We start from the raw sequence: 55,550 nt of genomic DNA, 5'->3' as shown, positions 1-55,550 counted from the left end.
GTCCCGCCCCGTCGTTCTGTGCCGCGCCGCCGCCGCCGCTGCCGCTGCCGCTGCCGCTGCCGCCGCCGTCCCGTGCCGCCGCGCCGCCGTCCCGCGTCGCCCCGCCGTCGCCCCGTCCTGCCCCGAAGCCTCCGTTCACGGCACGTCTCCCGCCCGTTCAGGCGAGAAAAGCGGCGCGAGGAGCTCCCCGTACCGCTCGAGACGTGGCGCGATGTCGTCCATGAGGAGGACGAGCCGGGCGGGGCCCGGGGCGGCGTCGGCGCACTGCTCGACCTCGTCCCAGGTGACGGGAGCCGAGGCGGCGGGAAGGGTCCTGGCCCGCAGGGTGTAGGGGGTGGCGGTGGTCTTGGCGGCGGCGTTCTGGCTGTGGTCGACGAAGACCTTGCCGGGCCGCAGCGCCCGGGCCATCCGGTGCACGACCAGCTCCGGCAGCGCGGCCTCGGCTTCGACGGCGAGCCGTCGCGCGTACGCGGAGACGTGCGCGGACGGGGCGGGTGCCACCGGCACGAGCAGGTGCAGCCCCTTGGAGCCGGAGGTCTTGGCGAAGGCCTCCAGACCGTCCGCCGCGAGCCGCTCGCGCAGGTGGAGCGCGACCCGGCAGCACTCCGTGACGGTCGCGGGCGCCCCGGGGTCGAGGTCGAACACGAGCCGGTCGGCGACGGCGGGGGAGGAGGCCCGCCACTGCGGCGTGTGGAACTCGACGACCAGGTTCGCCGCCCACATCAGCGACGCCAGGTCGTCGACCACCACCTGTCGGGCCCGGGGGTCCTCGGAGCGGGGCACGGGGGCGGTCGTCACCCAGGAGGGTGTGCCGGGCGGCGGATTCTTGGTGAAGAAGAGCTGCCCCTCCGGGCCGTCCGGATAGCGCAGGAAGGACACCGGCCGGTCGCGCAGATGCGGCAGGATCGCGGCCCCGACGGTCGCGTAGTAGTGGAGGACCTCGCCCTTGGTGGTGCCGGTGGCCGGGTGGAGCACCTTGTCGAGGTTGCTGAGCGCGAGCCGGCGCCCCTCCACCTCCGTGATGGGCGTCATACGATGAGAATCCCACGTTTCCGGACTCTTCGGCACGAAAGGTAAGAACCGTGCGATCCATCTGGAACGGTGCCATCTCCTTCGGGCTCGTCAGCATCCCGATCAAGCTGGTGAACGCCACCGAGAGCCGGTCCGTCTCCTTCCGGCAGATCCACACCGAGGACGGCGGCCGCGTCCGCTACAAGAAGGTGTGCGAGCTGGACGGCGAGGAGGTCGCCCAGGCCGAGATCGGCAAGGCGTACGAGGACGCCGACGGGACCATGATCCCGATCACCGACGAGGACCTGGCCGCGCTGCCGCTGCCCACGGCCAAGACGATCGAGATCGTCGCGTTCGTCCCGGCCGGGGAGATCGACCCGCTCCAGATGGACGCCGCCTACTACCTCTCGGCGAACGGCGTGCCCGCCGCGAAGCCGTACACCCTGCTCCGCGAGGCGCTCAAGCGCAGCGACAAGGTGGCGCTCGCGAAGTACGCCCTGCGGGGGCGGGAGCGGCTCGGCATGCTCCGGGTCGTCGACGACGTGATCGCCATGCACGGACTGCTCTGGCCGGACGAGATCCGCGCCCCGGAGGGCGTGGCCCCCGAGTCGCCGGTCACCGTGCGCGATGCCGAACTCGACCTGGCGGACGCGCTGATGGCCACCCTCGGCGAGGTCGACATCAGCACCCTCCACGACGACTACCGGACCGCGGTCGAGGAGATGATCGCGGCGAAGGCGGAGGGCGGCGAGGGCGTCGCGCCCCCGGCACCGGGGGAGGAGGGCGGCGGCGGTCAGGTCATCGACCTCATGGCGGCCCTGGAGAGCAGCGTCCGGGCGGCGCGGGAGGCGCGCGGCGAGGCGGCGGGCGAGGCCGGGGCGGAAGAGGTCGCCGAGGTCACCCCGCTCACGCCGCGCACGACCCGGGCCGGCGGCGCCACCCGGGCCGGCGGCACGAGTCGTACGCCCAAGGCCACGGACGCCAAGAAGTCCACCTCCCGGACGGCCGCCAAGAAGACGGCGGCTCCCGCCCGCAAGTCGACGTCGACGGCCGGGGCGACGGCGAAGGAGACGGCGTCGGCGAAGAAGAGCACGGCGAAGTCGACGACGGCGAAGTCGACGACGACGGCGAAGTCGACGACGGCCAAGAAGGCGACGGCCAAGAAGACGACGGCCAAGAAGGCCCCGGCGAAGACGACGGCCAAGAAGGCGACGCCCCGCAAGCGCTCGGCCTGACGGGCGGGCCCCCGGCCCGCCCGCCCCATCGAAGCCCCCCGGAACGCATCACTCCTCCGGGGGGCTTCGTGCTGCCCGAAGACGGGCACGAGGGCGGCTAACTCGCCGCATACCGAACAGAGTTATCTGTCCTTCGGACAACAGCTGGTCAAATCCTTGTTGCAGACCTGTCAAACGTGGAACTTCGCTGGCACGCTCTCACCCGCATCACCCTCCCCCACAACCCCCACGCTTTTCAGCGAAGGAGCCCGCGTGACCCGCCAGCAGTCCTCGCACCGCCGCACCACCGCCCGCGCCGCCGCCCTGATCGCCTCGGCCGCCATGGTCGTGGTCGGTGTCCAGACCGGATCCGCCAACGCCGACGCCCAGCTCGAGGCCGGCGCCACCTCCGTCGCGCTCTCCGGCAACCAGCGCGCCGCGGCCGTCCAGGAGGCCCAGGCCGGTGCCGCCGCCACCGGCAAGGCCATCGGCCTGTCCGGCAAGGAGGCGCTCGTCGTCCGCGACGTCGTCAAGGACGCGGACGGAACGGTCCACACGCGCTACGAGCGCACCTACGAGGGCCTGCCGGTCCTCGGCGGCGACCTGGTCGTCCACCAGAAGAAGTCGGGCGCCCGCTCCACCACCAAGGCGACCGAGGCCCGCATATCCGTGGCGAGCACGGCCGCCGCGGTCCCCGTCGCGGCCGCCAAGCAGGCCGCCCTCGCCTCCGGCGCCAACGCCTCGGAGGCCGCCTCCACCGCCCGCAAGGTGATCTGGGCCGCGAGCGGCAAGCCCGTCCTCGCCTGGGAGACGATCGTCACCGGCGTCCAGCCGGACGGCACCCCGAGCCGCCGCCAGGTCGTCACCGACGCCACCACGGGCAAGGAGCTCCACGCCTACGAGATGATCGAGACCGGCACCGGCAACACCATGTACGCCGGCCAGGTCAGCCTCGGCACCTCGGGCTCGTTCACCCTCACCGACGCCACGCGCGGCGGCCACAAGACGTACGACCTCAACGGCGGCACGTCCGGCACCGGCAGCCTCTTCACCAACTCCACCGACACCTGGGGCAACGGCCTCGCGTCCAGCCGCGAGACCGCCGCCGCCGACGCCCACTACGGCGCGGCCGTCACGTGGGACTTCTACAAGAACGAGCTCGGCCGCAGCGGCATCCGCGGCGACGGCGTCGCCGCCTACTCCCGCGTCCACTACGGCAGCGCCTACGTGAACGCCTTCTGGGACGACTCCTGCTTCTGCATGACCTACGGCGACGGCATCAACAACACCCACCCGCTCACGTCCCTCGACGTGGCCGGCCACGAGATGTCCCACGGTCTGACCTCCTCCACCGCCAACCTCCGCTACAGCGGCGAGTCCGGCGGCCTGAACGAGGCCACCTCCGACATCTTCGGCACCTCGGTCGAGTGGTACGCGGGCAACGCCACCGACGCCGGCGACTACCTCATCGGCGAGAAGATCGACATCAACGGCAACGGCACGCCGCTCCGTTACATGGACAAGCCCAGCAAGGACGGCAAGTCCGCCGACTACTGGTCGAAGTCGGTCGGCCGCCTCAACGTCCACTACTCCTCGGGCCCGGCCAACCACTTCTTCTACCTGCTCTCCGAGGGCAGCGGCGCCAAGACCATCAACGGCGTCGCCTACAACTCGCCGACCTACGACGGCTCCACCGTCACGGGCATCGGCCGCACCGCCGCGTACAAGATCTGGTATAAGGCGCTGTCCACCTACATGACCTCCACCACCGGCTACTCGGGCGCCCGCACGGCCACCCTGAACGCCGCGACGGACCTGTACGGCGCCGGCAGCACCCAGTACAACGCGGTCGCCGCGGCCTGGACCGCGATCAACGTCAAGTAACACCGCGTGAACACCAGGGGCGCCCGGCGGTTCCGACCGCCGGGCGCCCCCCGTTCCTCCGCCCCCGTTCCTCCGCCCCCGTTCCTCCGCCCCGTTCCTCCGACCGCGGGCCGAGGCCGGGGTCAGACGGTGTCGGTGACGACCGCCGTCCGGTCGAACCAGGCGTGCACCTCGGCGAGGACGTCCTCGACCTCCTTGCGCGACTCGCCGGTCACCAGGGCCGAGGCGATCTTGTCCGTGCTGAACTGCGCGCCCGCCATGACCGTTCCGGGCTTGGCGTAGCGCTGGTAGACCGCGACGTCCGGGACCGGGCAGTGCTCCGGGATCTCGACGAGCGTGCCGGGGCGCGGGGGGAAGAGCGTCACGCCGGCGATGCGCAGCGGGCGCGCCGGGATCTCGGGCGGGTTGTTGCCGCCGAGGGACCGGAAGTACACCTCGTGCGGCTTGACGCCGAAACCGAGTTCGAGCATGTCCTCGATCATGCCGCCGCCCATCCGGACCGCGATCTCGTTGAAGACGAGACCCGCGTCGCCCTGGCGGTCGCGGAAGATCTCCGCGTGGAAGACGCAGCTCCCCGGCGTGGGAAGGGCCTCCAGCGACGCGAGCGTCATCGCGCGCAGCTGCTCGGTGAGCGGGTCGTCGGGGTCCATCAGGGAGCTGCGCAGCGAGAGGCCGTTGACGATGTCCAGGCAGGTGGTGTCGCCCTGGCTGGACGGCCAGACCATCCGCACCTCGCCGTCGACGAGGACGCCGTCGATGTGGAAGAGCTCGTGGTCGAGGAAGGTCTCGGCGAGCAGGTGGGCGCCGTCGTCGGTGCCCAGTTCCGGATTGCGCTCGAACAGGCCGGTCAGGTCGTCCGGGCCGCGCAGCACCTCCACGTCCATCGAGCCGCCGCCGCGGCGGGGCTTGACCACGATCGGGTAGCCGTGTTCCGCGACGAAGTCGAGGACGTCCGTCGCGTAGGTGACGGCGGCGAAGGGAAGCAGCGGCACGCCGGCCTCCCGCAGCTTCACCTTCATGGCGAACTTGTCCCGGAACGCCATGACGTCCTCCGGCGCGTGGCCGGGTATGCCCAGGGAGGCGCGGATCCGCGCGGCGCGCATCAGGTCGAACTCCGCGAAGGCCAGCACGTCGTCGAAGTCCCACTTCTCGTGGAGTTCGAGGGCGAGCCGGTCGACGGCCGGGTCGAAGTGGAAGCTGTCGACGCACTCGACGTGGGCGTATCCGGCCAGCACGGCGGCGCGTTCTTCGGGGTCCTTGGGCACCGCGGATGCGGCGGTGACGAGGACGACTTCATGCTCCGGTCCCAGCCAGACGTCGTAGCGGCGCATGAGGAGGGAGGTTCGATTGAGAATGAGGTATCGCATCTTCGCTCCGTGAAGTGGTGGTGCGGCGACGCCGAGAGGCGTGATGCGACTTCCACGTGAAGAGGATCGGCGAGCGGCCGGCCGCTCCGGTGCAGCGCAGGACGTCGCCATCCGCGTCTTCGAGGACAGCGTCCGGGTGAGGTGCCCCTGGAACGTGGTCATGGCGCTGCCCTGTGCGTCACGCATCAAAGCACGGGCCCGAAGAGGCGGTCAAAGAACTTCGGGGCGCGTTCGGCGAGATACGAATCCATGGCCAGGGGCCGACGCAGCGTGCTCCAATCCAGGCACCGAACGGCCCGCCCACACGGCGGCGGGCGGTGAGCGCACAGCCGGGTCGAGGGGGAAGTGCGCTCACACCACGACTCGAGAAGGTCTCCCGTGACACACCGGAACTTGTGGCGGACGTTCGTCGAGGTCGCCGGAACCCACCCTGACCAGGAGGCGTTCGCCGGCCCCGACGGAGCGGTCGACTACCGGCGGCTGGCCGCCGCGGCCGCCGCGCTCGCGGACCGCCTGTCCGCGCGGGACGTCGGCACGGGCGACCTCGTCGCCGTCGAGATGCCGGTGGGGCCGCTCTTCGTCGTCGGCGTCCTCGCGGCGACCGCCGTCGGCGCCGCGTACGTCCCGCTCGACGTGACCGGCCCCGCCAAGCGGCGCGAGCAGATCCTCGCCGACGCCCGGCCCTCGGTCGTCCTCCGCGCCGGCGACGACGACGTACGCGCCGTCGCGCCCCTCCTCGAAGCACGGCCCGCCCCCGGCACGCCCGGCCCGGAGCGGCACGACCCCGCCACGGACGGCGACGACCCCGCCTACGTCATCTACACCTCCGGGTCGACCGGCACGCCCAAGGGCGTCGTCGTCCCGGCCCGCGGCGTCCACAACCTCCTCGCCGCGTTCCAGCGCCGGGCCCCGCTCGGCCCCGGCGCACGGCACAGCTGGTGGACGTCGCCCGGCTTCGACGTGTCCGTGTACGAGATGTGGAGCGCGCTCACCAGCGGCGGGACCGTGGTCCCGGTGCCCGACGCCTACCGCCGCGACATCGACGCCACCCTCGACCACCTGGCGGAGCAGCGCGTCGACTCCGCCTACCTGCCGCCCCAGTTCCTCACGGCGCTCCGCGACCGGACGGCCGGCGACCGGCCCGCCCCGCGGCTCCGGCGCCTGCTCACCGGCGTCGAGCCCATCCCCCTGGGACTCCTCGTCGACCTGCGGGAGAGCACCCCGGGCCTGGTCGTCGTGAACGGCTACGGGCCGACCGAGACCACGGTCTGCGCCACCCTCTACACGGTGCCCGGCCACTGCGCGGATCCGCAGCGGCGGACCCCCATCGGCGAACTCGTCGAGGGCAACCGCGGCTTCGTGCTCGACGACCGGCTCGCGCCGGTGGAGCAGGGGCAGCCCGGCGAGCTGTGCGTCGCCGGCGAGGGCGTCGCCCTCGGCTACCTCCACGACCCCGGCCGCACCGCGGAACGCTTCGTGCCCGCAGCCGACGGCGACGGACTCATGTACCGGACCGGCGACGTCGTCGTCGCCGACGCCACCGGCGAACTGACCTTCCTCGGCCGGCTCGACGACCAGCTCAAGATCGACGGCGTCCGCGTCGAACCCGCGGAGACGGAGGCCGCCCTCCGCCGGTGCGACGGGATCGCGGACGTCGCCGTGCTCGCCCGGCCGGCGAGCCCCGGCGGTCCGTCCGTCCTGACCGCCTTCGTGGTGCTCTCGGACGCCGCCGCCCCCGCCGGCGTCGAGCTGTGGACCGCGCTCAGGGAACGGCTCGCCGGGGAACTCCCCTCGCAGGCCGTGCCCCGGCGGTTCTTCGCGCTGGACCGCGTACCGATGACCAGCGACGGCAAGCTCGACCGCGCCGCCCTCCCGCGGACGGACGAGGCGCCGGCGCGGCAGGCCCTGAACCGGTACGAGCGGGCCGTCGAGGACGCCTGCCGCACGGTCCTCGCCCACGCCCCGGCGTCGGTCCTCGACCTCGGGTTCGCCGAGTCCGGCGGCGACTCCCTGCAGGCGACCCGCCTCGCGGCCGTCCTGCGGGCCGCCACCGGCCGGGCCGTCACCGCCGGCGACGTCCTCGCGGCACCCACCCTGGCCGCACTGGCGGCACGCGTACCCGCCCTGCCGGCCGTGGACGGCCCCGGCACCGGGGGAACCGGCGCGGAGTCGTCACCGCTGACCCCGGGCCAGGCGGGCATCTGGGCGGCGGAGCTCACCGGCGCCGCGCCCCACGGGACCTTCCACGAGTCCGTGGCCGTGGAGTTCACCGGCACGCTCTGCCCCGAGCGCACGGCCAAGGAACTGGCCGGAGTCCTCGACCGCCACGCCGTCTTCCGGGGCCGGGTCGACGAGGACGACGCCCGGTTCGTGACCGACGGCGGGCCGGTGTCCGTCCCGGTCAGGACCGTCGAGGCCGGGCAGAGCGTGGACGACGCCTGGGAGCGGCTGCTCGCCGAGTTCCAGCACCCGGCGTTCGACCTCGGCCGCGGCCCCCTCGTCCGGGCCGTGGTCCTGTCCGCCGCGGACACCGTCCGCGTCCTCGTCGTCTGGCACCACCTCGTCGTCGACGCGTGGAGCGCCCGGGTCGTCCTGGAGGAACTCGCCGCCGCGCTCAGCGGTGACGCGCCCGACCTCCCCGAGGACCACGCCCACGCCGACTACGCGCGCCGGCAGCGGCGCCACCTCGACTCCCCGGAGGGCAGGGCCGCCGTCCGCGCGGCGGCGGACCGGGCACGCGGCTGGCTGCCCGACCGCGCGGCGGCGGGCCCGGCACAGGACTCCTGCGCGGTCGAGGGCTTCACGGTCGGGGCGCGGGTCTGGTCCCGCGTACGCGACCGGGCGCGCCGCGACGGTACGACGGCGTTCGCCGTCGTGCTGGCCGCCCTCCTCGACCCGCTGTGCGAACTGGCGGACACGGACGGCAGGTTCGCGCTCGCCGTCGCCGACCGGGACGACGTGGACGCGGTCGACGCCGCCGGCTACTTCCTCACGACCGTGCCGTTCGGCCCGCACCCCGGCACGCCCGGCGACGACGGTCCGGCGCGGGCCCTGCGCCGGGCGCGGGAGGCCGTCGACGAGGCCCGCACCTGGTCGCGCGTGCCCTTCCCGCTGCTCATGGGCGAACTCGGCCTGCGCGACGCCGGATTCCTCGCGCCGCTCGTCATCGCCTGGGACCGCGATCCGGCCCCCGCGCTGTCCGTCCCCGGATGCGCGGCACGGTCGCTGCCCGTCACCCCGCTGGGCGTGCGCTGGCCCTGGACCGTCCTGTTCACCGACCACGACGCGTCCGGACTGTCCGGACGCGTCGAGTACCCGCCCCGGGTGCCCCGGGAGCGGATCGCCGCACTCTGCGCGCGGCTTGAGCCACTCCTCGACGCGTTCACCGAGAACGCCTGACACCCGCCCGGAGCGCGCCCCTCGGCGGCGCGCGCTCCGACCGACACCGAGACCTGTTCGTTCCCTGGGGGAAGAGTTGCCCGAAGTTCTCAGCGACGCCGGCACACCGACCGAGCGCGCGGAAGTCGCCTCCACGCTGCCCGCCTGGTTCGCCCACCAGGCGGCCCTGAGCGACCAGGCCATCGCGCTGACCGCCGGCGGCACGTCTCTCTCGTACGCGGAACTCCACCAGGTCGCCGGCGGCATCGCGGCCCGCCTGGCCGCCGCCGGCGTGCGCCGCGGCGACCTCGTGCCCGTGCTCGTGCCGCGCCGCCACATCGTGCCGGCGATCCTCGGCGTCCTCATGGCCGGCGCGGCCTACGTGCCGCTCGACCCGCGCCACCCCGACACGCGCGTCGCCGGCCTGATCGGACGCGTCGCCGCCCCCGTGCTCCTGACCACCGGCGCACTCGCCGACCGTGCGCGGCAGTGGCACGACGGCCCGGTCGTCCTCGCCGAGACCGCGCCCGACGCCACCTGCCCCCCGGTGGACGTCACGGTCGGCCCGGACGACCTCGCCTACGTGATGTTCACGTCGGGATCCACCGGAACCCCCAAGGGCGTCGAGATCACCCACCGCAACGTCACCCGGCTCATGGCCGTGACGGCGGGCCTCTACGAACTCGGCCCCGACGACGTGTGGACCATGCTGCACTCCTTCGCCTTCGACTTCTCGGTGTGGGAGATGTGGGGCGCGCTGCTGTTCGGCGGCCGCCTCGTCGTCGTCGACGACGACAAGGCCCGGGCCCCCGACGAGCTGCTCCGGCTCATCGACGACGAAGGCGTCACGGTCCTGAGCCAGACCCCCTCGGCACTGGCCGCCCTGATCAGCGCCGACGAGCAGCGGGAGGCCCGGCTCGACCGGCTGCGGCTCGTCGTCCTCGGCGGCGAGCGGCTCGACCCGGCCTCGCTCGGCGCCTGGTTCGCCCGCCGCGGCGACGAGCAGCCCCTCGTGGTGAACATGTACGGGATCACCGAGACCACCGTCCACGTCACCTACCGCCGCATCACCGCCGCGGACGCCGCCGCCGACGCCGGCAGCCCCATCGGCGTACCGCTGCCCGACCTGGACATCTCCCTGCGCGACGCCGACGGCGCGCCGACCCCGGCCGGCGAGGTCGGCGAGATCACGATCTCGGGACCGGGACTCGCCCGCGGCTACTTCCGCGACGCCGACACCACCGCACGCGCCTTCCGCACCGTCTCCTGGGGCCCCGGCGACGACCGCCCCACCTACTTCAGCGGCGACCTGGCACGGCAGGACGCCGACGGCGAACTCCGTTACGTGGGACGCCGGGACGAGCAGGTGAAGGTACGCGGCTACCGCATCGAACTCGGCGAGATCGGCGCGGCCGTCAAGGCGCACCCGGCCGTCGTCGACGCCTGTGTCCTGACCGACACCGGCGAATCGGTCGGCTCGACGCTCCTCGCGTGGGCGACCGTCAGGCCCGGCGGCCCCGACGCGGCGGAGCTGCGGACCTTCCTCGCCGGCCGGCTGCCCGCCCACATGGTCCCCGGTGAACTCCGCGTCCTGGACGCCCTGCCGCTCACCGCGAACGGCAAGGTCGACCGCCGGGCCCTGCTCGCCGGGGCCCGTACCGCGCCGGCGAGCGCGGACCCGGCCGCCCGGCAGCCGCGCGGCGACTCCCTCGAAGAAGCCGTGGCCGGCATCTGGGCCGAGGAGCTCGGAGTCGCCGACGTCGGCCCCGCGGACGACTTCTTCTCCCTCGGCGGGCACTCGCTGATGGTGATCAAGGTCGTCAACCGGACCCGCAGGGAACTCGGGGCGGACGTCCCCATGCGCGCCCTGTTCGAGGCACCCGTCCTGGCCGACTTCGTCGGACGGGTCCGCGCCGGAAGCACGACCCCGCCGGTGCCCACCGCGTCGTGAGAGCCGCCGCCGCAACGCCACACCGATCCACCTGGAGTCCTCACATGGAACGAACACCCCTGCACGCACGGCCCATCGCCGTCATCGGCATGGCGGCGCGCTTCGCGGGCGCCGACGACGTCGAGAGCTACTGGACCAACCTCGTCGGCGGCGTCGAGTCGGTCGCCCGCGTCGACGCGGCCGGCCCGGCCGACGGTGCGGAGCGGGACGGCGGGGCCCGGCGCGTGCACGCGGCGGCGAAGGTCGCCGACGTCGAGTGGTTCGACGCGGACTTCTTCCGTACGCCCCCGACCGAGGCCGTCGTCATGGACCCGCAGCAGCGGGTGCTCCTCGAAGTCGCGGCCGAGGCGCTGGAGGACGCCGGCTACGCCGGGCAGCGCGACGCGGTCGTCGGCGTGTTCGTCGGCTCGGGCGAGAACCACTACTTCCGCGAGTACGTCGCCCCGGCCGAGGAGCGCGCGGGCCGCGGCGGCGACGTGCGCATCACCCTGGCCAACGAGAAGGACTTCCTCGCCCCCCGGCTGGCCTTCAAACTCGGCCTGACCGGACCGTCGATCACCGTGCAGACCGGCTGCGCCACCGCGCTCAGCGCCGTCGCCCAGGCCTGCTCGGCGCTCGCGGCCGGCGACTGCGACATCGCGCTGGCCGGCGGCGTCAGCCTGCTCATGCCCGACGTCGACGGCTACGACCACACCGAGGGCGGCATCCTGTCCGCCGACGGCCGCTGCCGCGCCTTCGACGCCGACGCCTCGGGCACCGTCCCCGGCGCGGGCGCCGGCATCGTCGTGCTCCGGCGCGACGCCGACGCCCAGGACGCCCACGACCGGCGCAGGGCCGTGATCCGCGGCTGGGCCGTCAACAACGACGGCGGCTCGCGCGCCAGCTTCACCGTGCCGAACATCGCCGGCCAGGAGGCCGTCATCCGCGGCGCGCTCGCCCGCGCGGGCGTCACACCCGACGAGGTCGGCTACGTCGAGGCCCACGGCACCGGCACCGCCATCGGCGACCCCGTCGAGTTCGAGGCGCTCCGCCGCGTCTTCGCCACCCCCGGCAGGGCGGCCGAGAGCCTCACGCTGAGCTCGGTCAAGCCCAACATCGGGCACACCGACGCGGCGGCCGGCATCGCCGGCCTCATCAAGGCGACCCTCGCCGTCGAGCGGGCCACCGTGCCCGGAACACTGCACTTCAGCCGCCCGAACCCCGAGATCCCGCTCGCCTCCTCGCCCTTCGTCATCACCGCCGAGACGCGGTCGTGGGACGCCGAAGGACCGCGCATCGCGGGCGTCAGCTCGTTCGGCCTCGGCGGATCGAACGCACACGTCGTCGTGGAGGCCGCGCCCACCGCGCCCGCCGCGCCGGCCGCGCGCCCGCGCCAGGTCATCGCCCTGTCGGCCCGTACCGACGACGAGTTGACGCGCATGCGGGAGCGGCTCGCCGAGCGGCTCGCGGCGACGGCCCCGGGCGAGCGGCCCGAACTGGCCGACATCGCCTACACGCTGGGCGTGGGCCGGGCCCGCTTCACGCGCCGCTGGGCCGCCGTCGCCGCCGACGCGGACGAGGCCCTCGCGCAGCTGAAGGCGGCCGCCGAGACCGGCCGCCCCACCACCCGCTGGTCGCTGGCGGTCCACGGCACCCCCGCCGAACTGGCCGCGCTCGGCGAGCGACTGCTCGCCACCGAGCCGCTGTTCGGCGCCGAGGTCGGCGCGCTCACCGAGGGCCTCGCCGACGCGACCCCGCTCGCGGACCTCGCCCCGCATCGGGCCGGCGCGCTCACCGCGCTGGGCATCGCCCGGATCCTGCGCCGGCTCGGTCTGACGTTCTCCCGCGTGGACGCCCCGGACTGGGCGCGCCCGGCCGCCGACTGGCTGGCCGGGGGCGCCGACCCCGCCGCGCTGGAGACGGCGCTCGCCGCCTGCACCGGCGACGGCGCCGACGCCGGGTCGGTGCGCGAGCGGGTGGGCCAGGTTCTGGTCGGCCCGTCGTTCGACCTGGTCGAGGCGGTGGCCGCCGCGTGGCGGGCCGGAGTGGCGGTCGACTGGGCCGCCTACTACGGCGACGAGCCGCGCGGCCGGGTGCCGCTGCCGACCTACCCCTTCACCCGCAGCCGGTTCTGGCTCGACCGGCCGGAGCCCCGGCCCGAGCCCGAACTCGTCCGGCCGGAGACGCCGGACGACGCCGCGGTGAACGTCGCCGAGTTCGTCGAGCAGGTCTGGCGCGAGGTCCTCGGCATCCAGCACATCGCGCCCGACGCGCATTTCGTGAACGACCTCGGGGGCGACTCGCTGTACGCGGTGGAGATCGGCGCTCGCCTGAACGCCGGATTCGGCATCGACCTCCCGGTCGACCTGCCGTTCATCGCCCCCACGATCGCCGCCACCACGACCTCTGTCGAGGAGGCCCTGGCCATGGAGAAGAACGCATGAGCACTGTCAACGACACCACCGTCCTCGTCCGCCGCATGGACGTCACCGCCCGCCGGACGGACCAGGTCATGGAGCTGAGCGACCGCGCCGAGGGCGGGGTCCTGCTGGAGACCGTCATCGGCCGGTACGTGCTCGACCGCGACGCGCGCGTGGTCTGGCTGCTCGTCGACGGACGCCGCACCCTCGCCGAGATCGCCGACGGCGTCGCCGGACAGCTCGACCTGCCGGTCGGGGAGATCCGCCAGGCCGTCCACGAGGTGAGCGAGCGCCTGCTCGACCTCGGCCTCGTCGAGCTCGTGTCCGACGCCGACGCCGAGGCCTTCGCCCAGCTGACGGTCTCCGGATGAGCCGCGCCCCCCTCACCCGGGTCGGCCTCCAGTACGCCGGGTACTCCTTCCCGGGAGTCATGGACAACAAGATCTTCCAGAAGGTCGTCGACATCGCGCACGCCGCCGAGGCGTCCGGGTTCGACAGCCTCTGGACGATGGACCACGTCCACCAGATCGCGTCCGTCGGCGAGGCCGACGAACCGATCCTGGAGGCGTACACGACGCTCGCCGCGCTGGCCGCCGTGACCACGTCCGCCCGTCTCGGCGTGCTCGTGTCGTGCAACAGCTTCCGCAACCCGGCGCTGCTGGCGAAGATGGTCACCACCATCGACATCATCAGCTCGGGGCGCGCGGTCCTCGGCATCGGTGCCGGCTGGCACCAGGACGAGACCCACGCGTACGGCATGGAGTTCCGGACGCCCCGGGAGCGCCTCGCGGCGCTCGACGAGGCGGTGCAGATCTGCCGCGCGATGTTCACCGAGCACGCGCCGCGGTTCTCCGGGCAGCACCACAGCGTGGACGAGCCCCTCAACGTGCCGGCGCCGGTCAGCCCCGGCGGCCCGCCGATCCTCATCGGCGGCGGTGGCGAGAAGGTGCTCATCCCGCTGGTGGCGCGGCACGGGGACGCCTGCAACTTCTTCGGCGGACCCGCCACCGTGCGCCACAAGATCGAGGTGCTGGAGCGGGCCTGCGAGGCCGTCGGCCGCGACAGCGCCGAGATCAGCCGGACGTGGCTGGGCACGGCGATCGTCACCGACTCCGAGTCCGAGCTCCAGGAGTCGCTGGAACGGATGGGCACGCTCCTGGGCGTGGCGCCGAGCGCGGCCCGCGGCCTCGCGCTGTGCGGCACCCGGGCCCAGGTGCAGGAGCGGATCGAGGAGTACCGCGCGGCCGGCGTCGAGGGGATGATCGTCACGGTCCTCGACCCGAGCGACCTCGACCACCTGCACCGGGTCGGCACGACGCTGCGCGAGGTGCTCGATGACTGAGCCCTCCGCGGAATCCGGGGCCGTCCTGGACCTGGACGGCCCCGCGGGCGAGGTCATCGCGGCGGTCTGGGCCGACGCCCTCGGCCTGGACGAGGTCGACCCCGACACGGGCTTCTTCGACCTGGGTGCCTCGTCGGGCACGGTGGTGCAGGTCGTCCACGTCCTGCGCGGCCGCTGGCCGGACCTCAAGCTCGTCCAGGTCTTCTCCCACCCGACCGTCGCGCAGCTCACGGAGCTCCTCGACGATGCGTGAGCGGACCCGGGCCGCCGGGGCCTCAGCCGAGGGCGTCCCGGACGCAACCGGCGAGGGCCGGCCACGCGGCGCCGCCGAAGAGGTGGTCGGCTCCGGCCACCTCGCGCAGCTCGGCCGCGCCGGTGGTCTCGGCACGCCAGCCGTCGACCGCGGCCCGGTCGAGGTGCTCGTCGGCCGCGCCGTACACGACGGTCAGCCTGGCGGCGAGCGGCGCGGTCGCCGCGTGGCCGTAGTCCGACACCAGCCGCATGTCCGCGGAGAGGATCGGCAGCAGCAGCTCCAGGAGTTCGGGTTCGCTCCGCAGGTCCTCGGGCACGAAGCGCGCCAGGTCGTCGTCCGACGTGACGGCGGCCGCCTCCGCGAAGGCGCGCGGCGGCAGCTGCGAGGCGACGAGCAGGTGCGCCACCTCGGGGGCGCCGTCGGCGCGGCCCAGCGCGTGGGCGAGTTCGAACGCGAGCAGGGCTCCCGAGCAGTGGCCGAAGAGGGCCACGCGCGGGACGCCCAGCGCGGTCACCTCGCGGACGAGCTCGGCGACCGTGTCCGCGAGGACGGTGCCCGGCGGTTCGGTCTGGCGGCTCTCACGGCCGGCGAGCCGGACGCCGTACACGTCGGCCGCGTCACCGACGACCGGGCCCCACGCACGGAACGGAGTCGCCCCGGCGCCGGCCCACGGAATGCAGACGAGGGCGGTTTCATTCCGTATTTCCGAACTCCACGGAACCAGCGTCCGAGAATGGTGCGAAGTATTCATGGAAATGGATCATAGCCCATGCCCGGATTCAGTCGTACAGCATTCAGTCGTATTGCGGAGAAGTAATCGGGGATTTTTGCGGAATTTCCCCGGTCGGTCCCTGTGAAACGCACCAGTAGTCTCTGCTATTCGGAAGGTATCCTCATGTTCAACCCCACAGTCCAGGTCATCGCCGCACAGCCGAAGGTCCTCACGCCCCCGGACATTTCCTTCGAGGCCATCCTCAAGCACTTTCCCGGACTGGCCGAGGCCGAGGCCGTCTGCATGACGGGCTCCATCGCGGCCGGGTGGGGCAATGCCTTCAGCGACATCGACCTCTACGCCTTCTCCGACAAGGAACTCGATCTCCCGATCGACGAGACCATGGAGACCTGGCCCGGCGCCGATTCGAGCGGCGTGCGCTGGCACAACTGGATGGGCGTCTACGACAACGCCCGCGTCGACCTGAAGGTGTGGCCGACCTCCACCCTCACCACCGCCCTCGAGCCCTACCTCGCCACCGAGGTCGAGTTCTGCAGCATGGGCGATTTCCTCCAGGACTTCGTCTACCGGCTCGACGTCGCCATGCCCCTGAAGAACGAGGAGTTCTTCGGGCGCATGAAGGAGCTCATCGCCGGCTCCTCCTACCCGCGCGCCCGGGCCCGCCGCCTCAAGGCCGACGTGGAGAACCGCCTCACGGACGTCGCGGGCCAGCTCGACGCCGGCGACGACAGGACGGCCCGTGTGTCCGCCGCCCTGGCCGCCGCCACCATCGCGGACGCCGCGCTGGTGCTCTCCGGCGAGCTCTGCCGGCGCGAGAAGTGGCTGGTGCGCCGCCTGGAGAAGACCCCGCAGTGCGGGATCACGGTCGAGGACTACGTCACGACGATCCTGGACGGCGCCCGCCCCGGGGAGTCCGACGCGGCGACCGCCCGCCGCATGGCCCGCTGGACCCAGGCCCACCTCGTCCGCCTCGAGGACGCCTTCCTGTCGGCCTCCTGAACGGACCCGACCCGCGGTGCCGTGCCCGTCGCGGCGGCCGTCCGGCACGGCCCCGCGACGGGCACGGCACCCACCGCGAACTTCCTTGCGCACCCCCCCGTACCCGAAGCCAGGAGAGACACAGTGAACGCTCCGCACGCCCTGCGGCAGGTCAGCGAGGGCACCACGCCATGAGCCGGATGACCAAGCTCCGCACCACGCTGCGCGGTCCCGAGGAACCGCGTCAGCGGCTGCTGGCCGTGGCGACCGTCGTCAACACGATCGGCATGGGCATCTTCCTGTCCGCAGGAACGATCTTCCTCATCCGGTCCGCCGGGTTCACCCCCACCGAGGCGGGCATCGGCCTGACCGTCGGTTCGCTGTGCGGCTTCGGCGCCGGCGTCGTCATCGGCGACTGGGCCGACCGGCGGGGCTCGCGCGAGGTCGTCATCGGCTCCATGCTCCTCGAGGCCGCCGCGAGCATCTCCCTCCTGTTCGTGAACAGCCTGTGGTCCCTCATCGTCGTGGCCGCCGCGGCGGCCGTCGGCCGGGCCGGCACCGTCAGCGCACGCGGCGCCATGATCGGCGTACTGGCCGGGGACAAGGGCGCGCAGTACCGCACCTACCTGCGCGCGGTGACCAACGTCGGCCTGGCCATCGGCACCATCGGGGCGGCGGTCGTCCTGGCCTTCGACACCCGGCCGGCCTACGTGTCCGTCATCGTCACCGACACGGTCACCTTCCTGCTCGCCGCGGCGATCCTCACGCGCCTCCCGCACATCCCCCCGACCCGCGCCGAGAAGAAGGAGGAGGGGGACGGGGCCGAGCCGGCCGCGAAGGAGCGCCGCTGGGTGGCCCTGCGCGACCTCCCCTACCTCGCGCTGACCGCCACCTCGTCGATCACGAGCCTGCAGTACTTCGTGCTCGTCCCCGCGCTGCCCGTGTGGATCGTCATGCACACCGAGGCGCCGCGCTGGATGGCGGCCATCGTCCTCTTCTTCGAGTCGATCCTGGTCGCAGCCACCCAGGTGCCCGCGACCCGCTCCATCACCGGACCGCGGTCCGCGGCCCGGCTGCTCGCGCTGTCCGGCCCCGTGTTCCTGGTCTCCTGGGTCCTGATCGCCCTGGCGTCGGGCCCGTCCGCGGGGGTCGCGCTCACCCTGCTCATCGTCGGCGTCGTCCTGCACGCCCTGGCCGAGGTCTGGCAGGCGGCCGGGACCTTCGAGCTCTCCTTCGCCCTGGCCAAGCCCGAGGCCCAGGGCCAGTACCAGGGAGTGATGGGCCTCGGCCACGGCCTGGCCGAGGCCGTGGCGCCGATCGTCGTCATCTCGATGTGCATCAACTGGGGCAAGCCCGGCTGGATCGTCCTCGCGCTGGTCGTGATGGCGGGCGGCTTCGTCTGCGCCTTCATCGAGCGGGTCTGGTCGCGCTCGCAGCCGGTCGCCGAGGCGGCGCCCAGCGCCGCGTGAACCCGGCACGGGCCGGGGGCGGCGCCCGCGAACGCCGCCCCCGGCCCGCCACCGCGCCGCATCCCACCCGAACATGCTGAAAGTTGTACGTATGGAGAGGCTGCACTACCTCCGCCGCGGGACGGGCGCGCCCCTGCTGCTCATCCAGGGCACCGCCGCGCACTCCCTGCACTGGGGCGAGCGACTGCTCTCGCTCCTCGCGGAGTCGTTCGACGTGGTGGCGTACGACCACCGCGGCACCGGCCGTTCGGCACCCGTCGACCGGGCCTTCGGGGTGGCGGACCTCGCCGACGACGCGGCCGCCCTGCTCGACGAGCTGGGCTGGTCGCGCGCGTACGTCCTGGGGGTCTCGATGGGCGGTCTCGTCGCCCAGGAGCTGGCGCTGCGCCACCCGGACCGGGTCGCCGGCCTGCTGCTCGGCTGCACCCACACCGGGGGCACCGGCGCGCCGCCCGAGGTCCTGGACGTCCTCGCCGCGGCCGTCGTCCGCGGCGACCCGCTCGCGACGGTGCGCAACGTGTTCCGCGTCGGGGTGAAGGACCCGGACGGGGTACGGGCCGGGGCCTGGGACGAGTACCGCGAGGCCGTCCTGACGCTGCCGGTGCCGCCCCAGGTGACGGCCGGCCAGATCGCCGCGGTGACCCGGCACAGCACGGCGGACCGGCTGCACGCCATCGGCGTGCCGACGCACGTCGTCCACGGCGACGCCGACCGGCTCGTCCCGGCGGACGCGGGCGAGCGGATCGCCGCGGCGATCCCGGGCGCCCGGTTCACCCTGGTTCCGGCCGGTCACTTCTTCTGGCTGGAGCAGCCGGAGACCACGGCGGCGTGGATCGCCGGCGCCTGTGCGCCGCGGAGCGGCACGGACCTTTCAGCGGCGGAGTCGTAGAGGAGAGTGGGATCGGACATGACGAACTTCGAGATCGAGCGCAAATTCATGGTCGCCGAAGACTGGCGCGTCCCGGACGGCGCCTCGGCGGGCGACCTCCGGCAGGCGTACCTCAGTGCGCCGGGCGCCGGCAGCGAGATCCGGGTCCGGGCCAAGGGCGCGGCCCGGGTGATGACCGTGAAGGCCGCTGACCAGGGCGGGGACCCGATGGTGCGCCGGGAGGTAGAGTTCCCGATCGCCGAGGAGGTCTTCGAGCAGCTCTGGGCGCTCGCGGGGGAGGACCGGCTGAGCAAGTGCCGCTGGACGGTCCCGATCGACGGCGCGACCGCGGTGGTCGACGTGTACGAAGGGGAGTTGGCGGGTCTGCGGGTCGTGGAGGTCGAGTTCGACAGCGTCGAGGCCGCCCGCGCGTTCCGCCCGCCGGAGTGGTTCGGCGAGGAACTGACCGGTGACCCGGCGTGGAGTAATCGCGAACTGGCCGCCCGGGCCTTTCCCGGGGGGCGAATGCCCCGCCCCTGACCCATATGTGACGCATTGCCGACGCGTCAACCCCGGATAGGCGCTCGGCGTCCTCTTGACCGTGCACTCCTTGCCTTCGATTATCACTCGCGCCTGGTGGTAATCGAAGGCATTGTGCTCGTTGAGGCCATTTGCGCAGGGGGTGGGGTGCTTGGGAGTTCACCGGTTCGGTCGGGGGCGTGCACAGGGTTATGTGCGATCATGGTGCCCGCCAAGCGACCGCTTACTTCCTGTGACCAAGCGATCAATGCAACTTTAGGGGAATTTTGCACTGCCATGGGATTTGCCACACTCGCGGACGTAATACCCGGACTTCCTGGCGCCCGCGTGACGCCATTTCATTTGCTTGAGGTGGCGCATGCCTACCGGTAAGCCCGATCGGCCGGACCAGTCACCGCTTCCGGAAGAGGAGTTCAGACGGCTGCTGTCCGCGTCGCGCACCTCACTGAGCCGGATCGCCCGTGAGGCGGAGGAGGTCTCGGCCGCCATCGAAGCGGCCACGGCCGGGCTCGTACGGCTCCGCCCGGCGGAGCGGAGCGCGGTCGACGCGGAGCTGATCGTCGGTCAGGACCGGATCGCCGAACTGCTCGACCGGGTACCGTCCCTGGCGCAGGAGGAGATCATCTCCATGCACCCGGGGATCGTGCTCCCGTCGACGGAACTCGCCGACGGGATGCAGCGCAATCACAACCTGCCCGAGGGCGTCGCCATGCGCACCATCCACCTCACGCCGATGAGCCGCGTGCCGCGGGGTGCGATGCACCTCCAGTCGCTGGTCGACCACGGCGTCTCGGTGCGCCTCGCCAACGCCCTCCCGTTCCGGCTCATCATCGTCGACCGGCACTGGGCGATGGCGCCGGCCTCGGCCGCCGAGGGCGAGATGGCGCTGATGCTCTTCCGGGGCGGCAGCATGGTCCAGCTGCTGACCAAGGTCTTCGAGCTCTGCTGGCTCATGGCGTCGCCGCTGGCCGACGCCACGGAGACCGTCGTCGACGAGCCGACGCCCCAGCAGCGGATCATGCTCAGAGCCATGGTGTCGGGCATGAAGGACGAGGCCGTGGCACGCGAACTGGGCGTGTCCATCCGCACCTACCGTCGGCTGCTCGCCGGCCTCATGGACCTCATGGGCGTCGAGTCCAGGTTCCAGGCCGGGGCCAAGGCGATGAGCATGGGCTGGCTCCAGTGATCCGCCGACCCGTCGCCGCCACGGGCTCGTCCCGGAGCGGCGGCGGGCCGGTGTCGGGTCAGGCGTCGACCGGGGCCGCGATCTGGACGCGCTTGAGGTGCCGCGAGGGGTCCTCGAACGCGTTCCGGGAGTGCAGCATCCGCCAGTTGTCCCAGACGATCAGGTCGCGGTGCTCGTAGCTGACCGCGATGTGGTTCTCGTCGTAGATCTCCTTGCCGCGCTCGCAGAGGCGGGCGGCGAGCTCGTCACCCTCGGGCACGATCATGTTGTTGTAGGAGAAGCGGAACACCCGGCCGCCGTTGCGGTTCTCCAGGACGGGGTGCGCGACCCGGACGTCGACGCCGCGCCGCGAGAGGCCGTCGGTCGACTTCCACTCGTACGTCGTGTCGAACAGGCGCTGCCGCTCGTCCTCGGTGAACTCGTCCAGGATCTGGTTGCCGTCGAGCATGGTGGTCTCGCCACCCTCGCCGGAGGCCGGCGTGACGCACCACAGGCCCAGGTAGCGCGGCGGGACGCCGCGGAACTCGTAGCCCTCGCTGTGCGGCAGCAGCGACTTGCGATTCTGCGCGTGATAGGTGTCGTCCATGTCGGGTTCGGGCTTCAGATCGCCGACCACGGTCCCCGTGGGCGTCGGCTGGAAGTCGCCGAGCTCCTTCAGGAACGCGACGTGGTCGAAGGACTTCGGCACGTTGACCACGTGCACGTACCCGTTGTTACCAAGCAGCTGGTGGAACGCGTAGCGGAGGACGCCGTCGGACAGGAGATCCCCGTTGACGTCGGTGCAGGACAGAACGCTATCCGGCAACTTGCTCACGATTCTTAACTTTCCGTTCTTTTGATGGATCGGTCGGCTTCGAGTGCGGTTGCCGGAAGGTGAGACCCGGAGCTGCTTCGGACGTCGCCCCCCCGACGTACGCGCGCTAGCCCCAGATCAGGTCCTCGAGTATCAGGGCCCCGTCCGTCGTGGCGCTCGCCACGTGACGGCCGTTCTCGGCGGCCGGAGCGGCCTGAGCCGCCAGGACCAGCGCCAGGATCGCCGTCGCCGCCAGGTTCGCGGCCACCAGGAAGGATCGCTTCCGGGCAAGCTCGTAGTGGGTGTTGCGGGGGTGCGAATTGCGTGCCATGTTTGTGCTTCCGCTTCTCATGTTCGGGAAACGGCAGCGCCTTTGGTGAGGCGCTGCGAATTACGTAGGTGCTCAAGATTCTTGTGGAGCACCCGAACCGAGGCAAGGCTTCGAGCCTGGCGCGGAGAGGCCGTGGCAGCAATGGGCCGAGGTACCCCCGGCCCCGCTCCCGACGCGCTCAGCCCAGCGGCTCCGGCAGCACGCCGTCGACACCGAGGCCCGGAGCCTCCGGCAGTTCCAGGACCGGACCGCGGTAGGAGACTCCGCCCCGGACGGGAGACGCACCCAGCCACAGCGGGGCGTCCAGGTCGACATGCGTCACCGCGGTGCGGGCGGCGACCACGCTCGCGGCGGCCGTGATGGAGATCTCCGTCTCCAGGGAGCAGCCGATCATGCAGGTCAGCCCGGCCGCCTCGGCGATCGAGATGATACGCAGCACGCCCCGCACGCCCCCGCTCTTCTGCACCTTGATGCTCAGGATGTCCGCCGCCTCCTGGCGCACGACCTCCAGGGCGTCCTGCGGGGTGAGCACGCTCTCGTCCGCCACCACGGGGGTGGCGACCCGCTCCCGCACGAAGCGCAGACCGCGCAGGTCCCGCGCCGCGACCGGCTGCTCGATGAGTTCGATGTCCGCCCCGCGGTCCTCCAGGAGCTGCACCGCCCGCACGGACTCCTTGGCGCTCCAGCCCTGGTTGGCGTCGAGGCGGAGCCGGATGTCGGGACCGACCGCCTCGCGCACCGCCTCCACGCGCCGGACGTCGTGCGCGATGGCGTGACCGACCTTCAGCTTGAGCGCCGTGAAGCCGTCCTTGACCAGCTCGGTCGCCCGCAGCGCCATCTCGTCCGGGGTGCCGAGGCCCACCGTGATGCTGGTCTCCATGGTCCCGTGGCCGCCGCCGAGCGCGCGGTAGAGCGGGGTCCCGAGGCCGCGGGCGAAGGCGTCGTGGAGGGCGATCTCGACGCCGGCCTTGGCGCCGCCGTTCCCGAGGATGCTCCGCTCGACGCGGTCGCAGGTCTCCTCGAGGTTCTCGGTGCGCCGGCCGACGACGGCCGCGCGCAGCGGGCCGTTCAGCGCGGCCACCACGCTCCCCGGGGTCTCACCGGTCACGGCGGGCATGGACACGGCCTCGCCCCACGCCGAGCTGCCGTCCTCCAGGACCAGTTCGACCAGGGTGACGTGGGCCTCGTCGACGGTTCCCCGGATGACCGAGGAGTACGGCATCCGGAGGGGGACCTGACGGTGGTGGACGACAAGGTCGGTGATGCGCATGAACTGCCTTTCCTGTTCTGGTTGAACGTGACGCGTCGGGGCGCGCGACCGGGCACGCGGTCGTACGGCCCCGCCGTCGGATGCGGGAACGTCCCGCCCACGCCGTCCCGCGGCGCTACCGCTCCACGGGGCGGGACAACTGGTGGTAGCCGAAGTCCTGACGGGCGGCGGCCAGCGACCGCCCGGCCAGCACCGCCGCCACGATCCGTTCCTCGCGGTCCCTGATGTCGGCCACCAGACGGGCCACCTCCGCGGCACGGTCCCGGGGCACCACGACCACCCCGGACTCGTCGGCGCAGACGAGATCGCCGGGAGCCACGCGGACGCCGCCCACCTCCACGACGCCGCCCACCTCCCGCATGCGCACCCGGTTCTTCCCCGAGCGCATGAACACGCCGCGGGCCCACATCGGATGGCCCACCGCGCGGCTGCCGCCGACGTCCCGGCACACGCCGTCGATCACGGTGCCGGCCACCCCCCGGTGCCGGGCGACCCGGCTGAGCACGTCGCCCCACACGGTGGCCTCCGTCCGGCCGGCGTTGGCGATCACGACGACGGCCCCGGCGGGCACGTCGTCGAGGAAGTCGCCGGCGGGCCCGGCCTCGCCCTCGCGCACCGGCTCGAAGCGGACCGTGAAGGCGGGCCCGGCGACGAAGCCCCGGCCGGAGAGGTGGCGCAGCCCCGGCACGCAGCCGTCGATCCGCAGCATGTCCAGCGCGTCGCTGACCGCCGCCGTGTCGGCGGCGACGAGCTCCGCCGGTACCGTCGCCGACTCGTTCACGGCGTGCTCCCCGAGACACGGACGGACAGTTTGCGCCCGCCCTGGAAGACGTTCACGCGGTCACCGGTCGAGGCCTTCGCCCCGAATCCGACGAACCGCCCGCCCCAGACGAACGAGTCGAGGCTCACGGCCATCGGCACCGTCCTGCCGTCCTCGCACAGCACCGGGCAGGTCAGCGGCGGCACGTACTCCTGGAGCAGGCGGTCCTGCGCGGCCCCGGCGGCGACGGCGTCGCCCCAGACGTCGCCGCGCGTCGCCCGGCCCACGAGGACCCCGTCACCGCGGATGTCGTACGGCTCCTTGAGGACGAAGTCCGACGCCCGGGCCCGGATCTCCGCCTCGGGCGGCAGGCCGCTGCCCCCGCGCAGGGCGCGGGACCAGGGGAGGACCTCCGCCACGAGCGAGCGCTCGGCCGCGTCGAAGCGGTCGGCGAACCGCGGGTCCTGCACCAGGGCGAGCGCCAGCTTGCTCTCCGCCACGTAGCGGGCACCCATCGGGTTCAGGTGCAGGAACCCCTCGTGGGCGAGGGCCAGGCACCACCGGTCGACCAGGTCCGCGGAGTCCTCCACGAGCCCGCGCCACAGCACGGTGTTCACCTTGTTCCAGCACAGGTCGGCCGGCCGGCCGGCGAACCGCACGGAGCCGTCGACGAGCTCGATCTCGCGGGGGTCCGCCAGGAACGCCGTGGCGCCGAGCGCGTTCAACTGCGCCACCAGCTCGACGGGTTCGACGCCGGCGGCGCCCCGGGGCTGGAGCACGGCCACCCGGACGCCGGCGGAGGGCGCGCCGTGCCGCCCGGCCTGCGCCAGGAGATGGGCGGCGAAGGAGCGGTCGTCCCGGAAGGCGAAGTCGCCGGGGTCGCCGCCGTCGAGACCCAGCTGCCGATGGACGTCCGCCACGACGGCGTTGATCCGCGGGGTGAAGACGGCGCCCGCCGGGGCGTCCGCGTTGTTCTCCAGGAACCGCGGCCGACCGGTCCTGGCGTCCACGTAGCCGTCGATCCGCGCGACGGAGACCCGGTCGAGGGCGGCGTCACACGCGAGGATCAGCCGCTCCGCGGCGGGGGAGAGGCCGAAGAACGCCCGCACCTCCGGGTCCGCGCGGTACAGCGCGAGCACCTTGTCGAGGAGCGCGACATAGGCCTCGACTCGGGACACGTGGTCCGCGACGCGCGACGCCTCGACGAACAGCGCGCTCGGCGAGAGGGGGAAGGGGCGGTTGCGCAGCGGCGGGCCGGCCTCGACGAGCTCGGAGGTCAGGCGCAGCGCCCGGTCGGGGTACCGCGCGAGTTCGGCGGTGGTCACCCCGGTCCTGATCCAGTCAATCAACGGGGCTCCACGACACGTCGGTGGCCGGGACCTCGCCCCGTACCTCGGCGAAGTACCGGTCCACGAGGCGGCCCGTGACCGGGGACGCCGGCCACTCCCGTACCCCGGCGGCGTCGATCGCCCGCACGGTCGCGAACTCCAGGCCCGTGCCGCACAGGAACACCTCGTCGGCACCGCGCAGCCGGTCCGCGTCGATCGCCGCCGGCGCGGCCGGGATGCCGAGGGTCCGGCACGCGGCAAGCACCCAGGCGCGGGTGACGCCCGGCAGGACGCCGTCGCTGAGCGGCGGCGTGCCGAGCACGCCGTCGTGGACGGTGCACAGGGTCGCGGTCGGGGCCTCGGCCACATGGCCCTCGGGCGTCGTCAGGAGGCAGCCGTCGTATCCGGCGGCCTTCGCCTCCATCAGGGCGACGCGTGAACCGGCGTACTGGGAGATGCTCTTGGCGTGGGTGGGCAGCACGGCCGCGGACGGCCGCTGCCAGCCGCTCACGTGCAGCCGCATGCCCTCCGACCGGGCCAGCCAGCGCTTGCGGCCCATCGGGCGCACGGTGACGGTGAGCGCCGAGCGGACCGGGGCGTCGATCAGGCCGGGGCCGTCCGCGCTGACGCTGATCCGGCAGTAGGCGTCGTCGGTCAGGCCGTTGAGGTCGGTCAGCTCGTCGACGATCTCCGCGAGCCGGTCGACACCGGGGTCGGGGAGCCGCATCGCGTCCATCGACGAACGGAGGCGTTCCACGTGCTGGGCCAGCAGCCAGGGCCGCAGCCCGCCGTCGGCGCGCCGGTAGAGCCGTACGCCCTCGAAGACCGACAGTCCGTAGCGCAGCGCCATGCTGTCGACCCGCAGGGCCGCCTGGTCGGCGGGGACCGTGCGGCCGGCGTGGAACACCGTGTCCGCGGGTCCGGCGCCGTTCCGGGGGTCAGGCGTTGTCGTCATCACTGCCCTGGTACCTGAAGACCGGCTCCGACGGGTCGTAGCCCGCGGCGAGGATCATGTCGAAGTGCCGGTGGCGCAGTTCGAGGGCGCGCGCGAGGGCGGTGCGGGCCCCCTCCTGTAGCTCGGGCGTCGTGCAGTAGCGGCGCAGCAACTCCCGCGCGGCGTCGGCGTGTTCGTCCTCCAGCTCGCTCACCGCGTCGGCATCGTGGTCGGCCGAGGCGTGGTGCACGAAGAACTCGAGCCCCGACGCGGGGAGCGCGTACACGTCCCGCATGACGGAGAGCATGCTGTTCCCGCCGTCGCTGACGATCGGGGGCTGGCCCTCCATCAGCAGCAGCACGGAGGCCACACCGGCGGTGAAGTGGACGTCGGAGTTGCACACCGAGACGTTGTGCTCGATCACGGCCCGGGTCTCGGGCCGCGGGTCCTCGGTCGACAGCGACTCCCGGGGCACGCCCACCGAGACACCGAAGTCGGCGAACGTCTCCAGGTGGCGCTTGCTGCCGCTGAGCGCGCCGGTCTCCTCCTCGTAGACGTTCTCCACGAGGAGCGCACGCAGGCGGTAGTCCTCGATGCGCGAGGCGATGCCCAGGATGTTGCGGGTCCACATGCTCTTGATGGGCCAGCGGTGGCGTACGAACTCGGCGAGCAGGCGCTCGGTGGCCTTGCCCGTCAGGATGGTCTGGTACAGCGGGCTGGTCATCTTCCGGCGCTCGCGGATCATCCGGTCGAGGCCGTCGACGAAGTCGGTCACGTCACTTCCGTTCTTCGAGGGTCAGGGAGGGTGGGGGTGTCCGTGTCCCCGGTGCGGTCCGGCCCCCGGTGGGGGGCCGCGTCGACGAAAGCCAGGATGTGGTCGAGCGACCGCGAGAAGAGGGGCTCGGCCTGGTCGATGTCCAGGTCGAACACGCCGGCGGCCCAGGCCGCCGACTCCTGCCGCCGTCGCGTCGCCGTCTCCTCCCGCAGGACCTCCGCCAGCGGGGCCAGCGGCCGGAGCGTGAAGTCGTGCCGGCCACGGGACCGCAGGTAGGCGAGCAGCAGCTCCAGGACGAGGTTGCCGCCGCCCTTGCCGATCCCGTCGAACGACGCGTCGACGTGGGAGGCCCCCGCACGCAGTGCGGCCAGGGTGTTGGCGAGGGCGAGCCGCAGGTTGTCGTGCCCGTGGAAGCCGATCGGCACGGGCACGGCGGCGCACAGGGCCCGTACGAGCTCGTCGGCCGAGTCGGGGGTCAGGCTGCCGTTCGAGTCGGCGACGTACAGGGTGCCGGCGCCGAGCTCGGCGGCCGCCGCGGCGGCCTCGACCACCGCGTCCAGGGCCTCCGAACTGACCCGGGTCAGGTTGACGGCCGTCTCCAGACCGGCCCGGCGGGCCCGGTCGAGCACCGGCCCGATCTCCCCGGCCCGCGCCACGGCGACCGGGAACCGCACCGCCCCCACGCCGTGACCGGCGAGCGCGGCCCAGTCGGGCTCGCCGCCGAACGGCTTCACCATCATGACGACGGTGGCCGGACCCGCCGCCGCGACGAGCTCGCCCAGCAGCACGCGCGAGGGGAACCCGGCCCCGGCGTTGGCGTACCCGACCTCGATCCGCCGGACCCCGGCGGCCGCGACGGCCCCGACGACGGCGTGCGCCTGGTCCGCCGTCCACGCGTGGCCGTTGAGGTAGCCGCCGTCCCGCAGCGTCACATCGGTCACCCGGACGTCGGCGACGCGTTCGGGCGTACCCGGCAGCGGCCGGGCGAGCGCGGACCCGGTCATCCGGACATCACCCGCTCCAGTACGTCGTACACCTCGACGAGTTCGTCCAGGCCCACCCGCTCCCGCGGGCCGTGCGCCAGTTCCGGGTCACCGGGGCCGAAGTTGGCGGCGGGCACGCCGAGTTGGGCGAGCCGTCCGACGTCCGTCCAGCCGAGCTTGGGCCGCACCCGCTCCCCGACGAGACCGCTCAGCCGGGTCAGTACGCGGTGGCCGAGGGACGGCGGCGCGGCGGGCGAGTCCAGCGTGACCTCAAGGTCCCGCGCGTCCGGCCCGAGGAGCTCCCGGAGCTCGGCGAGCACCTCGTCCCTGGTGCGGTTCGGGGCGTAGCGCGCGTTCAGGTGCACCACGCACCGGTCCGGCACCACATTGCTGTCGCCGCCCGCGGCGACCCCCACCACCTGCAGTGCCTGGGGGTAGCGCAGGCCGTCCAGCGTCACCACCTCAGGCTTGTGGGAAGCACAGCGCTCCACGGCCGGCAGCGCCACCTCGACGGCGTTGACGCCCTGCCAGGGGCGGGCGGTGTGCGCGGCACGGCCGTGGAACGCGGCACTGACCCGCAGGCTGCCCTGGCAGCCCGGCTCCAGCCAGCCGCCGGTGGGTTCCAGCAGGATCGCCGCGTCGGCCCGCAGGAGTTCGGGGTGCAGACGGCTCAGGCGGTGCATGCCGCTGCGGTGGCTGCCGACCTCCTCCTGGTCGTAGAAAACCAGCGTGCAGTCGTGCTCCGCCCCGCGCACCGCGTGCTCGGCGAGGCGCAGCAGGACGGCGAGGCCGCCCTTCATGTCGACGGCGCCGCGTCCGGTCACCGCGCCGTCCACCAGCTCCGCCGGCTGCGGCGGGACCGTGTCCGGCACCGTGTCCAGATGCCCCGCCAGCAGGACCCGCCGGTCGCGGCCGAAGTCGCTGCGGGCGACGACCGCGTCCCCGAGGCGGAACACCTCGAAGAACCCGAGCCGGCGCAGCCGCTCCTCCACGAAGTCCGCGACGGCCGCCTCGGAACCGCTCACGGACGGCATGCGGATCAGGCGCAGCGTGAGCTCGCCCAGCTCCTTGGCCCGCTCCGCGGCGCCGGGGCGGCCCGGAGCACCCTGCGGCGTCACAGCGCCCCGCTCGTGTCGGGCCCGTGGAAGGTGCCGCCGACGCGCGCGCCGGCGCCCATGCTGACCACGCCCACGTCCGGGTCGGCCACGCCGCGCACGATCGCCCCGGCGTAGCGGTCGCCCGCCATGAAGACACCCCAGTTCAGCACGCTGGGACCGGCGACATCGCCTTCGGTGAACGTCTCCGGGGCCGGCGCGACACGGCGCTGCACGACGAACGGGCTGCGCAGCGCGTCGTCGAGGGCCTCGCGCCACTCCGCCGCGCTCATCAGCCAGCCGGCCGCGAAGCCCGTGCCGCCGTGCAGCAGGCTGGGCTTGAGCACCAGGTCGGCACGGTTCTCCACGCAGTACGCCTCCAGATCGACGTACGCGCCGCCCACCTCGACCTCACCGCGGTGCACCCGCCGGGTCCAGGGGACGAAGCGGTCCACCAGAGCGAGGTCCTCGGGGGACAGGGACTGCCGCACCCGCTCGTCGCCGAGCAGCGCCAGCGCCCGCTTGTTCCCGTACATCTCGGTGTCGAGGGGTGCGAAGACCGTGACGCCGCCGTTCTCGTGACAGCGCAGAACGGGGTCGATCAGCTCGAGTTCGCCCTGCTCCTCCAGCAGGTCCTCGATGATGAAGAACCGGTAGACGATGTCCACGGGACGGTCCCCGACGTACAGCCGCCCGTCCCGGGAGTCGAGCTGCCCGGTGTGGCAGGCCACCGCGTCGATGCCGTACGCGCCCAGCAGCTCGGCCATGAAGCCGAGCCTGCGCTCCAGCCCCGTGAAACTGCTCGGGGTGTCGACGATCGCGACGAACGGGCGGTCGCCCCAGTACGGCGCCGTGTGGGTGTCCAGCATGACGCGGACGATCTCGCCGAGGGTGTCGACGTGCCGCAGCCGCTCCCGCTCCGCGAAGTCGGCGATCGCCGGCACGTCCCGCAGGGCCCGGTTGATCTCGGCGTTCTCGAAGCCGCCGAGGGCGCTGCTGATGTTGAACTCCAGCAGCCGGAAGCCCTCGCCGTCGTGGTACAGGTCCGCCCGGCCCAGCGGCACCGGCGGGCGGTCCGCCGTCCTGCGCACCGCGTCGGCCTGCGAGGGCGTCATGCCGACGAGCTCGCAGTAGCGGGCCAGGTCGCCGTCGGCCACCAGATCCGGCAGGGCGGTCAGCAGCCGGAAGACGCCGGCCAGGTCGCTGCCCAGACCCTCCTGCTGCGCATGGTCGAGGAAGACGGGACGGCTCAGGAACGCCCCGCCGTAGGCGACGCGCAGGAGTTCGGCGTCCACGGTCTTCCGCACGGCGTCGCGGACCGCCGAGTCGTCGACGGATGCCACGTACCGCTGGGTGAGCTGGTTGGTCACGACTCTTCCTTCGTGGTGTGGCTCTCGGGAGTGGGCGCGGCGGCGGCCGCGGGCGCCGGCGAGCCGCCCGGCCGGGACGCGACGTGCCGGAGGCCGAGGAACCAGGCGGCGGCGGTCGTCAGCACGCTGAGGACACCGGCGCCCAGGAACACCGGCGCCGGATCCCCGTGGTTCATCGTCGTCAGCGCGCCGCCGACGAGGGCCCCGACCGGGCTGGCGACCAGGGCGGTCACCCGGGCCGTGGCGGTGACCCGGCCGAGCAGGTGACGGGGCACGACGCTCTGGCGGACGGTGCGGATGATGACCACCGCGAGCACCGCCGAGGCGCTCATCGTCAGGTTCAGGAGCAGCAGCGGGACCAGCGACGTCGCCACACCGAGACCGGTCAGGGCGGTGCCGAGGCACGCCGCGCCCAGGGTGATCAGGACCTCGTGGCGCACCTTGCCGCCCAGCCGGAAGGCGGCGGCCGCGCCCAGCACTCCGCCCACCCCGCCGGCGGTGACGACGATGCTCACCGCGGAGTCCCCGAGCTGGAGGGTGTTGCGGACGTAGAACACCAGGAGCGTCGCCACGGCCAGGAACAGGTTCGCGCTCGCCTGCAGGCAGGTGATGACGAGGACGATCCGGAGCGAACGCAGGCACCGCATCCCCTCGGCCAGGTCCTTGCCGATCCCGCGCAGGGCCACCGACAGCGGCACGGACGGCGCCGCGCCGGACTGGTCGCCCTTCAGGACGCTGAACACCGTGGCGAACGACACCACGAACGTGCTCGCGGTGACCAGGAGCGCCGCCTGCAGCCCGACCACGGCCGTCAGGACGCCCACCAGACCGGGGCCGACGATCTGCGCGCTCTGGTTGGCCGCCTCAAGGAGGGAGTTGGCCCGGACGAGCCGGTCCTCCTCCACGTTGTCGCGCACGGCGACGGCCAGCGCCGTCTCGAAGAACACCCCCGCCGCCGCGGCCACGAAGGCCAGCGCGAGGATCACCGGGACCTGGAGCAGGGACAGCGCGCCCAGCGTGGCGAGCGTCGCGAAGACCGCGAACCGCACCGCGTCCATCACCAGCATCACGGTGCGCGGGTTCATCCGGTCCACCAGCGCACCCGCCGGCAGGCCCACCGCCAGATACCCGACGGTACGGGGGATCGCGGCCAGGACCGCGGCCGAGGGACTGCCGCTGATCTGCAGGACGAGCAGGGGGATGGCGAGGATCGCGAGACCGTCGCCGACCAGCGACACCGTCTGGCCGCCCAGGAAGATCTTGAAGGCCAGTGCGGAGGGCCGGGCGGGCGCCACCGGAGACGGGGCGAGCGCCACTCAGGCCACCGCCTCGACCAGGGCGCCGACCACCTGGCACGCCTGGCTCATGGTCAGGGTCGCGAACCCCGCCGGCTCGACCGGCTCCCCGGCCGGCAGCGGCCGACCGTCCGGCGAGAGCCGGTCGCCCCACCTGATCTGCCGGCGGAACGCCGCCGACAGCTCCGCACCCTCGGCCGCGAGCCATTCGGCCACGACCCGCTGGATCTCGGGGGCCGTCCGGTCCACCCGCTCGGGCCAGGCCGAGATCGCCGTACGGACCCGGGTGAGCAGGTCCTCGACCAGCTCCACGTCGCGCGGCTCGCGCGAGGACGGCCACAGCAGGAACGGCGCGGTGGGCGCGATGACGAACAGCAGGGGAGCGGCCCAGGAGAGGTCGCGCACCACGGCCTCGTACATCCACCTGGTCTTCTTCGCGCCGCTGAAGAAGTACCCGCGGCGCTGCGGCGGGTAGCCGCCCATCGCCAGGGCGCCCCACTGCACGTGCACGTCGAAGTCCCCGCAGACCGGGGGCTGTCCCGGCTCGCGGTGGGTGCCGAGGACCGCGTAGAGCAGGGTGACCGCGTCCACGGACAGCAGCGGCGCGTGCGGCGGCGGCGCGGCGTCCGCGACCGTGAACCGCTCGGCGGTGACCGCCGCCCGCGCGGGCAGCAGGCTCGCCGCGACGAGCGCCTCGGCCGTCGGGTAGGTGACGGGACCCAGCCGGTAGCCCGTTTCGTCCAGGGTCGGCTTGAAGCGCTCCACGGTTCCGTCGCGGTGGACGATCCGGTCGAACACGAAGGCCAGCGCCCGGGAGTCCGGGCCGGCGGCGCGGAGCAGCGTGAGCAGCACCTCCGTGACCCGATCCTCGTCGCCGGTCAGCAGGTCGGAGTGGAACGTCGCGTCGGGGAAGTGCGCGCGCATCCGGCGCCGGTGCAGCTCGGTCAGGGGCAGCCGCTCACCGTCCCACTCGGTCTCCGCGTACGGGACGAACAGCGAGCCCTCGCCGTCGTGCCGCACCATGCCGTCCGGCGACCAGCGCCGGAGCGGGAGCCTGCCGCGCACACCGGCGTCGATCACGGAGCCGGGCAGGAAGAGGGTGTCACCGCTCGCGAGGGCGGTGTCCTCGGTCTGGTTGAAGTCGTAGAGGAGGGGGCGGGCGAGCCCCGGCGTGCGGCAGACCACCCGGTTGTAGTCCAGGACGGTGCTGCGCCCGGAACCGATGTCGCCCCAGTCGGCCAGGTGCCCGGTGCGGATCGGGGTCAGCGGCAACGCGGCGATCGACGCGGTCAGTTCGGCCATGGGGAGCTGTGCTCGGCCCATGTGGCGGGCCACGAATCCCGAGCTTCCCGACCGGAGTTCGCCCCATGCCTCCTGGTCGAGGCCGATCTCCACCAGGCCGTGCGGGTCCAGAGCGAGTGCCGTGGTCATCGGGCGGACGCCAGGTCCAGGACGGCCCGGCCGAGGATGCGCGTGACGTCGTGCACGTGCGGCGGGAGTTCGGGCAGCAGCGGCGACAGGTCCGTGCAGCCGACGACGACGCCGTCCCCGGATTCCGTCCACGGCCCTTCGATGGCCTTGCGCAGCTGGGCCGAAGCCTCCAGGACACGACCGGACTTGACCATCTCGACGCATTCCTGGATCTCGCGCTGCGTCGCGGGGTCCGGATAGACGGGGGTGAGGCCCGCGTCCACCAGGGCCCGGTGCAGCAGGCCGAGCTTCAGGGCGCCGTCGGTGGCGGCGAGGGCGGGGCGCAGGACGCCGGCGTCCCGGAGACCGGAGGCCACGACCTGGAGCATGTCGACCACGGGAACGTCCACCGCGGCCGAGACCTCGGCGTAGTACGCCTGGGTGGTGACGGAGGGCATCGCGATCAACTGGGCCCCGGCGTCCTGGAGTCGCCGCGCCACCGACTGGAGCTGCGCCACCGGCGAAGGCCCGTCGGACAGGAGGTGGTCGAGCCGACTGGGGATGGCGGGGCTGGACAGGAGGAGGACCTCCGGGTGCTCCTGGTCGCTGCCGGCCGCCGTCAGCTCGACGAGACGCATGTAGAAATTAGCGCAGGCAAGCGGCCCAAGCCCGCCGATAATGCCTATCTTCTGCCAGTGGTCTATCGCCGCGTTACTCACGTAGTTCAGCCTGCTTCGGGCAGCGGCCGGAAAACAACCCCAAACCGGTGGCATATGACGGTCATGGCGCATAAGTGTCAACGGGCAAGCGGTGCAAACCGGGCATCCCGCAAGGTGTTGCGTAAGAATGTTGACGGCTTTCAGACTTGAGTATTACGTTGATCGCCACTTCACGCTCGACGCCGGGGGAACGGCGTAATGGGGCGCACCGAATCCTTGTCCCTGATGGTGCAGCGGCTACCGGGTGGGCACGTCCGAACGCTCGGACGGCGGCGTTTTAACCGGCATCGGAGAGTTGTATCTCCATGCGTCCATCCGGGTCCCTTTCACGAGAAACGCGGCGGTTTTGAGCACTAAACAGAATCTCATGACGATCGGTTCTCTGGGCTCCACCGAGTTCGCCCTGCACGGGAAGCCGGCCATCAGATGGGGTGATCTGCCCCAGCGGGTCGGCAAGCCGGAATCGCGGCGCTACCAGAAGGTGCTGCTGCTGAATCCGTCGGCCACGCTCTTCCGGCACGACCTTCCGCGATGTACGTACCCGCTGGGCCTCGGATACATCGCGGCCGTCCTCGAGAAGTACGGCTACGAGGTCAAGATCCTCGACGTCTTCGCGGAGGGCTACTACAACGCCCAGCCCGTCGACGGCGACGAGCAGTTCCTCCGCTACGGCCTGTCGGACGACGACGTCATCAAGGTCATGAAGGAGTTCGGGCCCGACGTCATCGGCATCTCGAGTATCTTCAGCAACCAGGCCGACAACGTGCACCACCTGCTGAAACTGGCGGACCTGGTCGCACCCGAGGCCGTCACCTCGATCGGCGGCGCGCACGCGCGCTACTTCCCGAAGGCCTGTCTGGACGACCCGAACCTCGACGCGGTGTTCCTCGGCGAAGGCGAGATGACCTTCCTGCTGTGGCTGGAACACCTCAACGGCAACGTGCGCGAGGACGAGGTCCACGGCATCGCGTGGCGTGACGGCGACGGAAAGATCCAGATCAAGCCCGAGCTGCCGCTGATCAGCTCGATGCGCCCCGAAGGCCCCGAGACGGGCAAGTCCTCTCCCATGCTGAGCATGGCCGGCGAACTGGACCACATCCCGTTCCCCGCCTGGCACCACTACAACATGGAGAAGTACTTCGAGATCAAGGCCTACCAGTCGCCCTACACGGTCGGCTCCCGGGTGGGCCAGCTCTACACCAGCCGCGGGTGCACGGCCCACTGCACCTTCTGCACGACCACCCACTTCTGGGGCCAGAAGCTCCGCCGGCGAAGCGTCCAGGACGTGGTCAACGAGGTCCTCAGGCTGCGCGACGAATACGGAATCGACGAATTCCATATTCAGGACGACAACATCACGAACGACATGGACCACGCCCGCGAGCTGTTCCGCGCGTTCAAGGAGGTCGGCCTCCCCTGGGCGACCCCGCAGGGCACCGCGCTGTGGCGCATGGACGAAGAGCTGCTCGACCTCATGGCCGAGTCGGGCGCCTACCAGGTGACGTTCGCCATCGAGAGCGGCGTGCAGCGCGTCCTCAAGGAACTCATCAAGAAGCCGCTCAACCTCGAACGGACCTCGCACCTCATCAAGTACGCGCGAAGCCTTGGAATGCACGTCCACGGCTTCTTCATCATCGGCATGCCGCCGATGTTCGGAAACGCCGGCGAAACCATCGAGGAGATGCAGGCTTCCTACGACTATGCCGAGGAAGCCGGATTCAGCAGTGCTTCGTTCTTCGCGGCGTCGCCGATCGTCGGTTCCGAGCTCCTGCGCGAGTGCATTCGCCAGGGGTTCGTGGACCCGGAAGAGTCTCTTTACCGCATGACCTACAAGCAGGGGATCATCAACGTCCCCGGCCTGTGGGACGGCGAAGAGATCGCGGAGCTCGCCGCGAAATTCAACCGGGACTTCAATGCGCGGCGTGACCGGGACTACACGCCGCAGAAGCAGTGGAACGCAAACCAGTACTGAAATCTGGGAGGGCGAAATGAGCAACACCAACACGGCGAGCACGGGCTTCGCGGAGCTCCTCAAGGACCGGCGCGAGCAGGTCAAGATGGACCACGCCGCCCTGGCCTCGCTCCTCGGGGAGACCCCCGAGACCGTGGCGGCCTGGGAGAACGGCGAGGGCGGCGAGCTGACGCTCACGCAGCTGGGCAGGATCGCCGACGTGCTCGGCACGTCGATCGGCGCCCTCACCCCGTCGGCGGGCAACGACCTCGACGGCGGCGTCATCATCCAGATGCCGGACGAGCGCCCGATCCTCAAGGGTGTGCGGGACAACGTCGACTACTACGTCTACAACTGTCTCGTCCGCACCAAGCGTGCGCCCTCGCTCGTCCCCCTCGTGGTGGACGTGCTGACGGACGACCCCGACGACGCGAAGTTCAACTCGGGCCACGCCGGCAACGAGTTCCTCTTCGTGCTCGAGGGCGAGATCCACATGAAGTGGGGCGACAAGGAGAACCCGAAGGAGGCCCTCCTCCCGACCGGCGCGAGCATGTTCGTGGAGGAGCACGTGCCGCACGCCTTCACGGCGGCCAAGGGCACGGGTTCCGCGAAGCTGATCGCCGTCAACTTCTGATCCGGAGAGGTACGGGTGGACTCCTCCACCCGTACCTCGCGGTCCCCTGAGGCAGCTCGGTCTGCCGAGTCGCCGAACGGACAGGACAGCACACGACGATGGCAGCAGCCCACTACGACGACACCGCGCCGCCCGCGCACGCCTCCGCGGACACCGCCTCACGCGGGCACGCCTCCGCGGCCACCGCCCCGCAAGCGCACGCCTCCGCGGCCACCGCGCCGCGCACGTTCGCCTACGGGGACGTCGTCGAGCGCCGTGACGAACTCGAAGGGCGGCCGTGGATCTCGTATCCCGTCCGCGTGGTGGCCGACACCCCCGACCTCGTCGCCGTCTACCTGTCGCACGGCACCCTCCTCACCTTCGGCGCCGGCCCGTTCGGCTGGGGCCCCCACCCCTGGGGGCAGTTCGGCGACCGGTGGCGGAGCGCCGGGATCCTGCAGCTGCACCGGCCCGGCCGGGGGCACTCGGTCTGGGTGCTCAGGGACGCGGAGACCGGCGCGTTCCGGGAGTGGTACGTGAACGTGGAAGCGCCGTGGCGGAGAACCCCCACCGGCTTCAGCACGCTGGACCACGAGATCGACCTCGTGGTGCCGGCGGAGTCGCGGACCTTCCGGTGGAAGGACCTGGAGAAGTTCGAGGAGCGGGCCCGGCTCGGGCACTTCTCGCCCGAGGAGGCCACCGCGATCCGGGCGGAGGCGGCGGACGTCGCGGGAGAGATCGCCGCGGGCGCCCCGTGGTGGGACGCGAGCTGGTCGCGGTGGGAGCCGCCGGCCGACTGGAACGCCCTCTTGCAGACTTTCGAGACCGAAGGACCCTAGGGAATGACGCCCGATTTCTTGGCCATCAAGGTTGGCGGCAGCCTGTTCTCCCGCAAGGACGAACCGGGCAGCATGGACGACGCGGCGGTGACGCGCTTCGCCCGGACCTTCGCACGGCTCGGCGAGGCGTACCGGGGCCGGATGGTGCTCATCAGCGGCGGCGGCGCCTTCGGTCACGGAGCCATCCGCGACCACGACACCAGCAACGCGTTCTCCCTCGCCGGCCTCACCGAGGCCACGTTCGAGGTGAAGAAGCGGTGGGCGCAGAAGCTCCGCGAGGTCGGGGCGGACGCCTTCCCGCTGCAGCTGGCCGCCCTGTGCACGCTCCGCGACGGCGCACCGGAACTCCGGTCCGACGTCCTGCGGTCCGTCCTCGACCAGGGAGTGCTGCCGGTCCTGGCGGGCGACGCCCTGTTCGACGAGCACGGAAAGCTCTGGGCGTTCTCCAGCGACCGCGTCCCCGAGGTCCTCCTGCCCATGGTCGAGGGACGCCTCCGGGTCGTCACCCTCACCGACGTCGACGGCATCGTGACCGACGGCGCCGGCGGCGACACGATCCTGCCCGAGGTCGACGCCCGCTCGCCCGAGGAGGCGTACGCCGCGCTGTGGGGCAGCAGCGAATGGGACGCCACCGGCGCCATGCACACCAAGCTCGACGCCCTGGTCGCCTGCGCCCGCGGCGGCGCGGAGTGCTTCGTCATGCGGGGTCACCCCGACACGGACCTCGACTTCCTGACCACCCCGTTCTCTTCCTGGCCGGCGCACGTGCGGTCCACCAGGATCACCGCGACTGCTTCTGTGTAAGGGGAACGGTCAATGCTGGAACACCTCACGATCCGCAGCAGCCGCGTGGTCGACCTCAACCTGGTGAAGGTCAGGCTCTCCACCAACCGCGAGGAATTCGCCGCGTACTCCTACTTCTCGGCCTTCGCCGAGGACGCGGACGCGACCGCCGACTACGAGGTCGTCTGCGTCGACCTGGACCGGGACGACGTCCCGGCCGAGCTGTACGCCGACCGGACCGACCGGACCTTCCGCGGCAAGCGGTTCAAGGGCGGCTACTACCTCGTCCACTACTTCGGCGAACCCGCGCACCTCGTCACGGTGGGCCGCACGTTCTACGTGTTCGGCCGGAACCTCGAGAAGACCGTCTGGCCCTACTTCGTCAAGCACATCCTGACCGTCTTCTCCGCGGACCAGGGCTACCTGCACCTCAAGGCAGCCGGCTTCGAGCTGCCCGGTGCCGGCGCCACCCTGCTGGTCGGGCGCAACGGCGCCGGAAAGACGGTCTTCCTGGCCCAGGCGTGCCTCAACGGCGCCCGGTTCCTCAGCAACACCCACACGCTGGTCAGGGACGGGATCGCGCACGGCGTCCCCTCCTCGATCCGGGTGCGCCGCGACCAGTGCTTCGGTGAACTCATCGACAAGCACGACCTGACGGCGCACATGGAGTCGGGCGACTACGTCACGGACTCCTCGACTCTCTTCGAGAGTCCGCAGATCAGCACGGCACCCGTGCGGAACGTCGTCATCGTCGACTACGACCCCGCGCGCCCCCAGGGCCTCATGCCGATCTCGCCGGCCGCCGCCGGAACCTTCATGGAGCAGTTCTCCTTCGCGGTCACCACCTACGGCCTCAAGGACGATCTGCTCGCCCATCACGGGGACTTCGACACCTACGTCGACTCCCTGGCCCGGATGCGGGCGCAGCTCACCGAACTGGTCGAGGGCGCACGCTGCTTCCGGGCGAACGCAGACATGCTGGCCAAGGAAGTCCGGGATTCGACGCTCAAGCAGCTTGCCGAATGATGCGGCGCCCTAGCAGGGGAGTAACTGTCAAATGAACCGGCCGATCGTCTACGTCGGCATGAGTGCCGACCTCATCCACCCGGGCCACATCAACATCCTGTCCCGGGCCGCGGAACTCGGCGACATCACCATCGGTCTGCTGACCGATGCCGCCATCGCCAGCTACAAGCGCCTGCCGCACATGACGTACGAGCAGCGCAAGGCGGTCGTCGAGAACCTCAAGGGCGTCACCTCCGTGGTGCCCCAGAAGACCCTGGACTACGCCGAGAACCTCCGCACGGTCCGCCCCGACTTCGTCGTCCACGGCGACGACTGGCAGTCCGGCGTGCAGCGGCACACCCGCGAGCGCGTCATCGAGGTGCTGTCCGAGTGGGGCGGCAAGCTGGTGGAGATCCCGTACACGCCGGGGATCTCGTCGACCCGCCTCCACTCGTCCGTCAAGGAGGTCGGCACCACGCCCAACGTGCGGCTGTCCCGGCTCCGGCGGCTCCTCGACAGCAAGGACATCGTCCGGATCCTCGAGGTCCACAACGGCCTGACCGGCCTGATCATCGAGAACTCCAAGGTCATGGTGGACAACCAGGCCCGCGAGTTCGACGGCATGTGGTCCTCGTCCCTCACCGACTCCCTCGCCCGCGGCAAGCCGGACACCGAGGCCGTCGACGTCTCCTCCCGGCTGCAGATGGTGAACGAGCTCTTCGAGGTCACCACGAAGCCGCTGGTCTTCGACGGCGACACGGGCGGCAAGCCCGAGCACTTCGGCTTCACCGTGCGCTCCCTGGAGCGGCTCGGCGTCTCCGCGGTCATCGTCGAGGACAAGGAGGGACTCAAGCGCAACTCCCTCTTCGGGAACGACGTCCCCCAGACCCAGTCCAGCGTCGAGGACTTCAGCGAGCGCATCAGGATCGGCAAGCGCGCGCAGATCACCGACGACTTCATGGTGATCGCCCGCATCGAGAGCCTCATCCTGGAGAAGGGCATGGCGGACGCCGTGCACCGCGCTGAGGCGTACGTCGACGCCGGCGCCGACGGCATCATGATCCACAGCCGTCAGTCGGACCCCGCGGAGATCTTCGAGTTCTGCCGCTACTTCGACAAGCTGCCCCGCCGGGTGCCCCTGGTGGTCGTCCCCACCAGCTACAGCAGCGTGCGCGAGTCCGAACTCGCCGACGCCGGCGTGAACATGGTGATCTACGCGAATCACCTCATGCGCGCGGTCTACCCCCAGGTGACCAAGGTCGTCCAGTCGATCCTCCAGCACGGCCGCGCCCACGAGGCCGAGTCCATGCTGGCCTCGATCAAGGACGCCCTGTCGATCATTCCGGAGAACGCCGGATGATCCGTCCCGACATCCTCGCGGGGTACCTGGCGGCCGAAGGCGTCTCCCTGTACTGCGGCGTGCCGGACAGCCTGCTCAAGGAGTTCAACGCGTACGTCGGCGATGGCGCGTCCGGCGCCGACCACGTGATCGCCGCCAACGAGGGCAACGCCGTCGGCCTGGCCGTCGGCCACTACCTGCGCACGGGCACCCCCGCCGTCGTCTACCTGCAGAACTCCGGCATCGGCAACGCGGTGAACCCCCTCACCTCGCTCGCCGACCCCGAGGTGTACGGCATCCCGATGATCCTGCTCATCGGCTGGCGGGGACAGCCGGGCGTGCCCGACGAGCCCCAGCACCGCAAGCAGGGCCGGATCATGCCGGCGCTCCTGGACGCCCTTGAGCTCCCGTGGTCGGTCCTGCCCGCCGAGGAGGACGCGGCCGGCGACGCCGTACGCAAGGCCGTCGCCGAGTCGGTCGCCACCGGCACCCCCTACGCCTTCCTGGTGGAGAAGGGGACCTTCGCCCCCGCGGGCGTCCCCGCCGCCGTCCCGGCCACCGGGCCGGAATCCGGCCTGCCCACCCGGGAGGAGGCGCTCGGCGCGCTGATCGCGGAGATCGGCACGGGCCAGGTCGTGGTGTCCACCACCGGCATGCTCAGCCGCGAGCTGTACGAGCACCGGGTGCGGGCGGGCGCGGAGGAGATCGACTTCCTCACCGTGGGAGGCATGGGACACGCCAGCTCCATCGCCCTGGGCATCGCGCTCCGGGAGACCGAGCGCGAGGTGTGGTGCCTCGACGGGGACGGGGCGCTCCTCATGCACCTCGGCGCCCTGCCCGTCATCGCGGAGCACGGCCCGCCCTCGTACTTCCACGTCGTCTTCAACAACGGCGTGCACGACAGCGTCGGCGGCCAGCCCACCTCCATCGGCCAGGTCGACGTGCCGGCGCTGGCGGGCCACTGCGGCTACCGGCACGCGGTGACCCTGTCCTCCCTGGACGACCTGCCGGACGAACTGGCCCGGCTGCGGCGGACCGGCGGTCCCGCCCTGCTCGAACTGCGGGTCAGGCCGGGCAGCCGCGGCGACCTCGGGCGGCCCACCGTCACCCCGGCCGAGAGCGGAGCCGCCGTCCGGCGGGCTCTGACGGAGCGGGGGAACCCCTCGTGAATCCGCGCGGTCCCGTCGTCCACTACGGCCGGGGTGCCATCGCGTCGCTGCCGGAACTGGTGGAGGGGCTCGGCGCGACCCGGGTGCTCGTGGTGCACGGCGCCCGGTCCTTCGAGGCCTCGGGCGCGTCACGGATGCTGGAGTCGTTCGGCCCGCGGACCCTGGTCCGCCGCTGGCACGACTTCTCGCCCAACCCCGCCGTCGACGACGTGGCCCGCGGGCTCGACGCCGTCCGCGAGCTGCGCCCGGACGCCGTCGTCGGCGTCGGCGGCGGCAGCGCCATGGACATGGCCAAGCTGCTCTGCGTGCTCGACGGCGTCCCCCGCGCCGACCTGGAGGACCGGATCCGCTCGGGTCCGGCGACCGACACCCGCCGCATGAAGCTCGCCCTCGCACCGACGACCTCCGGCTCCGGCAGCGAGGCCACCCACTTCGCCGTGGTGTACGTCGGCGACGCGAAGCACTCGGTGGCCGGCCCCGCGCTGCTGCCGGACCTCGCCGTCATCGACCCCGCCCTCACCGAGAGCGGCTCCCCCCACCAGCGCGCCACGTCCGGAGCGGATGCCGTCGCCCAGGGCATCGAGAGCCTCTGGGCCGTCGACGGCGACGACGAGAGCCGGAGCCTGGCCCGGCGCGGCCTGCGGCTGCTCCTCGCCGGCATCGAGGAGTTCGTCGCCGCGCCCCACGCCGGCGTCGCCCGCTCCATGGCGGTGGGCAGCCACCTCGTGGGCCGGGCCATCAACCGCTCCAAGACCACCGGGGCGCACGCCCTCTCGTACCGGCTGACCAGCCGCTACGGCGTCAGCCACGGCCACGCCGTGGCGCTGAGCCTCGGCGCCTTCCTGGACGCGCACGCCCAGGCGGACGCCTCCGACCTGCGCACATCCGTCCGGCCGTCGGAGTACCGGCGTGCCCTCGACGACATCGCCGGCGTCCTCGGCGCCTCCGGGCCCGCCGAATCGGGCTCCCGCTTCGTCGCGCTCGCCCACCGCATCGGTCTCCCGATGCGCCTGTCCGACGTGGGCGTGCGGACCGAGCCCGAGGTCCGCGGCCTCGCGGCCGCCGTCAACGCGGAACGCCTGCGGAACAACCCGGTTCGTTTCTCCCAGGACGAACTCGCCGACCTGCTCATGAGGTGTTCCTGAGATGCTCATGTCGTACGGGAGAACGAACCCGGAGACGAACGGCCCCGCCGCCGACTGGCTCACCCCGCTCCAGGAGCGCGACCTCGTCCCGGCGGGCGTCCTCGCCGCGTTCGTCGTCGGCTCCGCCGCCCGCGGCTGGCACAACGCCCGCAGCGACTTCGACATCTACGTCGTCACCGCCTTCGAATGCGCCACCTCGGCGGACCGCCCCGGCAGCCCCGTACCCCTCGACCCGCCGTACGTGACCAGCGAGGTCTTCTACCGCCAGGACCGGCGCTGGGAGGTCACCTACTGGCTGGAGTCCCAGATCGGGCAGGTCCTCTCGAAGATCTCCTGGGAGGCGTGCGAGGACGGCCGCATCACCGACGAGACCCTCACCCGCACCGAGGAACTGCTCCTCGCCCACCTGGAGACCTGCTCCCCGATCCTCGGCGAGGACTGGATCGGCAAGACGCGCGAGCGCCTGGTGAACTCCGCGTTCCGCTCCTTCGTCGTCGTCCGCTCCCTCGGCGCGACCGACGACGCCGTCGAGGACGCCCTCGGACAGCTGGAGGCCGGCGACCTGGAGAGCGCCACCATCTCCGCACGCCTCGCCTTCGGACACGCGGTCGACGCCCTCCTGGAAGCCGAGGGGGAGTACGGCAGCCACCTCCCGAAGTGGCGCGCCCACCGCTTCCGCGCCGCCGCACCCGCCGGGTTCCCGTTCGACCAGTACTGGCGGATCGAGACGATGCAGGGCTACGACCCCGCCGACCCGCGCCCGTGGATCAAGGAAGTCCTGACGCTCTGTCAGGACATCGCCATCCGGGTGACGGTGTGACGACACGGGCCGTCGAAGGACGGCACACCGCACCCACGGCGGTCGCCCCGTGATCCGCCTCGACGTCGACGACGCCACCCTCAGCACCATCCGGCTCTCCTTCAGCCCCCTCTGGGAGACGATCGGAAGCCTCGGCATCCTCGCCCGCTACCGGGGCGCCGCCCCCTCCCCGTACACGGACTGGGCCCGCCGCGTCCGCACCCGGCTGCCCGAGGAGCTCGTACGCACCCTGGTGGAACCCCTGCGCCGCGGCGACCCCACCCTCTTCCCGCCCGGCTTCGTCTCCCTGCCCGACCCGACGCGCAACACCCTGACGGCGGAGCTCGCCCACGTACGCGAGACGAACGCCGGCGACCCCGCCGCCGACCGGCTCCTCACCGCCCTCGAGGAGTACTGGGACCTCGCCGTCGCCCCGTACTGGACCTCCATCCGCTCCTCGCTCGAAGAGGAGATCCTCTTCCGCGGCCGCACCCTCGCCGTCGCGGGCGTCGAACCCATGCTCGCCGAGCTCGGCGGCCGGATCTCCTGGTCACGGCCCGTCCTCACCGCTCCGTACCACCGCGACATGGACCTCACCGTCACCCGCTCCAAACTCCTCCTCGTCCCCACGGTCTTCGCCGGCGGCCTCCGGCTCTTCCACCAGGAGGACGCCGTCGTCGCCATGTCCTACCAGGCCCGCGCGACCGGCTACTTCCACGTCCTCACCGCCCGCGAACCCGCCCAGGCCGCCGAGGACCGCCTCGCCCTCCTCCTCGGCAAGAGCAGGGCCCAGGTCGTCCGCGCCCTCGACGAACCGAGGACCACCACCGCCATGGCCCAGTCCCTCGGCATGGCCAAGAGCACCGTGTCCCAGCACCTCGCCGTCCTCAACGACTCGGGCATCGTCTGGAAGCAGCGTCTGGGCGGACGCGTCTTCTACCAGCTCGACCAGACCGGCATCACCCTGCTGAGGGAACTCGGCATCTGACGTCAAGTCACGTTGCGTCGCCCTGCGGCTCGTTCACGTCCGCCCGTCCACGCCAGCCCGTCCACGCCCACCCGTTCACGTCCGCTCGTCCACGCCCGTTCATGTCCGCTCGTCCACGCCCGCTCGTTCACGTCCGTTCGTCCACGCCCGGAGAGAAAGCATCGCCATGCCTGACATCACGTACGGCTCCACCGCCCGCTTCCGCGCCCTCGCCCAGGGCGCGGCGGCCCTCGTCCTCACCCTGGGACTCGCCGCCTGCGGATCGAGCGCGGTCTCGGCCGATGGCGAGAACTCCGGGAAGGGCCGGAACCCCGACGAACTCGTCCTGGCCACCGTCCCCGACGAGAGCTCGTCGAGCGTCCAGTCCGAGTACGCGCCGCTCGCCAAGATGCTGGAGAAGGAGACCGGCAAGAAGATCCGGATCGAGAAGGCCACGACGTACGCCTCCGTCATCGAGGGCCAGCGCGCCGGCAAGATCGACATCGCCATGCACGGCCCGCTCTCCTACGTCGTGGCCCGCCGCAGCGGCGTGAAGGCCACCCCGATCGCCGCCCAGATCAAGACGAAGGGCGCCGACTCCGGCTACCGCTCGTACGGCATCGTCAAGAGCGGCTCGGCCATCAAGGACCTGGCCGGCTACAAGGGCAAGAAGGTCTGCTTCGTCGACCCCACCTCCACCTCCGGCTACCTCTACCCGGTGGCGGGCCTCAGCAAGGCCGGCGTGACGGAGAAGGACATCAAGCCGGTGATGGCGGGCGGCCACGACGCCTCCGCGCTCGCCGTGCTGAGCGGCCAGTGCGAGGCCGGCTTCGCGTACGACGCGATGGTCGACAAGCTCCTCGTCGAGCGCAAGCACATGAAGGCCGGCGACCTCACGGTCGTCTGGAAGTCCGACGTCATCCCCGGCTCGCCCCTCACCGTGAGCGACGACCTCACCTCGGACCTCAAGGCGAAGATCACGCAGGCGTTCCGCACCAAGGCGAACGCGGACTACCTCCAGCAGAACGGCTACTGCACCGGCGACGCCTGCAAGATCGACGGCTACTGGGGCTTCACGCCCACGGACGACGCGGACTTCGAGAGCGTCCGCGACGTGTGTCGTCGCGTCGGCGAAGACCAGTGCGTCGCCAACTGACCGGACAGGAAACGACGACGGAGGGGCGCAGGGACCGATGAACAAGGAAGAAACCGTGGTCCGCCTGACCGAGGTGGGCAAGGCGTTCGAAGGGCACACCCGACGCGTGCACGCCCTGGACGGCGTGTCCTTCGACGTCCCCGCGGGGCAGTTCGTCGCCCTCCTCGGCCCCTCCGGCTCCGGCAAGTCGACCCTGCTGCAACTCCTCAACGGCCTGCAGAAGCCCACCTCGGGCGCCGCGACCGTCCTCGGCGTCGACCCGAGCCGCTCCGGCAAAGCCGAACTGCGCGCCCTGCGCCGCCAAGTCGGCTTCATCTTCCAGGACTTCGGCCTCGTCGGCATGAGGAGCGTCCTGGAGAACGTCTGCTCCGGGGCCCTCGGCCGGCTCCGCGGCCCGCGCTCCGGGCTGCTCATGTACCCGCGGAAGCTGCGCGAACAGGCCCTCGCCCAGCTCGACCGGGTAGGCCTCGCGGACCAGGCCTTCCAGCGCACCGACACCCTCTCCGGAGGGCAGCAGCAGCGCGTCGGCATCGCCCGCGCGCTGATGCAGCGGCCCCGCATCCTCCTCGCCGACGAACCCGTCAGCTCCCTCGACCCCCTGTCGTCCCAGCAGGTCATGGAACTCCTCGCGGACATCGGCCGCACGGACTCCCTCACCACCCTCTGCACCCTGCACCAGGTGGACACCGCGCTCACCTGGGCGGACCGCGTCATCGGCCTCAACACCGGCCGCGTGGTCCTCGACAGCCCCGCCGCCGACGTCCGCGACACCGACATCGCCCGCATCTACCAGGGCCCCCACGAGCCCGCCGTCCTGGCCGGTGTGCCCTCATGAGCACCCGAACCGAGGCCCGGAGCCTCCCCGGCCAGGCAGCCTCCCCCCACGCCGCACGCCTCGGCCCCAACCGAGGCGTGCGGCTCCTGCCCCACCTCAGCCTGCTCGCCCTCGCCGGCGCGGCCTGCTGGGCCGTCGTCGACCTCCGCATCAACCTCGCCACCCTGATCGACGGCTTCCACAACGCGGTGTCCTTCGCCGGCCGCATGCTCCCCCTGGACTTCCCGCCCGCCGCCGACCTGCTCCGCCTCTCCGGCGAAACCCTGTCGATGGCCCTCTGCGCGACCCTGCTCTCCCTGCTCCTCAGCATCCCCGTGAGCCTGCTCGCCGCCCGCAACCTCACGCCCAACCGCTACCTCTCCGGCGCCGCCCGCTCCCTCATCGTCCTCGCCCGCGCCGTCCCCGACGTCATCATGGCCATCGCCGCCGTCCGCATCTTCGGACTCGGCGCCACCGCCGGCATCATCGCCATGGGCCTCCACTCCGTCGGCATGGTCGGCAAGCTCTACGCCGACGCCCTCGAAGAAACCCACGACGCCCCCCGCCGAGCCCTCCGCTCCGCCGGCTCCTCCTTCCCCCAGGAGCTCGCCTCCGCCGTCCTCCCCCAGGTCCTCCCCTCCTTCATCGCCACCGCCCTCCACCGCCTCGACGTCAACCTCCGCTCCTCCGTCCTCCTCGGCTTCGTCGGCGTCGGCGGCCTCGGCTACGAGATCGCCCAGTCCTTCCAACGCCTCGACTACCGCCGCGGCATGGCCCTCGCCGCCGTAGTCCTCCTCCTCTGCCTCCTCATGGAGCTCCTCTCCGGCACCATCCGCCGCGCCCTCCTCCGTACCCCCCACCCCCGCAACAGCCGCAAACCGGGCCCGCCGCGGGGAGTGACCGCGGGCACGGCCCCCAACGCAGCCCCGAACACGGCCACGGGCGCAGGTGAGGGAACAGCCGCAGCCGCAGCCATCGCCAAGACAGCGAACTCTCCCGATCACACCCCCGCCCGACCGGCGACCACCCCGCCCTGGACCCCGGCCCGCCTCCGACGCTGGGTGTACGGCACGGTCACGGCGGCCGTCCTGATCGCGGCGGTCAGGGGAGCGGACCTCTCACCGCACCAACTCCTCAACGGCCTGGGCCAACTCCCCACGGTCCTGGGCCAGTACCTGCCGCCGACCGCCCCCGGCGGAATGGCGGGCCTGCTGGACGCACTGTGGGTGACGGTGAAGACGGCCCTGGCGGGAACGCTGCTCGGCATGGTCCTGGCGCTGCCGGTCGGCCTACTCGCCGCTCAGAACGTCTCGCCCTGGCCGCGGCTGTCCCCGGCGTTCCGCACGCTCACGGTCGCGATCCGCGGCATTCCGGAGATCGTGCTGGCGATCGTCCTCGTCGTCATCACCGGCCTCGGCCCCGTGGCCGGCGCCCTGGCCCTGGCCGTCGGCTCCCTCGGCTTCCTCGGCAAACTCACCGCCGACTCCCTCGAAGAACTGCACCCCGGCCCCTCCCGCGCCCTCGCCGCCACCGGCGCCTCCCGCCGCCAGGTCTTCTTCGCCGCCGACTTCCCCCGCGTCCTCCCCGCCCTCCTCGGCCACGTCCTCTACCAACTCGACGTCAACATCCGCTCCGCCGCCCTCCTCGGCGTCGTAGGCGCCGGCGGCATCGGCTTCGAACTCCTCAACGCCGCCCGCGTCCTCGAATACGGCCTCGTCACCACCACCGTCCTCCTCCTCCTCACCACCACCCTCCTCCTCGAAGCCTTCTCCACCTGGACCCGCCGCACCTTCACCTGACCTGACAGAGCGAGGCACACGACACGCGCCGCTCGCTACGATGGGCCGCTGGACTGAAGTCCGTTAGACGGAGGGCGGCATGGGCTTGGGCGACAACAGCGGAAACAGCGAGAGCACGGAGACCGAGACGATGGTTCCGGTCGACATCGACGGCCAAACGGTGCTCATGTCCGTCGCTCCCGGCGGCCGGCAGCCCGCCGGGTCGGGCCTGGGGCTGGGCGAGGAGAAGGAGATCGGCTGGCGCCGCCCCCGCCTGGAACCGGTGCTCGACGGCCTCACCGCGGTCGCCCGCGCCATGGGCACCCGACTTCAGGAGACGGGAGCGTCCAAGGCGATCGTCGAGTTCGGCTGCGACGTCTCCTTCGATACAGGGCAACTCCTCGCCGTCGTGGGAAAGGCGTCCTCCAAGTCCACCTGGAAGGTGACTCTGGAGTGGACCGCTCCGGCCGCCCCGGGCGAGTAAGGAGTGGAGGGGTGGAGGGGGCTGCTCAGGGCGTCGACCGTCGCGCTGGACCTGCCGCGAGCGGATGCCGGCGGGACGGGGTTCCTGATCGCCCCGGGTGTCGTCGTGACGTGCGCGCACGTGGTGGACGGGGCCTACGAGGTGCGCGGACGGACCGGAGAGGGTACCGAATTCGCGCTCACTGTGTCGGACGAGGACCGGTATCGGGCCGCTAACGGCCTGGACATCGCGTTCCTCCGTTTCGAAGCGGAGCTCTGCTCGGCGCCGTTCGTCCTGCCCTCGCCGGGAACCGACTTCGGTGACCGCATGTGGGCCTACGGCCACCCGAAGGGCGACTACAGGGCAGGCCAGTGGGCGGCGCTCGAATACCAGGGTGACTCCCGGCTGACCTTCGACGGCTCCATGCCCATGCCTCGCGCGTTCGGTACCCCCGTCGGCGAAGGCTTCAGCGGCAGCCCGGTGGTGAACGAGCGCACAGGCGCCGTGTGCGGAATGCTCGCCCGTTCGAACTTGGCCGGTAGCGCGCACATGGTCCCCGTCGCCGAGATCCTGGCGCGCTGCCCCGTTCCGGAGCCTCCGACCCCCTGGCTGCACAGGCTCACGGACGATCAACTACGGGCCGGGGGTTTCCGCTATCCCGGCACGGCGCTGCGCGACTACCTGGAGGCGGCACGGGAGGCCGCCGACGAACATCCCTACGCCGCGTTGCTCGCCGACGTCGGACACATCCCGCTGTCCACCGTGTACGTGCGCCAGGAGGCCTCAGGCGCCGCCGACACTTCTACCACCCGTCAACCCGGGCGCAAAGAGCCGACCGCGGCCACTAGTGTCCTGGACAATCACCGCCACGTGCTGTTCACGGGCGGGGCCGGATCCGGCAAGTCGAGCGTGCTGCGCCGACTGACGTTCACCGCGGCCTCCGCATGGCTCGACGATCCGGTGCACGCCCCGCCGTATCTGCCGGTGCGTGTGACGGCCGAGCAGCTGCTCGGGCTGCCGTTCGGCGAGGCCTTGTCGGCAGCCGTGGCACGGGACCTGCCCGGGCTGAGGCGATCACTCCCGCCGAACTACTTCGAGGCAGCGCCGATGCCGGATGTGGACTGGCTCGTCTGCGTCGACGGTCTCGACGAGGTGCTGGATCCCGAGGACCGGGGCAGGGTCATCCAGCTGATCCAGCGCTGGGCACGGGAACCGTGCCTCCGCTTCGTGGTGGCTAGTCGATCGTTGGTCATGGCGGAGATGAACCGGCTGGACGGGCTGAGGCGTTACGCGTTGTTGCCCTTCAACGAGACCTCGATGAGAGCCGTCGCCGAGGCGTGGTTCACCGTTCTGAAGGCGCCCGGCCCGGCACGACGGGCTGGCGAGCTGGTAGTGGGCCTCCGTCAGGGTCGCCTCGGCGAAGCGGCCCGCAACCCGCTGTACCTGACCATGATCTGCGTCGTCGCCGCGACATCGGACCTGCCGCGCAACCCGGCCGATCTCTACCGGCAGTTCCTACACATCCTGCGGAACAAGGGGGCTCAGCGACTGAGGCGTGGCGACCCGAGGATCGACGGCGTCACGCCGGAGTTCCTGGAGGCCGTGCACGAAGTTCTGGGTCACGTAGCCGAAATGAGGCAGGGCGGGGATTCACGCCCACTGGTCGACCAAGCATGGGAAGGCCTCGCCGCGACGTTCCCGGCGATGGATGCCTCCAGGGACCTCATCTTCCGCACCCTCACCTTCACGGGTTTGGTCACACAGCGTGGCGGCGAGCTGGCCTTCCCTCACCACACCATCCAGGAGTACCTGGCCGCAGGCGCGATTGCCGATCGCCGGAACCCGAAAGACCCGGAAGCGTTGGAGGTCGTCCGCGAGGCGATCGCGTCCGAGAGGCCCAACGTGGTTCTCTTCCTGGCTGCACGCTGGCACGAGAAGGGCATGTCACTCGACGGGTTCGTCCGGACCGTCGTCGAGGCGGGTGGCTGGCGGGATCTGCTTCTGTGCGCCACGATCCTGAGCGACGGCCTGGTGATCGACGAGGGCCTCACGGCCCGTTTCACCCGAGCCGTGATCAAGCTGGACGGCCGATCCGTCGCCGTAGGCGACCTCAAGGTCGACTCGGTGCTCGACCGGTTGTACGCGATCCTCGGCCCACGTGAACTGACATCGATCGTCCGTGATCCGGAGGTCCCGCACGGCCCGCGTCTCAGCGCGCTGAAATACTGCGTGCGGCGAGGCGAGGGAGCCGCGGAGCTGACCGCGGCCTTCGCGCGGGATTCAGACCTGCCGGCGTCCGCACGCATCGCGGCGGCGCGGATGCTCGTCGACGTTGGTGAGCGTCAGTCCGCCTGTCGCGAACTCACCCGGATCGCCCGGGACCCCGACCAGCTGCCGCAGGCGCGCTTCGATGCCGCGGATTCCCTGTACAGGGTGGATCGGGAGGCCGGCACGGAACTGCTCGCCGAGTTCCTGGGCTCCATCGACGCAGTGGAACACAACATCGAACTCGACTTGGTGCTCCTCAACTCCCGTTGGGATCCCTCTGCCCGGACCGCTTTGGCCGAGGCAATCGCGACGAACCAGGCACTGGCCCACTCCTCAGCCGACAAGTGCCGCTATCTCACGAGCAGCCTGCTCCACGCGGAGCGGCCAGAACTGCTGGACAGCTTTTATCAGGACCCAGCTGTGCCCGTGCACATCCGGTACATGGCGGGCCTCGCCATGACCAGGGGGAGCGACGGCGAGTTGGAGGCGATCTGGCAAACCCTGTGGTCCGAGATTCTGTGCTCCCCGGAGGCGTCCGAGAGCGCGGTCGACGCGGCGGTTGCGGGGTGTCGCGACCGGGCTCTCGTGGAGGGCGCCGCCCGAAACAGGCGACTGGCCCTCCGGACGCGTATCGCGGCAGTCGGGAACCTCCTGCAGCTCGGTGACCATGCCGCCGCCGCTGACTGTGCGCGGAATCTCCTAGAGGAGTCCGACTGGCATGATTCGGCGTCCCTCCACTTGGCCGCCGTATTCCGTGAACTGGGTGAGAGCGACCGGGCGAAGCAACTGTTACTGGAAGTCCTCGGTGATCCTCGCCAGGCAGCCACGGAACGCGTCACGTGCGTCGCCTCTCTTCGCGACCTGGGAGAGGCACCGCGTGTGCGCGACGTGCTGTCCCAGCTGAGCAAGGACGGCGACATCGGCGCGGCCGAACGACTCAGCGCGGTCGACGCCCTGAACGAGGCGGAATCAACTGGATCCGTACGCCGGCTGATCGACACGGCGGCTGACGCGGCCCTGCCCGGAGACGTACGCCTCGACGCGGCGGTACGTCTCCTCAACTCGGGGCACCGGAGTACCGCCGCGGAACTGCTGCGCCGGACCTCTCTGGATCCGTTCTCGGGGACAGCGCGCCGCATCAGCGCCCTCACCACCCTCGCAGAGGTCGACATCCACGCGGCCTCCGAATCCCTGCACCGGCTGATGGACGAGCCGGGGCTGACGGCCACGCACCTGTGGGAGGTACTCGATCTCGCCGACGCACTCATCCCCGACGCGATACTCCGAGAGCGACTCGACATCCTCTTCGGTGACACGGCGATGCCCCCTGACCAATACCTGCACATCGAGTCCGCTCACCTACGGCATCGCGCCGCGAAGGTCCCCCGTATCCGACGGACCCTCGACCGCATCGCCAACGACTCGGCCGCCGAACCCCGCATCAGGGCCCGCGCCGTGGTGCGTTCCTTCGGGCTGATCCGATACACCCGGTGGAAAGAGCTGATGAGGAGCCTCGCCCCCGAGCCCCTGAATCGCCTCAGCCTGCACACCACCGCCGACGGATTCGGCTCCTCCGGCATCGGCGCGGAAACTTGGGAGTACCTGTCCCTGGGACGGGACTCGGACACAGTCGGCTCTCCCCTGGGCGCCCTCGCGGGGGTGGATCCCCAGGCTGCCGTCGAGACGTGGCTCGAACTCCTGTCAATGCGCCACCCGGACGCGTTGAGGGAACTCGGGCCGCTGTCCCACGTGATGTGCGGCAGTCGCTTCCGCGCCCGCGCCGACGACCTCCTCCTGGCCTGGGTGAAGGATCCCGAGGCGCCCCTCGCGGACAGGGTCGCCGCGTCAAAACTCTCCGTCGCCACCTGCCTACGCCGCTGGCACCACCTTGCCGCCGCCGACGCCACACCGGCTCAAGTCCGCACAGCCATCTGCCACCACCTCCCGGGCAGCGGCGCCTACAACCGCATCCCCTTGCTCCGTACCTTGGTGGCCATCCCCACCATCGACGTCCGCACACGCGCCAGCGCCGCGGCCCTCCTGGGCACCGACCTCGGCGAAGAAGGCCGCCGCATCCTCCACGACATCTCCAGCCCCCACACCACCGACCCCGAAGCACACCTCGCCGCCGCCGCAGCCTGGGAAGAGCTCGACATCGGCCACGAAGCCGTCGCCGCCTACGACCGCGTCCTCACCGACCAACAAGCCGCCCCCGCCCACCACGCCACAGCAGCCGGCCAACTCATCAAATGGCCCGCCCTACGAAGCCGCGCAAAGAAGACGCTGACCACCCTCCTGAACTCCCCCCATTCCCCCGTCACCACCCGCATCACAGCAGCCGAACACCTCCTCACCGCCCACGAACCCGCGGAAGCCCACCTCGGCCTCCTCCGCCTAGCCCGTACCCCCGCCCCAACCCCCGCCGAACACCACCACATCACCGCCCTACTCCCACCCGACCTCACCCCTTAACCCCACGCCTTCGGCCGGCAGATCGCCCCGGGCTCCAACGCGCGCGGCGCCATAGGAAGCCGCCACGACACCCCCACCCGGACCGCTCGCTTCGTCACTGCACGCTGGAGCTCCCACCCCTCCTCCTGGCCCGACCCCAGTCTCCTCCGGGACCTCAGCGTGCTGCGGGGAATCTGCGGCCCTGGGGGCTATAGCGCGTCGACCTCGGCAGGCGATCACCGGAGGTATCGCTTCTCGGCATACAGAGGTCGTCCTCGCCACGCACAGCCGACGGGAGCATGCGGAGTGCGGTGGAAGTGGACTCGAACCTGCGCACCCGACACCGGAGGACCCATGCGTCCGACACGTTACGGCAGGTCAAGGGGCTAGACGGGACTGTCATCTATGAGCCCGTCCGCAAACAGACCACAGTGCCAAGCCGGTTACTGTCCGCAGGTGGTGCTGCGCGCCACAGTTAGCCACGCAGCGTGCAACAGCCAATCGCGCCGCGGCCGTTGTCAGCGCCGGCCTCTAAGGTCTCAAGCGCGCGGTCGGCTTCCGGGGGTTCCAGCTCTGAAAGGAATGGTTGCATCCCCGGCCTGTCTGGGGGCGGCCCGGAGACCCGTCCGGGACCCAACCGACGGCCGGGCTTCGTCGATGGCCAAGAGGCGACCTGCCAGCGCCGACCGCGCACCACCTGCCTGATCTCGAAAACCGTCGTGGCGCGAGCCACCTGCACGCCCCCTCTACTTCGGGCCACGATCACCCCTGATTGGATCCGGGCATGAACGAGTTCCACGGGCTTGCCGCGCTCCAGCGCGCGATGGAGTACAGGATGTCCCCGGTCCACCAGGCCGTGGAGAGCGACGATCTGCAAGAGCTGACCCGACTTCTGGACGCCGGCCACAACCCGAACGAGTTCGACACCCACAACGGTTGGACTCCGCTTCTCCACGCCATCGACAGCGAGGCCGACGTCGCCGTCCAGACGGGCACACCGTTGCAGGCCGCATGCACTGCTGTCCTACTCGCTTACGGCGCTCACCCCGAGCTACCCGCCAGGGGCGACGGCCTGACGCCGATGCATCTCGCAGTTGAGCTGCACCACGAACTGGCCGCGAGACTGCTGGAAGCGCACATAGCCCGCCGTCGACCGGCAGATGCACGCTAGCTAGGTAGAACTTTGGACGAGGCCAGCCCCAGCCTGCCTTGATGAGGTGGAGCGCCAAGTAGCCGCTCTGGCGCAGCTCTCAGGGTGGACGGCTGAGCAGGTCGAGCAGGTCGAGCAGGTGTACAACGTGGCTCGCCATGGTCAGGCATGGAGCAAAGCATGAGCCGTGCCCTTCGGAGGAGCGGCCGTCCTTGTCTCCTTGCGGACCCCCCTGCGGCGATGCCCCAAGATCCCGTCCACGCACCTCGTCCACCGGCTCTGACATACGGCCGCTCAGCCCGGCACACGCCTGCACATACAACAAGACCCCGCGTTCAGCGTTTCCGCTGATCACGGGGTCTGTGTGGCACTTCCTGCGAAGTGCCCCCGGCAGGATTCGAACCTGCGCACACGGCTCCGGAGGCCGCGTGCTTCGGAGGCGTCTGTGCAGGTCAGGGGCCTACAAGTAAGCGGTCGAGCCTGGCAGGTCCACAGATAGGCCGCATTCAGGGCGCCGTGGGGCCTCATCCAGTAGTGATGTGGGCACACGGGCTTCGCTGTTGGTAAGCACCAGGCACATCGGCGCCCACGGCTTCCCAGAACCTCTTGGAATCACGCAGGTGCCCGCCCAAGGTGTGCCATGACAGACCTGGATGTTCGATCCGCAGCGCTGCGAGGCCGGCGGAGGCCAGCCCGCACCGCTGATACTCCGGCAGCGTGTACGGCTGCTCCACCCATCCAAGCTGACAGTCCGGGCAGACCTGGTAGTCGACGCTGAAGGCGAACTCGCCATCGAGATTGGCGGCACGCTCGCGCCAACCTTGCCGTTCCCCCGAGGAGGTGTCCTGCCATGGCGTGTCCAGCTTCGGCACTCTCGCCCACCCACGCTGCCGTCCGAACCGCCCGCGGCTCAGCCGCCGCAGCACGTCACGCCAGCGCTGCTGCCCAACTGCCCGCCCCACCTTGTGAGCCTGATTGGCTAAGTGCTCGGCTGCTTTCCTGTCGACATCACTCGTCATGCAGCTCATCGTTTCCCAGCACGGCGGAAGCCAAGACTGTTCGGCACTGCAGCTTGGAAGGTCGGTTGGGTGCTTCAGCTCGAAGAGGGTCACTACTTTGCGGGGCTGGCAGCCCTTGCCAGATGTTGACCTGCGTCGATGAGGCAACGATCTACTAGTCTGGGGGCTAGTAGTAGCTCGCTAGTAGTTCGGTCCCAGTCTTTGCG

Annotated in this window: 46 protein-coding genes and 1 tRNA gene; 29 read left to right on the top strand and 18 right to left on the bottom strand. The window is 71.6% G+C overall.

The window, feature by feature from the left end; genetic code table 11:
- Positions 1 to 135: 135 nt before the first annotated feature.
- The gene (gene ligD, locus MRBLMG1_RS08020; protein ID WP_367822160.1) at positions 136 to 1,032 is read right to left on the bottom strand and encodes a non-homologous end-joining DNA ligase; all 897 of its coding nucleotides are present in this window, start codon (positions 1,030 to 1,032) and stop codon (positions 136 to 138) included.
- 50 nt (positions 1,033 to 1,082) lie between these two features.
- Between ligD and MRBLMG1_RS08015 the strand changes: the two genes are divergently transcribed.
- The gene (locus MRBLMG1_RS08015) at positions 1,083 to 2,246 is read left to right on the top strand and encodes a Ku protein (protein ID WP_367822158.1); all 1,164 of its coding nucleotides are present in this window, start codon (positions 1,083 to 1,085) and stop codon (positions 2,244 to 2,246) included.
- Positions 2,247 to 2,498: 252 nt separating this feature from the next.
- Complete coding sequence (locus MRBLMG1_RS08010) at positions 2,499 to 4,109, top strand: M4 family metallopeptidase (protein WP_414721509.1); 1,611 nt, start codon at positions 2,499 to 2,501, stop codon at positions 4,107 to 4,109.
- Between the two features lie 122 nt (positions 4,110 to 4,231).
- Here the strand turns inward: MRBLMG1_RS08010 and MRBLMG1_RS08005 are convergent, their stop codons facing one another.
- Complete coding sequence (locus MRBLMG1_RS08005; RefSeq protein ID WP_367822156.1) at positions 4,232 to 5,476, bottom strand: hypothetical protein; 1,245 nt, start codon at positions 5,474 to 5,476, stop codon at positions 4,232 to 4,234.
- Between the two features lie 378 nt (positions 5,477 to 5,854).
- Here MRBLMG1_RS08005 and MRBLMG1_RS08000 point away from each other — a divergent pair, with 378 nt between their 5' ends.
- The 6 genes from MRBLMG1_RS08000 (at position 5,855) to MRBLMG1_RS07975 (ending at position 14,799) form a co-directional block, all read left to right on the top strand.
- The gene (locus MRBLMG1_RS08000) at positions 5,855 to 8,875 is read left to right on the top strand and encodes an amino acid adenylation domain-containing protein (RefSeq protein WP_367822154.1); all 3,021 of its coding nucleotides are present in this window, start codon (positions 5,855 to 5,857) and stop codon (positions 8,873 to 8,875) included.
- Positions 8,876 to 8,951: 76 nt separating this feature from the next.
- Positions 8,952 to 10,805 (top strand): non-ribosomal peptide synthetase, encoded by a 1,854-nt coding sequence (locus tag MRBLMG1_RS07995; protein WP_367822152.1) that lies wholly within the window; start codon positions 8,952 to 8,954, stop codon positions 10,803 to 10,805.
- A gap of 44 nt (positions 10,806 to 10,849) precedes the next feature.
- Complete coding sequence (locus tag MRBLMG1_RS07990; RefSeq protein WP_367822150.1) at positions 10,850 to 13,228, top strand: beta-ketoacyl synthase N-terminal-like domain-containing protein; 2,379 nt, start codon at positions 10,850 to 10,852, stop codon at positions 13,226 to 13,228.
- Positions 13,225 to 13,575 carry a PqqD family protein gene (locus MRBLMG1_RS07985; protein ID WP_367822148.1) on the top strand — a complete coding sequence of 117 codons (351 nt, stop codon included), beginning with the start codon at positions 13,225 to 13,227 and terminating at the stop codon, positions 13,573 to 13,575. The genes MRBLMG1_RS07990 and MRBLMG1_RS07985 overlap by 4 nt, the downstream gene beginning before the upstream one ends.
- Positions 13,572 to 14,546 (top strand): TIGR03560 family F420-dependent LLM class oxidoreductase, encoded by a 975-nt coding sequence (locus tag MRBLMG1_RS07980; protein WP_367822146.1) that lies wholly within the window; start codon positions 13,572 to 13,574, stop codon positions 14,544 to 14,546. Before MRBLMG1_RS07985 ends, MRBLMG1_RS07980 begins: the two co-directional genes overlap by 4 nt.
- Positions 14,539 to 14,799: an acyl carrier protein gene (locus MRBLMG1_RS07975; protein ID WP_367822144.1), complete on the top strand. Its 261-nt coding sequence runs from the start codon at positions 14,539 to 14,541 to the stop codon at positions 14,797 to 14,799. Before MRBLMG1_RS07980 ends, MRBLMG1_RS07975 begins: the two co-directional genes overlap by 8 nt.
- Positions 14,800 to 14,821: 22 nt before the next feature.
- On the opposite strand, the gene MRBLMG1_RS07970 is transcribed toward MRBLMG1_RS07975, so the two are convergent.
- Positions 14,822 to 15,550 carry a thioesterase II family protein gene (locus MRBLMG1_RS07970; RefSeq protein ID WP_367822142.1) on the bottom strand — a complete coding sequence of 243 codons (729 nt, stop codon included), beginning with the start codon at positions 15,548 to 15,550 and terminating at the stop codon, positions 14,822 to 14,824.
- A 144-nt stretch (positions 15,551 to 15,694) separates the two neighbouring features.
- Between MRBLMG1_RS07970 and MRBLMG1_RS07965 the strand changes: the two genes are divergently transcribed.
- The 5 genes from MRBLMG1_RS07965 to MRBLMG1_RS07945 all read left to right on the top strand — a co-directional run bounded on the left by MRBLMG1_RS07965 (position 15,695) and on the right by MRBLMG1_RS07945 (position 20,573).
- On the top strand, positions 15,695 to 16,531 hold the full coding sequence (locus tag MRBLMG1_RS07965; RefSeq protein WP_367822141.1) for a hypothetical protein: 837 nt from the start codon (positions 15,695 to 15,697) through the stop codon (positions 16,529 to 16,531).
- Between the two features lie 170 nt (positions 16,532 to 16,701).
- Entirely contained in the window at positions 16,702 to 17,979 is a 1,278-nt protein-coding gene (locus tag MRBLMG1_RS07960) for an MFS transporter (protein WP_367822139.1), read from the top strand.
- Positions 17,980 to 18,070: 91 nt separating this feature from the next.
- Positions 18,071 to 18,868 carry an alpha/beta fold hydrolase gene (locus MRBLMG1_RS07955; RefSeq protein ID WP_367822137.1) on the top strand — a complete coding sequence of 266 codons (798 nt, stop codon included), beginning with the start codon at positions 18,071 to 18,073 and terminating at the stop codon, positions 18,866 to 18,868.
- Between the two features lie 18 nt (positions 18,869 to 18,886).
- Positions 18,887 to 19,387 (top strand): CYTH domain-containing protein, encoded by a 501-nt coding sequence (locus tag MRBLMG1_RS07950; protein ID WP_367822135.1) that lies wholly within the window; start codon positions 18,887 to 18,889, stop codon positions 19,385 to 19,387.
- Between the two features lie 358 nt (positions 19,388 to 19,745).
- Positions 19,746 to 20,573, top strand: coding sequence for a helix-turn-helix transcriptional regulator (locus MRBLMG1_RS07945; RefSeq protein ID WP_367822133.1), 828 nt, complete (start codon positions 19,746 to 19,748; stop codon positions 20,571 to 20,573).
- A 58-nt stretch (positions 20,574 to 20,631) separates the two neighbouring features.
- Here MRBLMG1_RS07945 and MRBLMG1_RS07940 read toward each other — a convergent pair whose 3' ends face one another.
- The 13 genes from MRBLMG1_RS07940 to MRBLMG1_RS07880 form a co-directional block, all read right to left on the bottom strand.
- Positions 20,632 to 21,387 (bottom strand): TauD/TfdA dioxygenase family protein, encoded by a 756-nt coding sequence (locus MRBLMG1_RS07940; protein WP_367822132.1) that lies wholly within the window; start codon positions 21,385 to 21,387, stop codon positions 20,632 to 20,634.
- Between the two features lie 106 nt (positions 21,388 to 21,493).
- On the bottom strand, positions 21,494 to 21,697 hold the full coding sequence (locus MRBLMG1_RS07935) for a hypothetical protein (RefSeq protein ID WP_367822131.1): 204 nt from the start codon (positions 21,695 to 21,697) through the stop codon (positions 21,494 to 21,496).
- A gap of 178 nt (positions 21,698 to 21,875) precedes the next feature.
- Positions 21,876 to 22,967, bottom strand: coding sequence for a dipeptide epimerase (locus MRBLMG1_RS07930; RefSeq protein WP_367822129.1), 1,092 nt, complete (start codon positions 22,965 to 22,967; stop codon positions 21,876 to 21,878).
- A 115-nt stretch (positions 22,968 to 23,082) separates the two neighbouring features.
- Positions 23,083 to 23,748: an RraA family protein gene (locus tag MRBLMG1_RS07925; protein ID WP_367822128.1), complete on the bottom strand. Its 666-nt coding sequence runs from the start codon at positions 23,746 to 23,748 to the stop codon at positions 23,083 to 23,085.
- On the bottom strand, positions 23,745 to 25,076 hold the full coding sequence (locus MRBLMG1_RS07920; RefSeq protein WP_367822126.1) for a hypothetical protein: 1,332 nt from the start codon (positions 25,074 to 25,076) through the stop codon (positions 23,745 to 23,747). Before MRBLMG1_RS07920 ends, MRBLMG1_RS07925 begins: the two co-directional genes overlap by 4 nt.
- Complete coding sequence (locus tag MRBLMG1_RS07915; protein WP_367822125.1) at positions 25,069 to 26,010, bottom strand: aminotransferase class IV; 942 nt, start codon at positions 26,008 to 26,010, stop codon at positions 25,069 to 25,071. The genes MRBLMG1_RS07920 and MRBLMG1_RS07915 overlap by 8 nt, the downstream gene beginning before the upstream one ends.
- Positions 25,994 to 26,764 (bottom strand): TenA family transcriptional regulator, encoded by a 771-nt coding sequence (locus tag MRBLMG1_RS07910; protein WP_367822123.1) that lies wholly within the window; start codon positions 26,762 to 26,764, stop codon positions 25,994 to 25,996. The genes MRBLMG1_RS07915 and MRBLMG1_RS07910 overlap by 17 nt, the downstream gene beginning before the upstream one ends.
- Positions 26,761 to 27,768, bottom strand: a complete 1,008-nt coding sequence (locus tag MRBLMG1_RS07905) for a hypothetical protein (protein ID WP_367822121.1) — start codon at positions 27,766 to 27,768, stop codon at positions 26,761 to 26,763. The genes MRBLMG1_RS07910 and MRBLMG1_RS07905 overlap by 4 nt, the downstream gene beginning before the upstream one ends.
- A complete protein-coding gene (gene dapE / locus MRBLMG1_RS07900) occupies positions 27,765 to 28,865 on the bottom strand; it encodes a succinyl-diaminopimelate desuccinylase (RefSeq protein WP_367822120.1) in 1,101 nt (366 codons plus the stop codon). The genes MRBLMG1_RS07905 and dapE overlap by 4 nt, the downstream gene beginning before the upstream one ends.
- Entirely contained in the window at positions 28,862 to 30,211 is a 1,350-nt protein-coding gene (locus MRBLMG1_RS07895) for a hypothetical protein (RefSeq protein ID WP_367822118.1), read from the bottom strand. Before MRBLMG1_RS07895 ends, dapE begins: the two co-directional genes overlap by 4 nt.
- Positions 30,208 to 31,527, bottom strand: a complete 1,320-nt coding sequence (locus MRBLMG1_RS07890; protein WP_367822116.1) for an MFS transporter — start codon at positions 31,525 to 31,527, stop codon at positions 30,208 to 30,210. The genes MRBLMG1_RS07895 and MRBLMG1_RS07890 overlap by 4 nt, the downstream gene beginning before the upstream one ends.
- A complete protein-coding gene (locus MRBLMG1_RS07885; RefSeq protein ID WP_367822114.1) occupies positions 31,528 to 32,937 on the bottom strand; it encodes a DUF6025 family protein in 1,410 nt (469 codons plus the stop codon).
- Entirely contained in the window at positions 32,934 to 33,689 is a 756-nt protein-coding gene (locus tag MRBLMG1_RS07880) for an aspartate/glutamate racemase family protein (protein ID WP_367822170.1), read from the bottom strand. The genes MRBLMG1_RS07885 and MRBLMG1_RS07880 overlap by 4 nt, the downstream gene beginning before the upstream one ends.
- A 313-nt stretch (positions 33,690 to 34,002) precedes the next feature.
- Between MRBLMG1_RS07880 and MRBLMG1_RS07875 the strand changes: the two genes are divergently transcribed.
- From MRBLMG1_RS07875 to MRBLMG1_RS07800, 16 genes are all read left to right on the top strand, one after another.
- Complete coding sequence (locus tag MRBLMG1_RS07875) at positions 34,003 to 35,607, top strand: B12-binding domain-containing radical SAM protein (protein WP_367822112.1); 1,605 nt, start codon at positions 34,003 to 34,005, stop codon at positions 35,605 to 35,607.
- Between the two features lie 16 nt (positions 35,608 to 35,623).
- Positions 35,624 to 36,220 carry a (S)-2-hydroxypropylphosphonic acid epoxidase gene (hppE, locus tag MRBLMG1_RS07870; RefSeq protein WP_367822110.1) on the top strand — a complete coding sequence of 199 codons (597 nt, stop codon included), beginning with the start codon at positions 35,624 to 35,626 and terminating at the stop codon, positions 36,218 to 36,220.
- Between the two features lie 98 nt (positions 36,221 to 36,318).
- Positions 36,319 to 37,038 carry a DUF402 domain-containing protein gene (locus MRBLMG1_RS07865; RefSeq protein ID WP_367822108.1) on the top strand — a complete coding sequence of 240 codons (720 nt, stop codon included), beginning with the start codon at positions 36,319 to 36,321 and terminating at the stop codon, positions 37,036 to 37,038.
- A 3-nt stretch (positions 37,039 to 37,041) separates the two neighbouring features.
- On the top strand, positions 37,042 to 37,842 hold the full coding sequence (gene fomA, locus MRBLMG1_RS07860; protein WP_367822107.1) for a fosfomycin resistance kinase FomA: 801 nt from the start codon (positions 37,042 to 37,044) through the stop codon (positions 37,840 to 37,842).
- A 12-nt stretch (positions 37,843 to 37,854) separates the two neighbouring features.
- Positions 37,855 to 38,847 carry a FomB family phosphonate monophosphate kinase gene (locus MRBLMG1_RS07855; RefSeq protein WP_367822105.1) on the top strand — a complete coding sequence of 331 codons (993 nt, stop codon included), beginning with the start codon at positions 37,855 to 37,857 and terminating at the stop codon, positions 38,845 to 38,847.
- Positions 38,848 to 38,878: 31 nt separating this feature from the next.
- Positions 38,879 to 40,186, top strand: a complete 1,308-nt coding sequence (aepX, locus tag MRBLMG1_RS07850; RefSeq protein ID WP_367822103.1) for a phosphoenolpyruvate mutase — start codon at positions 38,879 to 38,881, stop codon at positions 40,184 to 40,186.
- Positions 40,183 to 41,334, top strand: coding sequence for a phosphonopyruvate decarboxylase (gene aepY, locus MRBLMG1_RS07845; protein WP_367822101.1), 1,152 nt, complete (start codon positions 40,183 to 40,185; stop codon positions 41,332 to 41,334). The genes aepX and aepY overlap by 4 nt, the downstream gene beginning before the upstream one ends.
- Positions 41,331 to 42,479 (top strand): phosphonoacetaldehyde reductase, encoded by a 1,149-nt coding sequence (locus tag MRBLMG1_RS07840; RefSeq protein ID WP_367822099.1) that lies wholly within the window; start codon positions 41,331 to 41,333, stop codon positions 42,477 to 42,479. The genes aepY and MRBLMG1_RS07840 overlap by 4 nt, the downstream gene beginning before the upstream one ends.
- Position 42,480: 1 nt before the next feature.
- Positions 42,481 to 43,299, top strand: coding sequence for a hypothetical protein (locus tag MRBLMG1_RS07835; protein WP_367822097.1), 819 nt, complete (start codon positions 42,481 to 42,483; stop codon positions 43,297 to 43,299).
- Positions 43,300 to 43,348: 49 nt separating this feature from the next.
- Positions 43,349 to 44,266: an ArsR/SmtB family transcription factor gene (locus tag MRBLMG1_RS07830; protein WP_367822095.1), complete on the top strand. Its 918-nt coding sequence runs from the start codon at positions 43,349 to 43,351 to the stop codon at positions 44,264 to 44,266.
- Positions 44,267 to 44,432: 166 nt separating this feature from the next.
- Positions 44,433 to 45,401: a phosphate/phosphite/phosphonate ABC transporter substrate-binding protein gene (locus MRBLMG1_RS07825; protein WP_367822093.1), complete on the top strand. Its 969-nt coding sequence runs from the start codon at positions 44,433 to 44,435 to the stop codon at positions 45,399 to 45,401.
- A gap of 37 nt (positions 45,402 to 45,438) precedes the next feature.
- Positions 45,439 to 46,236, top strand: coding sequence for a phosphonate ABC transporter ATP-binding protein (gene phnC / locus MRBLMG1_RS07820; protein WP_367822091.1), 798 nt, complete (start codon positions 45,439 to 45,441; stop codon positions 46,234 to 46,236).
- Positions 46,233 to 48,014, top strand: coding sequence for a phosphonate ABC transporter, permease protein PhnE (gene phnE / locus MRBLMG1_RS07815; RefSeq protein ID WP_367822089.1), 1,782 nt, complete (start codon positions 46,233 to 46,235; stop codon positions 48,012 to 48,014). The genes phnC and phnE overlap by 4 nt, the downstream gene beginning before the upstream one ends.
- A 79-nt stretch (positions 48,015 to 48,093) precedes the next feature.
- Complete coding sequence (locus tag MRBLMG1_RS07810) at positions 48,094 to 48,477, top strand: CU044_2847 family protein (protein ID WP_367822087.1); 384 nt, start codon at positions 48,094 to 48,096, stop codon at positions 48,475 to 48,477.
- A gap of 3 nt (positions 48,478 to 48,480) precedes the next feature.
- Positions 48,481 to 53,196 carry a trypsin-like peptidase domain-containing protein gene (locus MRBLMG1_RS07805; protein ID WP_367822085.1) on the top strand — a complete coding sequence of 1,572 codons (4,716 nt, stop codon included), beginning with the start codon at positions 48,481 to 48,483 and terminating at the stop codon, positions 53,194 to 53,196.
- A 763-nt stretch (positions 53,197 to 53,959) separates the two neighbouring features.
- Entirely contained in the window at positions 53,960 to 54,346 is a 387-nt protein-coding gene (locus MRBLMG1_RS07800; protein WP_367822083.1) for an ankyrin repeat domain-containing protein, read from the top strand.
- A 361-nt stretch (positions 54,347 to 54,707) separates the two neighbouring features.
- Here MRBLMG1_RS07800 and MRBLMG1_RS07795 read toward each other — a convergent pair.
- Both MRBLMG1_RS07795 and MRBLMG1_RS07790 read right to left on the bottom strand, forming a co-directional pair.
- Positions 54,708 to 54,785 (bottom strand) — tRNA-Arg (locus tag MRBLMG1_RS07795).
- Between the two features lie 64 nt (positions 54,786 to 54,849).
- Complete coding sequence (locus tag MRBLMG1_RS07790) at positions 54,850 to 55,344, bottom strand: hypothetical protein (protein ID WP_367822081.1); 495 nt, start codon at positions 55,342 to 55,344, stop codon at positions 54,850 to 54,852.
- Positions 55,345 to 55,550: the final 206 nt, after the last annotated feature.

The organism is Streptomyces sp. LMG1-1-1.1, from assembly GCF_040815545.1.
GTDB lineage: Bacteria > Actinomycetota > Actinomycetes > Streptomycetales > Streptomycetaceae > Streptomyces.
The sequence above is the reverse complement of the archived record's forward strand: the minus strand, read 5'-3'. Positions and strand labels throughout refer to the sequence as shown.

Bases quoted from the DNA above. Each gene is read 5' to 3' on its own strand.
- ligD (WP_367822160.1), bottom strand. From the start codon at position 1,032: ATGACGCCCATCACGGAGGTGGAGGGGCGCCGGCTCGCGCTCAGCAAC.
- MRBLMG1_RS08005 (WP_367822156.1), bottom strand. From the start codon at position 5,476: ATGCGATACCTCATTCTCAATCGAACCTCCCTCCTCATGCGCCGCTAC.
- MRBLMG1_RS07990 (WP_367822150.1), top strand. From the start codon at position 10,850: ATGGAACGAACACCCCTGCACGCACGGCCCATCGCCGTCATCGGCATG.
- MRBLMG1_RS07985 (WP_367822148.1), top strand. From the start codon at position 13,225: ATGAGCACTGTCAACGACACCACCGTCCTCGTCCGCCGCATGGACGTC.
- MRBLMG1_RS07980 (WP_367822146.1), top strand. From the start codon at position 13,572: ATGAGCCGCGCCCCCCTCACCCGGGTCGGCCTCCAGTACGCCGGGTAC.
- MRBLMG1_RS07975 (WP_367822144.1), top strand. From the start codon at position 14,539: ATGACTGAGCCCTCCGCGGAATCCGGGGCCGTCCTGGACCTGGACGGC.
- MRBLMG1_RS07970 (WP_367822142.1), bottom strand. From the start codon at position 15,550: ATGAATACTTCGCACCATTCTCGGACGCTGGTTCCGTGGAGTTCGGAA.
- MRBLMG1_RS07965 (WP_367822141.1), top strand. From the start codon at position 15,695: ATGTTCAACCCCACAGTCCAGGTCATCGCCGCACAGCCGAAGGTCCTC.
- MRBLMG1_RS07960 (WP_367822139.1), top strand. From the start codon at position 16,702: ATGAGCCGGATGACCAAGCTCCGCACCACGCTGCGCGGTCCCGAGGAA.
- MRBLMG1_RS07955 (WP_367822137.1), top strand. From the start codon at position 18,071: ATGGAGAGGCTGCACTACCTCCGCCGCGGGACGGGCGCGCCCCTGCTG.
- MRBLMG1_RS07950 (WP_367822135.1), top strand. From the start codon at position 18,887: ATGACGAACTTCGAGATCGAGCGCAAATTCATGGTCGCCGAAGACTGG.
- MRBLMG1_RS07945 (WP_367822133.1), top strand. From the start codon at position 19,746: ATGCCTACCGGTAAGCCCGATCGGCCGGACCAGTCACCGCTTCCGGAA.
- MRBLMG1_RS07935 (WP_367822131.1), bottom strand. From the start codon at position 21,697: ATGGCACGCAATTCGCACCCCCGCAACACCCACTACGAGCTTGCCCGG.
- MRBLMG1_RS07930 (WP_367822129.1), bottom strand. From the start codon at position 22,967: ATGCGCATCACCGACCTTGTCGTCCACCACCGTCAGGTCCCCCTCCGG.
- MRBLMG1_RS07915 (WP_367822125.1), bottom strand. From the start codon at position 26,010: ATGACGACAACGCCTGACCCCCGGAACGGCGCCGGACCCGCGGACACG.
- MRBLMG1_RS07905 (WP_367822121.1), bottom strand. From the start codon at position 27,768: ATGACCGGGTCCGCGCTCGCCCGGCCGCTGCCGGGTACGCCCGAACGC.
- MRBLMG1_RS07885 (WP_367822114.1), bottom strand. From the start codon at position 32,937: ATGACCACGGCACTCGCTCTGGACCCGCACGGCCTGGTGGAGATCGGC.
- MRBLMG1_RS07880 (WP_367822170.1), bottom strand. From the start codon at position 33,689: ATGCCACCGGTTTGGGGTTGTTTTCCGGCCGCTGCCCGAAGCAGGCTG.
- MRBLMG1_RS07875 (WP_367822112.1), top strand. From the start codon at position 34,003: ATGACGATCGGTTCTCTGGGCTCCACCGAGTTCGCCCTGCACGGGAAG.
- hppE (WP_367822110.1), top strand. From the start codon at position 35,624: ATGAGCAACACCAACACGGCGAGCACGGGCTTCGCGGAGCTCCTCAAG.
- MRBLMG1_RS07865 (WP_367822108.1), top strand. From the start codon at position 36,319: ATGGCAGCAGCCCACTACGACGACACCGCGCCGCCCGCGCACGCCTCC.
- fomA (WP_367822107.1), top strand. From the start codon at position 37,042: ATGACGCCCGATTTCTTGGCCATCAAGGTTGGCGGCAGCCTGTTCTCC.
- MRBLMG1_RS07855 (WP_367822105.1), top strand. From the start codon at position 37,855: ATGCTGGAACACCTCACGATCCGCAGCAGCCGCGTGGTCGACCTCAAC.
- aepX (WP_367822103.1), top strand. From the start codon at position 38,879: ATGAACCGGCCGATCGTCTACGTCGGCATGAGTGCCGACCTCATCCAC.
- aepY (WP_367822101.1), top strand. From the start codon at position 40,183: ATGATCCGTCCCGACATCCTCGCGGGGTACCTGGCGGCCGAAGGCGTC.
- MRBLMG1_RS07835 (WP_367822097.1), top strand. From the start codon at position 42,481: ATGCTCATGTCGTACGGGAGAACGAACCCGGAGACGAACGGCCCCGCC.
- MRBLMG1_RS07825 (WP_367822093.1), top strand. From the start codon at position 44,433: ATGCCTGACATCACGTACGGCTCCACCGCCCGCTTCCGCGCCCTCGCC.
- phnC (WP_367822091.1), top strand. From the start codon at position 45,439: ATGAACAAGGAAGAAACCGTGGTCCGCCTGACCGAGGTGGGCAAGGCG.
- phnE (WP_367822089.1), top strand. From the start codon at position 46,233: ATGAGCACCCGAACCGAGGCCCGGAGCCTCCCCGGCCAGGCAGCCTCC.
- MRBLMG1_RS07810 (WP_367822087.1), top strand. From the start codon at position 48,094: ATGGGCTTGGGCGACAACAGCGGAAACAGCGAGAGCACGGAGACCGAG.
- MRBLMG1_RS07800 (WP_367822083.1), top strand. From the start codon at position 53,960: ATGAACGAGTTCCACGGGCTTGCCGCGCTCCAGCGCGCGATGGAGTAC.
- MRBLMG1_RS07790 (WP_367822081.1), bottom strand. From the start codon at position 55,344: ATGACGAGTGATGTCGACAGGAAAGCAGCCGAGCACTTAGCCAATCAG.